We start from the raw sequence: 56,000 nt of genomic DNA, 5'->3' as shown, positions 1-56,000 counted from the left end.
CTCGCCAACCTGCGCAACTTCTCGTTCGTGGTGCTCGGCGCCCTCGCCGTCGCCGGACCCGCGATCGGCTGGGTCCTGGCCGGCCGCGCCCTGCGCCCCGTCCGCTCCATCTCCCGTACCGCCGCCGAGATCCAGGCCACCGACCTCTCCCAGCGCATCCGGCTCACCGGCCCCAAGGACGAACTGCGCGACCTCGCCGACACCGTCGACTCCATGCTCGACCGGCTCGACGAGGCCTTCCGCGCCCAGCGGCAGCTCATCGACGACGCCTCCCACGAACTGCGCAGCCCGCTCGCCATCATCCGCGCCAACCTGGACGCCGTCCTCACCGCCGAGGACTCCGACGAGGCCGAGCGGCGCGCCGCCGCCCGCGGTGTGGACCGGGCCACCACCCGGATGACCCGGCTGGTCGAGGACCTGCTCGCCACCGCCCGCCGCAGTGCCCCCGCGCTCGCCGACGCCGACGTGGACCTCGCGGCGGCGGCCGGCGAGGCCTGCGAGGAGTTCGCCCCGCTCGCCGCCGAACGCGCCCTCGTCCTGCACCGCCGGCTCACCTCCGGCCTGACCGTCATCGGCGACCACGACGCCATCCGCCGTGCCGTCGGCAACCTGCTCTCCAACGCCGTACGCCTCGCCCCCGCCGGAACGCCGATCACCGTCGCCGCGGGCCGGGACGGGCCCTGGCTGTGGACGGCCGTACGCGACGAGGGACCCGGGATCCTGGACGACGACCAGGCCCGGGTCTTCGACCGGTTCTGGCGCGCCCGGCACGACGGTGCCGCCCCCGGCGGCGGACCCGACCGGCACGCCGGGCTCGGCCTCGCCATCGTCCGGCAGATCGTGGAGTCCCACGGCGGGCAGGTCCGGCTGTTCTCCCGGGTCGGCCGGGGATCCACCTTCGTCCTGTGGTTCCCGGCCCCCGGCGACGGACACACCAACGGCGGGCCGCCCGAGGAGCAGCCCGCCGTCTAGAGCACGTGGAGGTCGTCTACGCGGCCTTGGCCTTGCTGGCGTACATGTCGACGTACTCCTGGCCGGACAGCCGCATCACCTCGGTCATCACCGAGTCGGTGACCGCGCGCAGCACATAGCGGTCGCGGTCCATGCCCTCGTAGCGGGAGAACTCCATCGCCTCGCCGAAGCGGACGGTGACCTTGCCCGGCCGGGGCAGACCCGCGCCGCCCGGCTGGAGCTTGTCCGTGCCGATCATGGCGAACGGCACGACCGGCGCGCCGGTCATCAGGGTGAGCCGGGCGATGCCGGTACGGCCCCGGTACAGTCGGCCGTCGGGGGAGCGGGTGCCCTCCGGGTAGATGCCGAAGATCCTGCCCTCCTCCAGCACCCGGCGCCCCGTCATCAGCGCCGCCACACCGCCCCGGCCGCCGTCGCGGTCCACCGGGATCATGCCGACGCCGGTGAAGAACCACGCCATCAGCCTGCCCTTGAGGCCCTTGCCGGTGACGTACTCGTCCTTGCCGATGAAGAAGACCTGACGGTCGCAGACGAGCGGCAGGATCATCGAGTCGATGAACGTCAGATGGTTGCCGGCCAGGATGACCGGACCGTCGCCCGGGATGTGCTCCGCGCCCTCCACCCGTGGGCGGAACATCAGGCGCATGATCGGGCCGAGCACTGCCTTGATGAGCGCGAAGCGGGACAACGGGCCCTCCGGTAGGGGAAGCGGACGTCGATGCATGCCGTATGAGTCTGTGCAGGTGAGGACATTACTCGCGATCCCGGGGGTTGCGCACATCGGGCTCATGGGGTTCACCGAGGTCTTACGCACAATTGACACGCCCGTACCCGTGGCGGCCCGCCCGGGCCCGCACACCCGCCGGGTGCCCCGAACCGGCCGGACCCATCCGACGGACCCTCATGTCCCCCGCGGAATACGCCAGACGTACGACGCGGCACCGACCGCCGTACGCCACTCAACATCACCCGTGTGTTCGGCCCGGGGTCTCCCGCCCGTCACACGGCCCCACCTACGATCGGCGCGCACCGAACGAGCCGGACACCAGGAGGGCGCTCATGGAACAGCGGGAGTCGAACGGACAGACGGGCGGAACCGGACGGCGGGCCCTCCTCGGCGCGGCGGTGCTCGGCGCGGGCGGAACGGTCCTGGGGCTGGGCGGCACGGCGAGAGCCGCCGACACGCGCAACGGCGGCGGCCGGGGGCTGAAGGGCCTGCCCGTTCCCACGATCGTCGGCCACCGCGGGGCGAGCGGCTACCGGCCCGAACACACCCTCGGCGCCTACCAGCTCGCCCTCGACATGGGCGCGGACATCGTCGAGGCCGGCGACCTGGTGCCCACCAGGGACGGTCACATCGTCTGCCGGCACGAGCCGGAGATCGGCGGCACCACGGACGTCGCCGACCACCCCGAGTTCGCCGGCCGCCGGACCACCAAGACGCTGGACGGCGTCCCCGTCACCGGCTGGTTCACCGAGGACTTCACCCTCGCCGAGCTGAAGCGGCTCCGCGCGGTGGAGCGCATCCCGGCCAACCGGCCGCACAACACCCTCTACAACGGCCGCTGGGAGATCCCCACCTTCGAGGAGGTACTGCGCTGGCAGGACGAGCAGACCCGCAAGCGCGGCAAGCAGGTCTGGATCTACCCCGAGACCAAGCACCCCACCTACTTCCGCGACCTCGGCCTCGGCCTGGAGGAGCGGGTGGCGAAGCTGCTGCGGAAGCACGGAAAGGACCGCCGGAACTCGCCGGTCATCCTCCAGTCGTTCGAACCGACCAGCATCCAGCGGTTCAGCAGGCTCGTGGACAACCCGCTGGTGGTCCTGCTGTCCGGCGCGAACAGCCGCCCCTGGGACTTCGTCGAGTCCGGCGACCCGCGCACCGTCGCCGACCTCATCACCCCCAAGGGCCTGAAGGAGATCGCCTCCTACGCCCAGGGCATCGGCCCCACCCTCGACCTGGTCATCCCGCGCGACGCGAGCGGCCGGCTCGCCGAACCCACGACCCTGGTGCGGGACGCCCACCGCGCGGGCCTGATCCTGCACCCCTACACCCTGCGCAACGAGAACCCCTTCCTGCCCGCCGAGTTCCGCAAGGGCACCGACCCCGACGCCTACGGCGACGTCTTCGGCGCCTACCGGGCGTACTTCGCCACCGGCATCGACGGCGTCTTCACCGACCACCCGGACACGGGACTGCTGGCCCGTGAGGACTTCGTCAACGGCTGACCCGCTCCGCCCCGGCAGGGGTGAACTTCGGGCCGCCCCGGGCAACCCCGCCCGGGGCGGCCGAGTCGTTGCGCGTATGACACACGAGCCGGTCACGGCGTACGAGCTGGTCGTCTCCCTCCGTCCGCTGCTCAGCGCGGAGGCCTCCGCCGAGGCGCTCGGCTCCGGGACCGAACCGGGCGATCTGGAACAGGCGGTATGGCTCCGCCTCCTGGAGCGCCTCGACGCCGCCGGCCCGCCGTCCGACATCCCGGACTGGCTCCGCAGGGCCGTCCGTACCGAGGCCCGCCGCACCCGCCGTACCGCCCGCCGGGAAACGGCGTTGACCGGCGACCCCGCCGACGCCGGCCGGTACGACCCCGAACGTCTCGCGCTCGCCGCCGTCCACCGCCGCGCGCTGCGGGACGCGGTGCGACGGCTGCCCGGCCGCTGCCCCCGGCTGATCGAGGCGCTGCTGTCCCCGCGCGATCCGACATACCGGGAAATCGCGGGGGAGTTGGGTATCTCACAGGGCAGTCTCGGCCCGGAACGTTCCAGATGCCTGGGATGTCTGCGGCGTTTGCTCACACCGGAGGTTGCGGCGCGCTGAGGACGGGGATAGGAGTGAGGGACGACAGGTGATCAGGTGAGCGGGAGGCATGCGCACATGGGCATGAGCGTGACCATCTCTGCGGCGGCCGAGCAGGACGCGGAGCAGATCTTCAGGTTGCAGTACCTGTGCTTCCAGAGCGAGGCGGCGCTCTACGGCAACTACCGCATCGACCCCCTGGTCCAGAGCCTCGACTCGGTGCGCGAGGAGGTCGCCGGCGACTGCGTCTTCGTCGCCCGCCTCGGCGACGAGATCGTCGGCTCGGTGCACGGCCGGATCACCGAGGACGGCGCCGCCGCGATCGGCAAGCTCTGCGTCCACCCCCGCCTCCAGGGGCACGGCATCGGGGCCCGTCTTCTCCAGGCGGCGGAGTCCGCACTCGCCGGAGAGCGGGGCGCCAGGACGTTCCGGCTGCACGCCGGGCACCGCAGCGAGAGCAATCTGCGGCTGTACAGCAAGGTCGGCTACCAGCGCGTGGGCACGTCCCAGGGAGCCGACGGCGTACCGATGATCGTCCTGGAGAAGCAGGCCCAGGCGTACGCGACGACCGCCTGAATCAGGACGCGGACCGGGCCGGCCGCGCCTTGCGCAGCCAGTACACGGCGGTGAGGGGCAGCAGCACCGGGATGAAGAGGTACCCCATCCCGTAGTCCGACCACACGGTCGCGTCGGGGAACGCGGACGGATCCACGAGCGTCCAGGTGCCGATGGTCAGTACGCCCACGAGCTCGGCGGCGCAGCACACCAGCGCCGCCCTGCGGGCCGTCTCCCCGCCGCGCACCAGGGTGTAGGTGATGAAGCCGTAGACCACCCCGGCCACCGCCGACAGCGAGTAGGCGAGCGGCGCCCGGTCGAACTCGGTGGCGATCTGGTACGCCGAGCGCGACACCGCGCCGACGACCATCACCCCGTACAGCCACACCAGCAGCAGTCCGGGCCCGCCGATCAGCCGCGCCCCGGCCGGCTTCTCCTGCGTCGCGGCCATGTCAGCCTCCCCAGATGTCATAGAGGCGCACCTGGAGCACGGCCAGGACGACCCCGCTCGCGGCGACGGTCAGCGATCCCCAGCGGGTGCGCTCGCCCAGCGACAGGAAGCCGGCCGCGGGAACGCACGCGAACGAGCCGAGCAGATACGCCACGAAGATCGTCGTGCCCTGCTCCGGCTTCTCGCCCCGGGCCAGCTGCACGATCCCGACGATCAGCTGCGCCAGCGCCAGCAGCGTGACCACGGCCATCCCGATGAAGTGCCAGTCCTTCGTCGGCTGGTCACGGTAGGCGGCCCAGCCGCACCAGGCGCCGAGCATCAACGCGGCGACACCCGTCACCACCGTCAGGACATCAAGCATGCCTGTGACCCTATTACGGCGGAAAACCGTCACCGCCTCCGGCCCCGGGAGCGTCCCGGCAGGGTGCGGCGGCACCGTAGGGTCGATGGCATGACCATTCATGCGCGTGCCCTGCTGTTCGACAACGACGGGACCCTCGTGTCCTCCCTCGACTCCGTGAACCGCTGCTGGACGCGGTGGGCCGACGAGTACGGGATCACGGCCGAGGAGTTCGGGAGGGTCGAACTGCACGGGCGGACGGCCGCCGCGGTCGCCGCCGACCTGCTGCCCGCCCACGTCGTGCCGGAGGCCGTCGCGCGCATCGAGGACCTGGAGGTGGAGGACGTGCCGGGCGGCGGCGTGCGCCTGCTGCCCGGGACCAAGGACTTCCTCGCCGCACTGCCCGCCGAGCGCTGGGCCGTGGTGACCTCCGCCACCCGGCGCCTGGCCGAGGCCCGCCTCGACGCCGTCGGCATCCTGCCCAAGACCCTCGTCGCCGCCGACGACGTCACCCGCGGCAAGCCCGACCCCGAGCCCTACCTCCTCGCCGCCCGCACCCTGGGCGTCGACCCCGCGCACTGCGTCGTCTTCGAGGACGCCCCCGCCGGACTCCAGGCCGGCCGCGCCGCCGGTATGACCACCGTGGCCTTGGCCACAACCCACCGGGCCGACGAACTGAGCGCCGACCTGGTCGTCGAGGACCTCTCGGCCCTGTCCGTACTGGTCACGGACGGGGGAGTGGAGATCTCCGTACGCCCCTGACGTGCGCGCACCGCTGTCCACGGCTGTCCACCATGCGGACAGCCGTGTCCGGTCAGGAGCAAACGTCTGCTTTACTGATCGCATGACCACGACGAGCGACCGCATCCCTGCGACCGAGGCGACCATGACGCCCGGTGCTCGTTGTATGTGTCAGCGCCGAATGCGCGGCTTCTAGAGGGCCCCTGCACCACTGAGCCTCGCGCCCCGAAGCGAGAGCCCGCTCACGTCCGCCCGCATGCGTGACTGAGCCACGCCCCCGCGCGCACGTTTCTCCACGGACTCCTTCGCCACGCCCCGCCGAGATCCGTGCCGCCCTGCCGCTTTCCACCTGAAATGCCTCGTGCCCGGCGCCCACGACGTGCCGCGCACTCGACAGTGACGGAAACCCACGTGATCACCACCTCGGGCCTTACGAAGGTCTACCGCTCACGCGGCCGCGAGGTCACCGCCCTGGACGGCGTCGACCTGCACGTCCGCGAGGGTGAGGTCTACGGCGTCATCGGCCAGTCCGGCGCCGGCAAGTCCTCCCTCATCCGCTGCGTCAACCTGCTGGAACGCCCCACCTCGGGCACCGTGACCGTGGCCGGACAGGATCTCACCGCCCTCGCCGGGCGCGGCCCCCGCGCCGGCCGGGAACTGCGGCAGGCGCGCAGCCGCATCGGCATGGTCTTCCAGCACTTCAACCTGCTCTCCTCGCGCACCGTGCAGGACAACGTCGAACTGCCGCTGGAGATCCTCGGGAAGTCGGGGAAGGAACGTTCCCGCAAGGCTCTGGAACTGCTCGACCTGGTGGGCCTCGCCGACAAGGCCAAGGCCTACCCGGCCCAGCTCTCCGGCGGCCAGAAGCAGCGCGTCGGCATCGCCCGCGCCCTGGCGGGCGACCCCAAGGTGCTGCTCTCCGACGAGGCCACCAGCGCCCTCGACCCGGAGACCACCCGCTCGATCCTCCAGCTGCTGCGCGACCTCAACCGGCAGCTCGGACTCACCGTCCTGCTCATCACCCACGAGATGGACGTCGTGAAGTCGATCTGCGACTCGGCCGCCCTCATGGAGAACGGACGCATCGTCGAGTCCGGCACGGTCAGCGAACTCCTCGCCACCCCCGGCTCCGAACTGGCCTCCGCGCTGTTCCCGGTCGGCGGCGAGGCCTCCGCCGACGACCGCACCGTCCTCGACGTCACCTTCCACGGCGAGAGCACGACCCAGCCCGTCGTCTCCCAGCTCTCGCGCACCTACAACATCGACATATCGATCCTCGGTGCCGCCATCGACACCGTCGGCGGCCTCCAGGTCGGCCGGATGCGCATCGAACTGCCGGGCCGCTACGAGGACAACGTCGTACCGATCGGCTTCCTGCGCGAACAGGGCCTCCAGATCGACGTCGTGAACGGCGAGGAGCCCGCACTGGTGAAGGAGACGGCCAAGTGACCTGGTCCCAGATGCAGCCGCTGCTCGAACAGGCGTGTACCGAAACGCTGGTCATGGTCGGCTGGTCCACCCTGATCGCCGTCCTCGGCGGCCTCCCGCTCGGCATCCTGCTCGTCCTCACCGACAAGGGCGGACTGCTTCAGAACACCCTGGTGAACAAGGTCATCGGGCAGATCGTGAACATCGGCCGCTCGCTGCCGTTCATCATCCTCATGGTCGCCCTGATGAACTTCACCCGCTGGGTCACCGGCACCACCATCGGCAGCGAGGCCGCGATCGTGCCGCTCGCCATCGGCGGCATCCCCTTCTTCGCCCGCCTCGTCGAGACGGCCGTGCGCGAGGTGGACCACGGACTCGTCGAGGCCGTGCAGGCCATGGGCGGAAACACGTGGACGATCGTCCGCAAGGTCCTCGTCCCCGAGGCCCTGCCCTCGCTGATCGCCAGCACCACCACCACGATCATCGCCCTGATCGGCTACTCGGCCATGGCCGGCACCGTCGGCGGCGGCGGACTCGGCGACCTCGCCGTCCGCTACGGCTACCAGCGCTTCGAGACCGGTCTGATGTGGATCACCGTCGCGATCCTCGCCGTGGTCATCTCGCTCATCCAGTTCGCCGGCGACTACGCGGCCCGCGCCCTGCACCGTCGCGGCGGCCGCTCCGGCCCCTCGCCCAGGCTCCGGCTCCTCAGGGCCAAGGAGCCCGCCGCGGCCGACATCAGCAAGGTCGCGTAACCCCCTCAAGGACTCCCCGTACCACCCACACGGGGTCGCATCACCCAAGGAAAGGCACTTTTCGTGCGTAACACCGCCAAGATCACCACCGCTGTCCTCGCCACCGGAGCCCTCACCCTCGGGCTCACCGCCTGCGGCTCGGACCAGGACGCCGCCACCGACACCTCCGGCCCGCTCGTCGTCGCCGCGAGCCCCGTGCCGCACGCCGAGATCCTGAACTTCGTCAAGGACAACCTCGCCGAGAAGGCCGGCCTTGACCTCGAGGTCAAGGAGTTCACCGACTACGTCACCCCGAACACCGCCACGGAGGACGGCTCGGTCGGCGCCAACTACTTCCAGACCCAGCCGTACCTCGACGACTTCAACAAGAAGAACGGCACCCACGTCGTCTCCGTCGTCGACGTGCACCTGGAGCCGCTCGGCCTCTACTCCCACAAGGTGAAGAAGGCCGACGAGCTGAAGAGCGGCGCGACGATCGCCCTCCCGAACGACACCGTCAACGAGGGCCGCGCGCTCCAGCTGCTCGCCGCCAACGGACTCCTCACCCTCAAGGACGGCGTCGGCACCGCGGCGACCCCCGCCGACATCACCGAGAACCCGAAGAACCTCGAGTTCAAGGAGCTGGAGGCGGCCCAGACCCCGCGCTCCCTGGACGACGTCGACGCCGCGGTGGTCAACGGCAACTACGCCATCGAGGCCGACCTCAAGCCCGCCGAGGACGCCCTCGTCCTGGAGTCCGCCAAGGGCAACCCCAACAGCAACCTCCTCGCCGTCAAGGAGGGCAACGAGGACGACCCGCGGGTGAAGAAGCTCGCGAAGCTCCTCACCTCCCCCGAGGTGAAGAAGTTCATCGAGGACAAGTACGCCGGTTCCGTCCTCGCCTCCTTCTGATCCGGCCCGCCGGACACTCACGGGGTCCACTCCGATACAAGGGGTGGACCCCGTGGTGCGGTTCCGTGCCTTCATGCTGCATGCTGGGCAGTTCAGCAGCACCCGACGGTCTCTCAGGTTACGGAGCGGCGCATGACGAGCACCTTCCCCAACATCTCCATCAGCACGGAGCGGTTGGTGCTGCGTCCCCTCGACACGGACGACGTTCCCGCTCTCGCCGAGATGATGAACGACGAGCAGGTCGCCGCCTGGACCGACGTCCCTCGGCCCTTCACCCAGCAGGCCGCCCGCACCTGGATCACCGAGCACGCCCCCGCCGAACGCGCGGCCGGCAACGGGCTCGACCTCGCCGTCACCGAGTTCCTCACCCAGCGACTGGTCGGCGTCATCCAGCTCACCAAGACCAACTGGCACGTGCGGTCCACCGAGATGTCGTACATCGTCGCCCCCTGGGCGCGGGGCGAGGGGTACGCCTCCGAGGCCGCGCTCGCCACCGCCCAGTGGCTCTTCGGCGACCAGAAGTTCGAGCGCGTCGAACTGCGCACCGCCGCCGACAACACCGCCTCCCAGCAGGTCGCGCAGAAGATCGGCTGCATCAGCGAGGGCGTGCTGCGCAACGCCTGCATAGCCCACGTCCGCACCGACGACGGCGGCTGGAGCGATGTACGCACCGACTTCATCGTATGGAGCCTGCTGCCCGAGGACATCGAGGGTGCGGACGGGCCACTGGCCGACGCCGGCGGTTTCACGCCGTACACCGACTGGAACTGACCCCGGACAGGAGCCGGGCACCGGCCGCGCGGTCCGTGGTCGCACCAGGTAGTCTCACGGAGCCCGCCCCGTGGCGGGGACAGCCGACGACGACCTGCGCAAACCCCAGGAGACTGACGACGATGGCCGACCGGGTCACGGTGATCGGCTGGGACGGTTCGCCGCTGACCGACGCGGCCCGCTCCGCGCTGGGCGCCGCCACGCTGGTGGCGGGCGCCGCCCACCACCTGGCACTTCCCGAGGTGCCCGCCGGCGCCGAACGCATCCGGCTCGGGTCCGTCGCCCTCGCCGCCCGCCGTATCGCCGCCCACCGCGGCACCGCGGTCGTCCTCGCCGACGGCGACCCCGGCTTCTTCGGCGTCGTACGCACCCTGCGGGCGCCCGAGTTCGGCCTCGAGGTCGAGGTCGTCCCCGGCGTCTCCTCCGTCGCCGCCGCCTTCGCCCGCGCCGGAATGCCCTGGGACGACGCCCAGGTGGTCGTCGCACACCCCCGCACCCTGCGACGCGCGGTGAATGTGTGCCGAGCCCATACCAAGGTGGCGGTTCTCACCTCGCCCGGCGCCGGCCCCGCCGAACTCGGCCTGCTCATGGAGGGCGTCCACCGCACCTTCGTCATCTGCGAGGAACTCGGCACCGAACGCGAGCAGGTCAGCGTCGTCACCTCCGACAAGGCCGCCGACCACACCTGGCGCGACCCCAACGTCGTCATCGTCGTCGGCGGCCGGGCCGCCGGTGAGTCCGGAGGCTGGCTCGCCGGGCGCGACCCCGCCGGCGGGCCGCGCGGCTGGTCGCTGCCCGCCGAGGAGTACGGCGGCCAACTCGGCGAGGGCGAGCGGGAACCGCTGCGCACCTCCCAACTCGCCCGCCTCGGACCGAGGATCGGCGACCTCGTCTGGGACATCGGCTGCGGCAGCGGAGCCTTCGCCACCGAGGCCGCCCGCGCGGGCGCCGCCGTCATCGCCGTGGACAGCGACCCGGACGCCTGCGCCCGCACGGAGTCCACCGCCCGTCGGTACGGCCTCCAGCTCCAGATCGTGCACGGCACCGCCCCGCACGTCCTGGAGGACCTCCCGGAACCGGATGTCGTCCGGGTCGGCGGCGGGGGAGCGGCCGTCGTCTCCGCGGTCGCCGACCGCCGTCCGCAGCGCATCGTCACACACGCCGCCACCCGCGACACGGCCGAACTCATCGGCCGCGACCTCGCGGAACACGGCTACCGGGTGGAGTGCGCCCTGCTCCAGTCCGTCGAACTCGACACCAGGGCCTGGACGGAGAAGGAACGGAGCGTCGCGTTCCTGCTCAGCGGGGTACTGCCCCCACGCGAGAACTGATCCGATTGCCGTCCCCGTGATCGGATTGTCCCACCGCGCGAGGTAGGCTGGCCGATCGTTGTACCGCACTCGGACGCCCGGCGCTTCGTCGTTCAATGTCCGGAAAACGCACCCGTTTTGGGGTGGGTCGTGGTACGGCAGGAACCGGAGGACGCGCAACGTGGCGCAGTCCACAGCGGAACCGTCGCCGATCAAGCTGACGCGACGGCCGTACGGCCGCGACAATGCCAGTGAATGGCTTTGTCGCCTTTTTCGGACGGGCCGTTCGTGCCGCTGGGGACGCACGCTCGTTCTTCAGTGTGGGGCGGTCGGTGCGCCGTTCCGGGTGAGCTGGTCGTAGGAGCACTAACCGATGGGCGAGGGGTACGCATGACCGACACCGGCCAGGTTCCGGGCGAGGGACTGCCGGAGAACGCAGGCATGGTGGAGCAGCCGGGCGTTCCCGCGCCCGAGGCGTACACCTACCTCTCCGACACTCCCCCCAACACCGCCAGTCCCGCCGAGGACGAGGACCTGTTGCTGCCCGGCGCCCAGGGTGCCTGGGGCAACGAGATCGCCCCGCCCGCGCCCGAGCCGGTCGTCGAGACCGTGCACGAGCCGGGCCCGCACGAGACGGCCGGCCGGGACAGCGGCTCGGTGGACCTCGGCGGCGTCCGGCTCCCCGAACCTCCGCCGGCGTCGGCCGCGCCGCCCCGTCCGCTGCACCTGGGCCCGCCCATTCCCAACCTGTCCGCCGGCCCGGTCCGCTCCCTCGCCGACCGCGGGCCCGCCGACCTGCCGACCCGCCAGGCCGGCCCGCCGACCCTCGGCCCCGAGTACCTCGACATCCCGCGCGCCCGGGAGGCGGCGGCACCGCAGGCGGCGGCGCCCTGGGCCGCGCAGGGGCAGGTGAGCGGGGTGGCACCGGCTGCGGAAACGGTTGTTCCGGCTCCGGTTCCGGCGCCCGGGCCGGTGGACGCGGCCCAGGCCGTCGTCGCTCGCGTCGCCACGGAGGCGGGGGCCGCGCAGGACACGGAGGGCGGCGGGATCGCGGTGGCGGGTGCGGGCGGGAGCCCGGCCGTCGCCGAGGCCGTACCGGAGGCGGGGGTGCCGCAGGCCGCGGACGTCCCGTCGGCGGAAGCCGTCGGCGTACCCGGCCCCGAGACCGTGCCGTCGCCGGAGGCCGCAGCGCCGGACCAGGCGGATGCTGCTCCGGCCGATGCCGTGGCGGCCGCGCCGGCCGTCGCGCCGGAGCCGGAGCCGGCGGCCGAAGTGGCCGCGCCGCCCGCGGAGCCTGCCGCTCCCGAGTACGCGCAGGAGGCCGACACACCTCAGCCCGCTCCGGAGCCGGTGGCCGAGGCCGTCGCGCCGCAGGCTGCCGAGGCGCCGGTCGCTGAGCCCGTCCCGCCGGAGCAGGTCCAGAGGGCCGAAGTGCCGCCGGCCGTGGAGGCGCCGGAGGCCGAAGGTGCCGGGACGGAGCCTGTCGAGGTCGGTTCGGCGCAGGCTGTCGAGGTTCCCCAGGTCGTTGAGGCGCCGGTTGCCGAGGGCACCGTGCCTCAGAGTGTGGATCTGCCCGGTACCGAGGTCGCTTCGGAGCAGGTTGCGGAGGTGGCCGAGGCCGCTGTTCCGCAGGCTGCCGAGGCGCAGGTTGCCGAGGCCGTCGCGCCGGAGGAGATCGCCGAGGCGCCCGTCGTCGAGGACGTCGTGCCGGAGCAGGCGGGGACTCCTGAAGCCGCGGCGGCGGGAACCGCGCCGTCCCCGGAGCCCACCACGCCGGTCGCCGACCCCGTCGTGCTCCCCGCGACGCCCGCCGCCCAGGAATCGGTCGTCGAGGCGGACATGGTCCAGGCCGTGCCCGAGCCCGCGGACGCCGCCGCACCCGACTCCGGAACGACGGCCGCCGAAGGCTTCGCCGTGACACCCCCCGCTGTCGGCGAGCCGGCCGCCGCCGAACCCGGCCTCGCACCGACTCCGGCCGACGGCACCCCCGTCCAGGGCCCCCAGCAGACCCCGACCCCCACCCTCCCCGGCACCGTCCACCCGGACGCCGAGCCGGACCAGCCCCTGGGTGAGTTCGTCCCCGTGGCCGGTACCGTGCCCACCACCCCGCACCTGGCGCCGACCCCGCCGCAGGGCGTGACCCTCCCGGCCGAGGAGCCCCTCGAGGCGGACACCGAGCCCGCGCAGAACCCGGACGACCTGGACACCCAGGGCGCCGGGGTCGACACCGAAGCCACCGCACGGCCCGCCGGCCCGGCCGCCCCCGGCTACGACGACGCCGAGCGCGAGGCCGTACTGAAGGTCATGCGCGAGCGCCGGGACATCCGCAACGGCTTCCGCGGCGACCCCATCCCGCACGAGGTGCTGCTCCGCGTCCTGGAGGCCGCCCACACCGCGCCCTCCGTCGGCCACTCGCAGCCCTGGGACTTCGTCGTCATCCGCTCCGCCGAGACCCGGCGCAGCATGCACGAACTGGCCATGCGTCAGCGCGAGGCGTACGCGAAGTCGCTCCCCAAGGGCCGGGCCAAGCAGTTCAAGGAACTCAAGATCGAGGCCATCCTCGACACCCCCGTGAACATCGTCGTCACCGCCGACCCGACCCGCGGTGGCCGCCACACCCTCGGCCGGCACACCCAGCCGCAGATGGCCCCGTACTCCTCCGCGCTCGCGGTCGAGAACCTCTGGCTCGCCGCCCGCGCCGAGGGCCTGGGCGTCGGCTGGGTCAGCTTCTTCGACGAGCGCGAGATGGTCCGCGCCCTCGGCCTGCCCGAGCACCTGGAGATCGTCGCCTACCTGTGCGTGGGCTACGTCGACGAGTTCCCGGACGAGCCCGAACTGATGCAGGCCGGCTGGTCCAAGCGCCGCCCGCTGTCCTGGGTCGTGCACGAGGAGACGTACGGCCGTCGCGCCCTGCCCGGAGAGGACCCCCACGACCTGCTCGCCGAGACCGTCGCACAGATCCGTCCCCTGGACGCCAAGGCGCTCGGTGAGGCATGGGAGCGCCAGAAGCGCATGACCAAGCCGGCCGGCGCGCTCGGCATGCTGGAGATCATCTCCGCCCAGCTCTCCGGACTGTCCCGCCAGTGCCCGCCGCCCGTCCCGGAGCCCGCGGCCGTCGCGATCTTCGCCGGCGACCACGGGGTGCACGCCCAGGGCGTCACCCCCTGGCCGCAGGAGGTCACCGCCCAGATGGTGGCCAACTTCCTCGGTGGGGGAGCGGTCTGCAACGCCTTCGCCGCCCAGGTGGGCGCCGAGGTCTGCGTCGTCGACGTGGGAGTCTCCTCCGACCTCCCGGCCACGCCCGGTCTGCTGCCGCGCAAGGTCCGCCCCGGCACGTCCGACATGACCACCGGCCCCGCGATGACCCGCGAGGAGGCCAAGAAGGCCATCGAGGTGGGCATCGAGACCGCCCGTGACCTGGTCGCGGCCGGCAACAAGGCACTCCTCACCGGTGAGATGGGCATCGCGAACACCACCGCGTCCGCCGCCCTCATCTCGGTCTTCACCGGCGCCGACCCGGCGGAGGTCACCGGCCGGGGCACCGGTATCAACGACGAGACCCTCGCCCGTAAGACGGAGGTCGTGCGCCGCGCCCTCGAACTCCACCAGCCGGACCCGGCCGACCCCATCGGCGCCCTCGCCGCCGTCGGCGGCTTCGAGCACGCGGCCATGGTCGGCCTGCTCCTCGGTGGCGCGTCGCTGCGTACGCCGGTGATCCTGGACGGCGTCAGCGCCGGTGCCGCCGCCCTGGTGGCCCGCGCGATCGCCCCCGAGGTGCTGGCCGCCTGCATCGCCGGCCACCGCAGCGCCGAGCCCGGCCACGTCGCCGCGCTCAACAAACTGGGCCTGCGCCCCCTGGTCGACCTCGACCTCCGCCTGGGCGAGGGCACGGGTGCCCTGCTGGCCCTCCCGCTCGTGCAGAGCACAGCACGCGCGATGCACGAGGTGGCGACCTTCGACTCGGCAGGAGTCACGGAGAAGTAGGGACGCCTGTCCACGGCCGTTGGCCGTGGACAGCACCGGGTGCCGCCGTCAACGCGCCGTTGGCCGTGGACAGCACCGGGTTCCGCCGTGGACGTGCCGGTGGTTGTGGGCAGTCGTTCCGCTGGGGCGATGGGGGTACCTCCCGCTCGAGCGAAGCCGAGAGTGGGGGAGGGTGGGCACAACCACCCCACAGCCGGCACCCGGCGCACCCTGCCCACCCACCGGACACCGGCCCCGCCAAACAACCCCGCCCGTTTAAAATTCGCACGTCAGGGCCACCGCACGCCGCAAGAGGAGCCGTACCCTCATGGCCGAACACCCCGCCTACCCCGTAGGCCTCCGCCTCACCGGCCGCCGCGTGGTCGTCCTTGGCGCCGGCCAGGTCGCCCAGCGCCGCCTCCCCGCCCTCATCGCCGCCGGCGCCGACATCCACCTCGTGTCCCCCGAGGCCACCCCCTCCGTCGAGGCCATGGCGGACACCGGCGAGATCACCTGGCACCGCCGCCCCTACGCCGAGGGCGACCTCTCGAACGCCTGGTACGCCCTCATCGCCACCAGCGACCCCGAGGCGAACACCCGTGCCTCCGCCGAGGCCGAGGCGAACCGCGTCTGGTGCGTCCGCTCCGACGACGCCGACGCGGCGACGGCATGGACCCCGGCCACCGGCACCAGCGAGGGCGTCACCGTCGCCGTTCTCACCACGAAGGCGCGCGGCCGCGACCCCCGCCACACCGCCGCCATCCGCGACGCCGTGGTCGAGGGCCTGCGCGACGGAACCCTGGTCGCCCCCCACCACCGCACCCGCACCCCGGGCGTCGCCCTGGTCGGCGGCGGCCCCGGCGACCCGGACCTGATCACCGTGCGCGGCCGTCGCCTGCTCGCCGAGGCCGACGTCGTCATCGCCGACCGGCTCGGCCCGCGCGACCTCCTCGCCGAACTCCCGCCGCACGTCGAGGTGATCGACGCGGCGAAGATCCCCTACGGCCGCTTCATGGCCCAGGAGGCCATCAACAACGCGCTCATCGAGCACGCCCGCAAGGGCAGGTCGGTGGTCCGGCTCAAGGGCGGCGACCCGTACGTCTTCGGCCGCGGCATGGAGGAACTCCAGGCGCTCGCCGAAGCGGGCATCCCCTGCACGGTCGTCCCCGGCATCTCCAGCTCCATCTCCGTCCCGGGCGCGGCCGGCATCCCGGTCACCCACCGCGGTGTGGCGCACGAGTTCACCGTGGTCAGCGGCCATGTCGCCCCCGACGACGAGCGCTCCCTGGTCGACTGGCCGTCGCTCGCGAAGCTGACCGGCACCCTCGTCGTCCTCATGGGCGTCGACAAGATCGGCCGGATCGCCGAGACCCTGGTCGCCCACGGCAAGTCCCCGGACACCCCGGTCGCCCTGGTCCAGGAGGGCACCACGGCCGCCCAGCGCCGCGTCGACGCCACCCTCGCCACGGTCGCCGAAGCGGTCGTCGCCCAGGAGGTCAAGCCGCCGGCCGTCATCGTCATCGGCGACGTCGTCGGCGTGGGCCCGCGCGGGGCGGCGTGACATGGCCGAACTCATCACCGTCGAGGACCCCGACGACCCGCGTCTGCACGACTACACCAACCTGACCGACGTCGAACTGCGCCGCCGCCGCGAACCCGCCGAGGGCCTGTTCATCGCCGAGGGCGAGAAGGTCATCCGGCGCGCCGGGGAAGCCGGCTACGCGATGCGCTCGATGCTGCTGTCGGCGAAGTGGGTCGACGTCATGCGGGACGTCATCGACCGCGCGGGCGCCCCGGTGTACGTCGTCGACCCCGCGCTCGCCGAAAAGGTCACCGGCTACCACGTGCACCGCGGCGCGCTCGCCTCCATGCAGCGCGCACCGCTGCCCGCCGCGGCCGACGTGCTCCGGACCGCACGCCGGGTCGTCGTCATGGAGGCGGTCAACGACCACACCAACATCGGCGCGATCTTCCGCTCCGCGGCTGCCCTCGGCATGGACGCCGTCCTGCTCTCCCCGGACTGCGCCGACCCCCTCTACCGCCGCAGCGTCAAGGTCTCCATGGGCGCGGTCTTCTCCGTGCCGTACGCCCGTCTGGACACCTGGCCCCAAGGCCTGGAGGCGGTGCGCGCGGCCGGGTTCCAACTGCTCGCCCTCACCCCGGCCGGGAAGGCCAGGGCCCTGGACGAGGTGGCCCCGCACCGGATGGAACGGGTGGCCCTGATGCTCGGCGCGGAGGGCGAGGGCCTCTCCGCCCGGGCCCTGGCCGCCGCCGACGAGTGGGTGCGCATCCCCATGTCGCACGACGTCGACTCCCTCAACGTGGGAGCCGCGGCGGCGGTCGCCTTCTACGCGGTGGCCACGGGACGTCCCGAGGCGTAAGGGCTGGGACCTACGCCGGTCCCTGGCAGCCCTGCACCAGCGCGATGCCGAGCGCGACCACCAGCGTCACCACCACGAACACGAACAGGCGCTGCCTGAGCAGCCGGGGGTTGGCCGGGCGCAGACCGGTACCGGTCGTACGGGGGCCCGGACGGCGGGCACCGGAGCCGGAACGCGTGGAGTTGCGCGGCGCGGGAGTGGAGTTCCGCGACGCCGGCGTGGGGCGCGATCCGGAGCGGGACGGCGTGCCGGCGCGCGGGGAGCTGTCGCGCGACCCGGCGCCGCGCGCCGGAGGGACGCTCCGGTTGCCGCGCCGGGGCATTGACCCGTTCGCCTTCGGGTTGCTGCCGCGCCCGCCCCGCGGTGGGGGAGTTCCGTTGCCTCCCCGTGAGCTCGGGTCGCCCTGACGCCGTCGCTGTGTGACGTCCGGGTAGGTGTCCGCGAGCCGTCCGGTGTGCCGCTCCGACTCCGCGTCGCGCGGGGCCGGGGGACGGACGTCGGCCAGGCCCTGGGCCTCCCGCGCGGCGATCTCCTTGAGACGCAGCGACAGTTGGAGCGTGCTGGGCCGCTCCTCCGGGTCCTTCGCCAGACACGCGCGGACGAGGGGGGCCAAGGCGTCCGGGACGCCGTGCAGTTGCGCCTCCTCGTGCACCACGCGGTACAGCATCACCTCGGAACTGCCGTGCCCGAACGGTGAGTCGCCCATCGACGCGTAGGCGAGCGTGGCACCCAGCGAGAACACGTCCGTGGCCGGTGTGACGGCCGCGCCGCGCACCTGCTCCGGGGCGAGGAAGCCGGGGGAGCCGACCGCCGTGCCGACGTGGGTGAGCGTCGACGCGCCGGTCGCCCACGCGATGCCGAAGTCGATGATCCGCGGCCCCTTCGGGGACAGCAGGATGTTGGACGGCTTGAGGTCACGGTGCACCACACCGGCCTCGTGCACCGCGACCAGGCCCTCGGACAGGGCCGCGCCCACGGCGGCGAGCTCGGCCGCGCCGAGCGGACCCTCGTCGGCGACCTTGTCGTGCAGCGACGGACCGGGCACGTACTGCGTGGCGAACCACGGCCGGTCCGCCTCCAGGTCGGCGGCCACCAGCCGGGCGGTACAGCCGCCGCGGATGCGACGCGCCGCCGAGACCTCGCGCGCGAACCGTGAGCGGAACTCCTGGTCCTCCGCGAGATCCGGACGGATGACCTTCAGCGCGACCCGCTGCCCCTTCTTGTCGGAGCCCAGGTAGACCACGCCCATCCCGCCCGCGCCGAGCCGTCGGTGAAGCCTGAAAGAGCCGACGACGCGCGGGTCCTCGCGCCTCAGGCGCATCATCGCCATGTTCATCCCCGCTGCCCGGTCCTGTGACGTGCCACAGCTTACGTTTCCACGGCCGCCCGTGCGCAGAGGCCGCGCCCTCTCGGATCGATGGATTGTCAGTGGTGGGTGGGAGACTTGAAGAGTGGTCAGGGAGCGTGCGGGCGGGCCGGGTTCGCGCGGGAGGTGATCCCAACCACCCGACAGCGAAGGGGGATTGATCGCGTGAAGGGTGACCGAGTGGAGATCGTCGTGGACGCGGGGGACACGACGCGTACATACGAGGTGGTGGCGAGCAGGGCGGGCCGCAGGGTCGAGACGGCGGTGCGCCGGGGGGTGGTGGAAGTGAGCGAAGTCACCCGAACCGGGGCGGTCGTACGGACGGCCCGGTTCATGGCGAACCGGGTGCTCGCGCTGGTGGAACAGCCGGTGCCGCGGGAGGACGGCTCGGAGAAAGCGGGGCAGAGCGGGCGGCCCTTCGGGGATGTCCCTGAGACGTAGGACCCCGTCTCCACCCAGGGGAGTACACCGTGCGGAATGGCTCATCCTCCGGGAGGCCCGGCAATCGGTACGAGGGCATGACGCCCGGGGAGCGCCGGACGCCTAGATTTGAGGTCAAGCGGCGGGTGCAGCACTCGTCCCCCGAGGTCAGACGCCCGCCGCTGCCAAAGACAACAGAAACGGCCAGGAGAGGGATCATGGCGTACACGGCACCGCGGACGACGCTCCGCACGCGGGAGAGCGGCGAGGGACGTCGCCATCCGCTGGTGGCGACGCTGATGGCTCTTCCCCTGGCGGTCCTGCTCCTCCTCGTCTTCGACGGGTGGGAGACGGTGACCACACAGGCGTCGTCCGTGGGCGAGATGCTGGGGCGCTGAACAGCGACCCCAGGCCCGGAAGAGCGGTCCGGGCGGGGACATCCACCCATGAAACCCCGTGGGGACGGGGGTGCGGCGGACGGCAAAATGCCGGCGCAGCTGGGGAGCTGCGCCGGCATTGCTTTTGCCCACGGCTGGTGGGCGCGTCGGCGGCGCCCGCCCACGGCCTGGCGCGAACCACATATCTCGGGGTGATGCGGGGCGCGGACGCGCCACCCACTGCGGGCGGCCACCCCTCCCCGCCCCCTCCGCGCCGTTACGCGGCTCCCCATCTCCGCCGGCTGCGGACAGCCACCCCGCCGCATCCGCGTGCAGCCGTCTGCCGCCCATCCGCGGGCAGTCGTCTGCCGCCCATCCGCGGGCAGTCGTCTGCCGCCCATCCGCGGGCAGTCGTGCCGCTGGGGCGGCACGGGTGGGCGCGACGGCACCCCGCAAGCGCCGGGCTGCGCGACCCACCCCCGGACCACACCAAGGCGGGCACCCCGCAAGCGCCGGGCCGCGCAGACACCCCCCCGCCCACAGCAGCACCCCGCACCCGCAATCCCCCAACCGCAGCGCGCCGCAGCACCTCACGCGCCCCCGGCTAACCTCACCCCGTGACCACGGACCTCCTCCCCGCCCTGACCGCGCACGTCACGGCAACGGCCCACCTGAGCACCCGCACCCGCACCCCCACCTGCCCCTGCCCCACAACCACCCTCACCGACCGAGAAGACACCACCGTCCTCCGCCACGCCGGCACCGTCGCCAAGGCCCACGCCCCCGGCACCACCCCCACCGACCTCACCCCCCGGGTCACCACCGCCGCCCAGCTCCCCGGCATCCTCCTCCCCCCACTCACCCCGACACCCGTCGAACTGCACGGACGCCTCGTCACCCACTGGCCGTACGGCACCCCCGTGGACCCGGACGACCCCGACGCCGCCCCCTGGGAAGCCGCCGCCACCCTCCTCGCCCTCCTCCACCGCACCCCACCCCCCACCGCCGTACCCCCCATGCGCGGCCCCGCCAAGGCCGCCCACGCCCTCACCCGCCTCCGCACCACCGCGCCCGACCACCCCGCCACCGCCCCCGTACTCCGGGCATGGGCCACCCTCCCGCCCTGGGCCCGCGGCGAGCACCTCCCGCCGACCGACGCGACGACCACCCCGACGACCACCCTCTGCCACGGCGACTTCCACCTCGGCCAGCTCGTACGCCACCCGGCACCCGACGGCCCCTGGCTGCTGATAGACGTCGACGACCTCGGCACGGGCGTACCGGCGTGGGACCTGGCCCGCCCGGCCGCCTGGTTCGCCTGCGGACTGCTCGCGCCCGAGGAGTGGCTCCGCTTCCTGGCCGCCTACCGCGCCGCCGGCGGCCCCGCGGTACCCGCGGGCGGCGACCCCTGGGACGTACTGGACGTTCCCGCCCGTGCCCTCACCGCACAGACGGCCGCCCGTGCCGTCTCCAAGGCGGTCGCGGCGGGCCGGGGCCTCGACGAGGTGGAGCGGTCCCTGGTCGACGCCTGCGTGCGCATCGGCTCCGGCCGCCCGTCCGGCCCGTCGAGTTGAGCCGAAGTTTCGCGAAGTAGGGTGCAACCGACCCACAGCCGGACAGAGTCTGTCCTGGCGATACGCGAAGCAGGAACGACCGGCGAGGAGTTGAACCGATCATGCAGTGTCCGAAGTGCCGTGCCCCGATGCACACCTACAACCGCAACGGTGTCCAGATCGAGCAGTGCAGCGGGTGCCGAGGCATCTTCCTCGACTACGGCGAGCTGGAGTCGCTGACCCGGCTGGAGGCCCAGTGGTCGCAGCCCGCCCCGCCGCCGCCCGCCGCGCCGCAGGCCTACCCCGCCGCGCCGGCCCCCGCCTGGGGCGCCCCGCACGGCCACCACGGTCACCACCGCCGCAAGAGCTTCGGGCACATGCTCTTCTCCAGCTGACGGAGACACGACGAAGCCCCCGGTCGGCGGACCGGGGGCTTCGGGCTGTGGACGATACTGGGATTGAACCAGTGACCTCTTCCGTGTCAGGGAAGCGCTCTCCCGCTGAGCTAATCGTCCTCGGGACCACGATCACTCCAAGGAGCGGATCATGGGCACTGCGTGCGCGATACTGGGATTGAACCAGTGACCTCTTCCGTGTCAGGGAAGCGCTCTCCCGCTGAGCTAATCGCGCGGGTCAGACCTTCGATGATCTGTCGAAGATCCAGTGGACGATACTGGGATTGAACCAGTGACCTCTTCCGTGTCAGGGAAGCGCTCTCCCGCTGAGCTAATCGTCCTTGGAGGTGGAGACGGGATTTGAACCCGTGTAGACGGCTTTGCAGGCCGTTGCCTCGCCTCTCGGCCACTCCACCAGGAGTGTAGGGGACCGGGAAGCCCCCTCTTCCTTCGAGCGGACGACGAGGCTCGAACTCGCGACCTCAACCTTGGCAAGGTTGCGCTCTACCAACTGAGCTACGTCCGCCTGTCGTTTCGGTCGGCTTGCGCGTCCCGGCGACGAAGTGAACTCTAGCGGATTCCGGGGCCAGTACAAAAACCCGTTTGTGCAGCGTGCTGCGCTGCGCCTGCTCACGGACGTGCCCGGCGTCCCCCGACAGGCGTGACCACGTCGGCGGAAAGGCGGCGGTCATAGACTCGTCACGTGCTCGACCTTGCGCCTCTCGCCCGTTTCGGCGACCTCGTCGCGACCGGACTCCTCGACGTCACCGACGACCCCGCCGCCCTGGACTCCACCGGTTTCTGGGCCGTCGCCGCGGACTTCGAGGGCCGGCTGACCTGCGCCCGCTTCCGGGAGGTCGTGGAGCGACCGGTCCCGGCCCCGGTGCCGGGGGCCTGGCGGGGACCGGGGGCCGGTGACTGGACGTCCTCGCTGGACCGCGGCGCGTACACGGCGGCCGTACGCCGAATCCGCGATCACATAGCCGCCGGCGAGGTCTACCAGGCGAACCTCTGCCGGGTCCTGTCCGCCCCCGTGCCCGCCGACGCCGACGTGGACGCCCTCACCGCCCTGCTCGCCCGCGGGAACCCGGCACCGTATGCCGGAACGATTCGGCTGCCCGGGCACGGCGTGGAGATCGCCACCGCGTCGCCCGAGCTGTTCCTGCGCCGGGAGGGCCGGGTCGTCGAGTCCGGGCCGATCAAGGGCACCGGGCGCACCGAGGCCGACCTGCTGGAGAAGGACTACGCCGAGAACGTGATGATCGTGGACCTGGTCCGCAACGACATCGGACAGGTCTGCGCCACCGGCACGGTGACCGTGCCCGACCTGTGCGCCGTCGAGAAGCATCCGGGTCTCGTCCACCTCGTGTCGACCGTGCGCGGCGAGCTGCGGGACGGCGCGGGATGGCCCGAGCTGCTCGGCGCCGCCTTCCCGCCCGGCTCCGTCACCGGGGCGCCCAAGTCGAGCGCCCTGCGGATCATCGACGCGCTGGAGACGGCGCCCCGCGGCCCGTACTGCGGCGGCATCGGCTGGGTCGACGCGGACCGCGGCACCGGAGTGCTGGCGGTGGGCATCCGCACCTTCTGGATCGACCGGGCCGCCGGCGGCGACGCCGTCCTGCGGTTCGGCACCGGCGCCGGCATCACCTGGGGCTCCGACCCCGAGGGGGAGTGGCGGGAGACCGAACTGAAGGCCTCCCGGCTGCTCGCGGTAGCGTCGGGAACGTACGAGGTGAGTGAAGGGACCTAGAGGTGAAGATCTGGCTCGACGGCGGGCTCCAGGACATGGAGTCCGCCCGTGTCTCCGTCTTCGACCACGGACTGACCGTGGGCGACGGCATCTTCGAGACGGTGAAGGCCGTGGACGGCCATCCGTTCGCGCTCACCCGGCATCTCGACCGGCTGACCCGGTCGGCCCGTGGGCTCGGGCTGCCCGACCCGGACCTCGACGAGGTCCGCCGCGCCTGCGCCGCCGTCCTCGAGGCCAACCCGATGCCGCTGGGCCGGCTGCGCCTCACCTACACCGGCGGCCACGGCCCGCTCGGCTCCGACCGCGGCGACCACGGCCCGACCCTGGTGGTCGCCGTCGGCGAGACCACCCGCCGCCCCGACTCCACCGCGGTCGTCACCGTCCCCTGGACCCGCAACGAGCGCGGCGCGCTCACCGGCCTGAAGACCACCTCGTACGCCGAGAACGTCGTCGCCCTGGCCCGCGCCCGCGAGCGGGGCGCCTCCGAGGCGCTGTTCGGCAACACGGTGGGGCAGCTCTGCGAGGGCACCGGGTCGAACGTCTTCGTCGTCCTCGACGGCGAGATCCACACCCCGCCGCTCGCCTCCGGCTGTCTCGCCGGCATCACCCGCGCCCTCGCCGTCGAGTGGACCGGCGCCAGGGAGACCGACCTGCCGCTGGACGTCCTGGAGCGGGCCGAGGAGATCTTCCTCACGTCCACCCTGCGCGACGTCCAGGCCGTCCACCGCGCCGACGACCGCGAACTGCCCGGCGCCCCGGGCCCGGTGACCGCCAAGGCCATGCGGATCTTCGACGAGCGCTCCGGGGCCGACCTGGATCCGTGACCGGCCCGAAATTCGGCTGATCCCGGTCTCGGCAACGGGTAGAACACCTTCGATGACCACGACCCTGCGGCCGGCCGAGCCGCTTCAGCAGAACCCCGACGGCACGCGTTCGCGCCGCTACCAGGTGTGTGTGAACAGCCGTCCCGTCGGAGACGTCCACCTCGGCACACATCCCGTCTTCGGCGAGGGCGTGGCCCGGATCATGAGCCTGCGCATCGAGGAGCCGGACCGCCGGCGCGGCCGGGGCACGGTGGCCGCGCTCGCCGCGGAGGAGGTGGCGCGCGGCTGGGGCTGCGCGCGTATCGAGGCGACGGTCCCCGCCGACTCCGGCACCGCCCTCGCGCTCGCGACCGCGCTCGGTTACGTCGTCCGCAACCGGAACATGGAGAAGCACCTCGGCGACACCCCGCCCGCCCTGCCGGAGGGCAGCGTGGCACGGCCCATGACGGAGGCCGAGTTCGGGCGCTGGAGGGCGAAGGGCCAGGAGGACTACGCGCGGAACTGGACCGAGCGCGGGGTCCCGGAGGCCGAGGCGCGGGCCAAGGCGGTGAGCGACGACGCCGTGCTGCTGCCCGCGGGCCGCACCACCGAGGGCATGCTCTTCAGCGTCCTCGAACACCGGGGCACCGCCGTGGGCACCCTGTGGCTGGCGGTGCGCGAGGACCGGGCCTTCGTCTTCGACGTCGAGGCCGGCGCCGCCCACCGCGGCCGGGGGCACGGACGCACGCTCATGCTGCTCGCCGAGGCCCAGGCGGCCGCCGCGGGCAAGCGGATCATCGGCCTCAACGTGTTCGCCGGCAACACCCCGGCCGAGCGGCTCTACGACTCGCTCGGCTACGGCACGACGCGGTACTTCCTGTACAAACCGCTCCTGTGACGGCCGGCGGGGTCCGGCCGTACGGGGTCAGCCCTCCTGCTCGGCCAGCAGCCGGTCCACGATCTCCTCGACGCGCTCGCGCAGGCCCTCCTGGCTCTTGCCGCCGTCGAGCCGCTCACCGCCGATGACGTACGTCGGGGTGCCCGTCACCCCGATCGCCTTGCCCTCCGCCTGGTCCGCGTCCACGATCAGGATGTGCCGTCCGTCGATCAGCGCGGTGTCGAACTCCTCGGCGTCCAGCCCCAGTTCGCGGGCGACCTCGACCAGGAAGGGCTCTCCCGCTCGGTCCAGCTCCTCGACCCGCCCCAGCACGGCCTCGACGTACGGCCAGCCCTGCCCCTGCTCCAGCGCCTCCTCGGCGGCCTGGGCGGCGGCGAAGGCGTGCTTGTGCTTCTCCAGCGGGAAGTGCCGCAGCCGCAGCTCCAGGCGGTCGCCGTAGCGGGCCCGCAGGGCGCGGAGGTCGTCGAGGGCGGTACGGCAGTCCGCGCACTGAAGCTCGCACCAGACGTCGAGCACGGGAACGGCGGAACGGGCGGGGGAGGAGTCGCTCATGGCCACAGTCTCCCAGCCGGGCCCCCGCACCACCGAATCGGACCGGGCGGGCCTGGTGCTCGGCCTCCGCGGCCGTCACCGGGGGACCGTCCGGCGAACCGGGCTGCTGTGGGTCAACCCGCTGCCGCCGCGCCGCCGGGTCGACGTGCGGCTGCGGCACTGGCGCGGGGAGCCGATGCAGGCAGCAGACCGGAGCGGGGTGGCGCTGCGGGTGGCCGTCCTCTTCGTCAGGCGGGTGCCCACCGGCACCTGGGGAGGAGCGCCGACCCGGAGATGTCCCTGATGTCCCGGCCGGGCATGGCCCGGCGGGGCCCGGCAGGTGCAGGATGGAAGAGACGAAGTGCCCACTGCGACCGCACCCTGCCTGGAGGACCGGATGATTGCCGAGACCGTCTGCTCCGCCGTCTCCGCGGCAGGCCTGGGCATCGCGGTGGTCACGGCCTACCGCAAACGCTTCCTCGCGGCGGCCCGCATCGCCGCCTACTCGCTCGTTCCCATCGGCCTGGTGATGACCGGCGTCGTGGACTGGCTGGCCGACACCGCCTTCAGCCCGACCGCATGGGCCGGCTTCGGCGTGCTGGGTCTTTCGTGGGTGCTGTTCGCGACCACCCGCACCGTGGAGCGACGGCGCGGCGGTACCCGCAAGGAGCGCAAGGCCGCCCGCGCCGCCGCACAGCCCGAGGCGGTTTCCCCGGGGGCCTCCGCGCCCTCCCTGGGCCAGGGAGCCCGGCCGGCGGCCCGTCCCGCCCCCGCCTCCCGGGGCGACGACGACTTCAGCGACATCGAGGCCATCCTCAAGAAGCACGGCATCTGACCCGCCGCACCCCCGCACCCCCTCCGACCGGCAGAAGCGTCACAGGGGGTCCCCGAGCGCCCCGAAGTGATCACAACCCGACCCGGAGATCGCGGAATCGGCGAACTCGCACCCTTTCCGTGAGTGTTGATCGCGTCGGGAGCTCCCGATGCGTCATCATCGCGGCGAGATGCTGGACACGACACAGAGCGATGCCGCGCCGCAGCAGGACGAGCCGCGTGGATGTCTCTTCGCCCTTTCCCAGCCACCGCTGATGATCTTCCTGGCGGTGATCGGGTGTCTGCTGCTCACGGCCGCACTGCACGACCTGCTCTGGCTGTGAGCCGTACCCGCGGTACCCGACGTCACCCGTCGGGACCGCGTCGGCACGGCATCGAAACCGACCTCAGGGCCTCTCTCCGGGGCCGCGCGGCGAGGCGGTGCCCGCAGGCGCGTCCGCCCCGCGACGCCTGGCACGCCCTCTCGCCGCACCCGGCGCACGCACCGGCCGCCGCGAGGACCGCCCCCCGGGCGGACGACGCGACTGTGCGGACACCCCCTAGCCCGCCGCCTCCTTGCGGCGCGCCCGGTAAGCGGCGACGTGCAGGCGGTTGCCGCAGGTGCGGCTGTCGCAGTAGCGGCGGGAGCGGTTGCGGGAGAGGTCGACGAAGGCGTGCCGGCAGTCCGGGGCCTCGCAGCGGCGCAGCCGCTCCTGCTCACCGGCGACGACGAAGAACGCCAGCGCCATCCCGCAGTCGGCGGCCAGGTGGTCGGCCACGGACGCGCCGGGCGCGAAGTAGTGCACGTGCCAGTCGTAGCCGTCGTGGTCGGTGAGCCGGGGCGTGGTGCCCGCGGCCGCGATCAGCTCGTTGATCAGCCCCGCGGCCGAGCGGGCGTCCGGAGCGGCGAACACCGCCGCGAACCGGCCCCGCAGCTTGCGCACCGCGGCCAGGTCGAGCTCCGTGAGCGTCCCGACCTCGCTGACCTTGTGCTGCCGCACGAACTCCACGAGGGTCGCGACGTCCGGCAGCCCCTCCGGTGTCGTGTCGTCCTCCGGCGCGGAGTTCACCAGATCCACCACGGTGTCGAGCGCGCACCGGGTGTCGTGGGTGATCAGCACGATTCGCTCCCTGGCCTGGGGGTCGGGCGGGCGCCCGCCGATGCTGGCCGATGGTAGTGGCTCCGGCGTGTCCAGCACCTCCCACTCCGCACACGGCTTCGAATACAACGCCGGAACACCCTCCGCCGTTCCCGGACCGCGTGGCCACAGCACAACGGCGCCGGCCGCGGAACCCCGCGGCGTCGGCGCCGGTGTGAGTGGGCCGGGTGCGGCTGCCCGCACACGGCTGTCCTGGCCCGAGCCGTCTCCCCGAGTCGACGGCGCCGGGCGGCTTCGTGAGCCTCGCCTAGCTTTCCGCCAGGATGTGCGAGAGCTCCTGATCGAGATCGAAGTGCCGGTGCTCCGTGCCGGGCGGCACGGCGGCGTCGGTGCGCTTCAGGAAGGACTCCAGGGCCCGCGCCGGGGCCTCGAGCAGAGCCTCCCCCTCCGGCGAGCTCAGGGCGATGCAGACGACGCCCTGACCGTGACTGCGCGACGGCCAGACGCGGACGTCGCCGGTGCCCGTGGGGCGGTGCAGCCCCTCGGCGAGGAGGTCGCGGGCGAACACCCACTCGACGGTTTCCTCGGCTCCGGTGTGGAAGGTGGCGTGCACGGCGTAGGGGTCGGCCGTGTCGTACCGCAGGCCTGCGGGGACAGGCAGGGAGGACTCGCTCGACACAACGAGGCGCAGGTGCAGCTCGCAGCTGACCGTGGTGTTCATAAGCGCCAGGGCCTTTCGCTCAGTGTGCGCTCGGGGATTCGCACGTCGGCGAAATCGACATGCCACCTACGGTGCCGTTGTAAACCCCTCTGAGTGTTTTGCGTGTGTTTACGTAACTCTTCCGGCCGAGAGATCGTTCGCGGTCTGCGCCCATTCCGGTGATGTGTTTCGCTCGGGTAGTGTTTGGACGCATGAACACGGGGAGTGACAAGCCTGGCGAGGCCACCGTGGTGGCCCAGGGGGCGACCATGGACGACGGTGAGAGCCAGGGCGAGCGGGGGCTCGGCTCGAGGGCGCCGGAATTCATCAAGGCGCGCCGCGCGCTGCACCTGAGCTGGCAGGTGGGCGTCTTCATAGTCGGCCTGGCGGTCGTGGTGGCCGGCATCATCATGTTGCCGCTGCCCGGACCGGGCTGGGTCGTGATCTTCGGCGGCATGGCGATCTGGGCGACCGAGTTCGTCTGGGCCCAGCTGGTGCTGCGCTGGACCAAGCGCAAGGTCACCGAGGCGGCCCAGCGGGCTCTGGATCCCAAGGTGAGGCGCCGGAACATCATCCTGACCTCGATCGGCGTCGTGATCATCGGCGTGCTGGCCGGGATCTACCTGTGGAAGTTCGGCCTCGAGATGCCCTGGAAGATCAAGGACCAGTGATCCGCGGCGGGGGTCGGGCGGCCCGGCCCCCGCTGGTCACGGGCACCCCCTGACATGGGGTAATGTTCTTCCTGCGTCCGGGCGATTAGCTCAGTGGGAGAGCGCTTCGTTCACACCGAAGAGGTCACTGGTTCGAACCCAGTATCGCCCACCGGATCATCAGGCGGCCCGGCTCACCAGTGGTGAGCCGGGCCGCCTCGTCGTGCGGGCGGGGCGGCACCGTCGGTGGCGGGGCGCCGTGGGCGCGGGCACGGCGCCGTGTGTCCGGAGCGTTCCGCTTCCGGTCGTCTTCATCCAACCGTGACCTTGCGCCGCGACCGGCCCGGTCGGCGGGCAGGCGTTCGACCCGTCGGCCGCAGGGTCCCCACCTGGGCGTTTCCCATCGGGCGAGGCCCCGGGGTGCGGGGCTGCCGGCGCGGCTGTCGCGCCGGGCCGCCCATGAATTCCTGTCCGAATCATTGACGCGCCCGTAGGCCCTCCGTAACTTGTGCCAGCAAGCGCTTACTTGAAACGATTCATGAGGCGGACGCGAACGTCGCGGGGAGGCTCATATGCAGCAGGGTGGGAATGTGGAGAGGCGGACGATCCTCAAAGCGGCGGGGGCCTCGCTCGCCGTCGCGGGACTCGGTGCCACGGCCACCGCGTGTGGCGGCGGAAGCGGTTCCGGGGACGGGACGGTGACGCTCCGTTATGCGTGGTGGGGTGGCGAGCCGCGCACCATCGCCATCAGGAAGACGATCGACCTCTTCGAGAAGAAGTTCCCGAAGATCAAGATCAAGCCTGAATTCACCGACTACGAGGCGTTCTGGGAGAAGTTCCAGACCCAGGCCTCCGGCGGGAATCCGCCGGACGTTTTCCAGAATGCGGTCGGCTTCCTGCGCAAGTACGACAAGCGCGGTGTTCTGCTGGATCTCAAGACCCAGGCGGACGCCGGGAATCTGAGCCTGGACAACTTCCGCAACGGCGTCCTGGCGAACGGTCAGGTCGACGGCAAGCAGATCGCCGTCCCCGTCGGAGCCAACACCATGGCGCTCGTCATCGACCTCAAGGCCTTCGAGAAGGCCGGCGTGCAGGCCGAGTTCGGCTGGACCTGGGACGAGTACTTCGACGCGCTCCAGACGATCCAGGACAAGCTGAAGATCGCCGGTGACACCGGTTACTTCAGCATCATGTACCTCTACGACCTGTACCTGCGCCAGAACGGCAAGGCCTTCTTCACCGACTCCGACCTCGGCTTCACCGAGGACGATCTGACGCAGTGGTGGGAGGACGGCTACAAGCGCGTGCGGTCCGGCCTCGTCGCCGACCCGAAGAAGGTCGAGCAGGTCAAGCCCAAGTCCGCGCTCTCCGCGGGCCTCGCGGCCTCCGAGTTCACCTGGGACAACTTCTCCATCCGCTACGAGGGCGAGGGCGAGTCGGACTACGGGCTCGCGCCGATCCCCACCACGGACGGCAAGGACACCGGCCAGTACCTCGGCTCGCTGATGCTGAGCGGCTTCTCCGGGACCAAGCACCCCAAGGAGGTCGCCCAGTTCATCGACTTCATGGTCCACGACCCCGAGGTCGGAAAGATCATGGGCTACGACCGCGGCATCCTCGCCACCACCGAGCAGTACGAGGCGTTCACGCCCACCGACGACAACAACAAGGGCGTCAAGGCGTACGAGGAAGAGGTCGCCGCCGCCGGTGTCCTCGGCAAGATCACCCCGCACCCCTCGGGCGCCGACGTCGTCGAGGCGGCGTTCCTGCGCATCGGCGGCGAGGTCGCCCAGGGCAAGACCAAGCCGGCCGATGCCGCCAAGGCACTGTTCAGCGAGGCCAAGGCCGCGTTCGCCGGCTGAGGGGACGTACCACCATGACGCTCGTCAAGGAAGCGCCCGCGCGCCCGGCCGGGAAGCGGCCCGCCGCCCCCGCCGCCGGGCGGCGCGGGCGGCGCCGCGAGAATCTCGCCGGCTATCTCTTCATGTCGCCGTGGATCGCGGGGTTCCTGCTGCTCACGGCAGGACCGATGATCGCGTCGCTGTACTACGCGTTCACCAGTTACAACCTGTTCACGCCACCCCAGTGGGTGGGGCTGGACAACTTCACGACGATGTTCCAGGACCCGCGCTGGCAGAAGTCGGTCGAGGTCACCCTCAAGTACGTCGTCGTCGCGACCCCGCTGAAGCTGCTGCTCGCCCTCGGTGTCGCGCTGCTGCTCGCGCAGAAGCGGCGCGGACAGGGCCTGTACCGGGCCGCGTTCTACATGCCCTCGCTCATCGGGGCCAGCGTCTCCGTCGGCTTCGTATGGCGGGCGCTGTTCTCCGACGACGCGATCGTGGACCGTTCGCAGAAGATCTTCGGTCTCGACGTGGGCGGCTGGATCGGCAACCCGGACTACGTCATCTACGCCCTGGTCGCCCTGAGCATCTGGCAGTTCGGCGCGCCCATGGTCATCTTCCTGGCCGGCCTCAAGCAGGTCCCGCAGGAGCTGTACGAGGCGGCCGAGGTGGACGGGGCCGGCCCGCTGCGGCGGTTCTGGAACATCACGCTGCCGATGATCTCCCCGGTGCTGTTCTTCAACGTGCTGCTGGAGTCCATCCACGCGTTCCAGGTGTTCGGCTCCGCCTACGTCGTCTCCGACACCCGGTGCGGACCCGCCGACGCCACGCTCGTCTACACCTGTTACCTCTACCAGAAGGGCTTCAAGGAGGCCCAGATGGGCTTCGCCTCCGCGATGGCCTGGACGCTGGTGATCGCGGTGGCGCTCGTCACGGCGGTCCTGTTCTGGTCGCAGAAGAAGTGGGTGCACTACGAGGAGGCCGCCAAGTGACCAGTGCCACCAGCCCCGCCCTGCCCACCGCGAAGGAGCGGCGGCGCTTCGGATCGATCGCCTGGCACGTGGGCGCGCTCGCCGTCCTCGCGGTCGTCCTCTATCCCGTGATCTGGGTGGTCGGCGCCTCGTTCAAGCCGAGCAAGGACATCATCGCCAGCCTCGACCTGCTGCCCACCAGGCCGGTCTGGGCGAACTTCTCCGGACTCGCCGACGGCATCTCCGGCATCCCCATCAGCAGCTTCTTCTGGAACTCGCTGATGTACGCGGTCCTCGCCGTGGTCGGTGTCGTGCTCTCCAGCTCGCTGACCGCGTACGCCTTCGCCAAGATCCGGTTCGCCGGGCGGAACCTGCTGTTCACGCTGATGATCGGCACCCTGCTGCTGCCGTACCACGTGCTGCTCATCCCGCAGTACGTGCTCTTCCGCAACCTCGAGCTCACCGACACCCTGGTGCCGCTCGTCGCCGGCAAGTTCCTGGCCACGGAAGCCTTCTTCGTCTTCCTGATGGTGCAGTTCATGCGCGGACTGCCCAGGGAGCTGGACGAGGCCGCCAAGCTCGACGGCTGCGGGCATCTGCGCACCTACTGGTCGATCGTGCTGCCGCTGAGCCGGCCCGCGATCATCACCAGCGCGATCTTCACCTTCATCAACGCCTGGAACGACTTCATGGGCCCGTTGATCTACCTCAACACCCCGGAGAAGTACACCGTCTCGCTCGGCCTGATGATGTTCCGCGACCAGGAGGGCATCTCCAACTACGGCAGCATGATCGCGATGTCGCTGGTGGCACTGATGCCGGTCATCGCCTTCTTCATGGCCTTCCAGCGCTACCTCATCGACGGCATGGCGACCTCCGGACTGAAGGGCTGAGGCGGTCACCATGGCGGAAGCACGCGTGAAGGCCCGTACCGCGCGCAGGGAGTCCGTGTTCGGCGAGCGCTTCGCGGTCTTCGCCGAGTGCCTGCTCACCGGCGTGTGGATCGCGGTGGCCTGTCTCGGGATCGTCACCTACCCCGCGGCCTTCGCCGCCGGCGCCCGGCATCTGCGGCGTCGTACCGCCCACCAGGGCGGCGGTCTGCGGGAGTTCGCCGCGGACTTCCGTGCGGCCGTGCGCGGCGGATGGGTCGTCGGGCTCGCCGGGTGGGCGGTGGCCGTCGCGGTGTGGGTGGACGTCCTGGCCGCCCGGGCCGGGCTGCCCGGTGGGCCGCTCGTCGGGGCCGTCGGCGTCTTCGCGCTGATCGGGGCCGCCGTGGCGCTGCTGCGGGCGGCCGCCGTCTGGACGTCCGGCGCGGCCTGGCGGGCGCTGCTCGCCGATGCCGGACGGCGGACCGTGCTCGATCCCGCCGGATCCTTCCTGGTCGTCTGCGGGCTTGCCGTCGTGGCCGTGTCCGCCTGGTTCGTCCCGCCGCTGGCGGTCCCCGTCCTGGGGGCCGTCGCGGCGGCGGCCGTCGCCGTGGAGGAGCGGTACCGGCACCGCTGACGGGCGGTGCCCCCATCCCGAGGTCGGCGCCCCGGCGCCGCACCTCTGCCTGTCATGCCCTTGTCACCACCTTGCACCCGCAACGGAAAGGAAAGGCCATGTCCCCCATTCCCCGCAGATCCCTGCTCAAGGCGGCCGCCGTCGCCGGCGCCGCCGCCCAGTTCAGCTGGGCCCTGGGAACGCGGAACGCCGCCGCCGCGCCCCGGGCCGAGGCCGCCGACGCCGACCCGGTGACCCTGGACTGGCTGGAGGACGGCGGCCTCGGCGTGGCCCCCGGCTCCACCGTCGGCGTGCCCTGGCCCAGGGGCGCCCACCACGAGGACCAGACCTTCGCGCTGACCGACGCCGACGGACAGTCCGTCCCCGTCCAGACCTGGCCGATCGCCTACTGGCCCGACGGCTCCCTCAAGTGGACCGCGCACGCGGTGAGTTCGGGCTCCGGCAAGCTGACCCTGACCGCCGGGACGCCCGCCGCACCCGAGAAGAAGGTCACCGTCGACCGGCGCGGCGGCACCATCGACGTGTCGACCGGCGTCATCACCGCGAAGATCGGCGCCTCCGGCGCCACCCTCGTCAAGTCGGTCACCCGCGGCTCCACCGAGATCGCCCGCGACGGCCGCCTCGTCCTCCTGCGCCAGCCCGAGGCCGAGGACGGCGACCAGACCGCGGTCAGGACCGAGCGCTTCGACGGGACGATCTCCGACGTCACCGTCGAACAGGACGGCCCCGTCCGCGCGGTCGTCCGTATCGACGGCAAGCACCGCAAGGGCACCCGTGGCTGGCTGCCCTTCTCCATCCGCCTCTACTTCTACGCGGGCGCCGACTCCTTCCGCATGGTGCACACCATCACCTACGACGGGAACCAGGAACCCGGCAAGGCGAGCGGCGACTTCATTCGCGGCCTCGGCGTCCGCTTCACCGTCCCCCTGCGCGACGAGTCCTACGACCGCCACATCCGCATCGGCGGCGAGGGCACCGGCCTGCTCCGCGAGGCCGTCAAGGGCATCACCGGACTGCGCCGCGACCCGGGAGCGGCCGTCCAGGCGGCCCAGTTCGCCGGCGAGAAGCTGCCCGACCCGTCCACCTGGGACCAGCGCGTCACCACCCGCCTCCAGTACATCCCCGAGTGGGGCGACTACACCCTCTCCCAGCTCTCCGCCGACGGTTTCAGCGTGCGCAAGCGCACCAAGAAGGGCCACGGCTGGATCGCAGCCGGCGGCGGCAGGCGCGCCTCCGGCTTCGGCTACGTCGGCGGCGTCAGCGGCGGCCTCTCCTTCGGCCTGCGCGACTTCTGGGAGAAGCACCCCGCCCAGCTCGACATCCGCGACGCCCACACCGACGAGGCCGAGGTCACCCTCTGGCTCTGGTCACCCGAGGCCCAGCCCATGGACCTGCGCTTCTACCACGACGGACTGGGCCAGGACACCTTCCCCGAACAGCTCGAGGGTCTCAACATCACCTACGAGGACTACGAGCCCGAGTTCGGCACCCCCTACGGCATCGCCCGCACCTCCGAACTCCTGTTCTGGGCCAACGCCTCCACCCCGAGCGCCGAGAAGCTCGCCGAACAGGTCGAGGCCGTCCGCGTCCTCCCGCAGCTCGCCGCCCCGCCCAAGCAGCTCATCACGGCGGGCGTCTTCGGCAAGGGCCTGTTCGCCGAGCCCGACCGCTCCACCCCGGCCAAGGCGAAGATCGAGGACCACCTCGACTTCCTCTTCACCTACTACAAGGACCAGGTGGAGCAGCGCCGCTGGTACGGCTTCTGGGACTACGGCGACATCATGCACACCTACGACACCGTCCGCCGCCAGTGGCGCTACGACGTCGGCGGCTACGCCTGGGACAACTCCGAGCTCTCACCCGACCTGTGGCTCTGGTACGCCTATCTGCGCTCCGGCCGCGCCGACATCTTCCGCTTCGCCGAGGCGATGACCCGCCACACCGGCGAGGTCGACGTCTACCACCTCGGCAAATGGGCCGGCCTCGGCACCCGGCACGGCGTCCAGCACTACGCCGACAGCGCCAAGCAGCAGCGCATCGCCAACACCACCTACCGCCGCTACTACTACTTCCTCACCGCCGACGAACGCGTCGGCGACCTCATGCACGCCAACGTCGACTCCGACGAGACCTTCCTCGCCCTGGACCCCCTGCGCAAGATCCGCACCGAGCCCTACACACCCGACCGCAACGCCCTGTCCATCGGCTTCGGCACCGACTGGAGCGGACTCGTCTCCGCCTGGCTCACCGAGTGGGAACGCAAGGGCCCGAAGTGGGAGAAGGCCAAGGCCCGCGTGCTCTCCACCATGGAGACCATCGCCGCCCAGCCCAACGGCTTCGTCCAGGGCAGCGGCCTGTACGACCTCGACACCGGGAAGTTCGCCGTCGCCGAGACCCCCAAGGTCGAGGTCTCCCACCTGTCGGCCGTCTTCGGCCTCAACGAACTCTGCGCGGAACTCATCGACCTCGTCGACATGCCGAAGTTCAACGAGGCCTACTACGACTACTGCCGCTACTTCAACGCGAGCAAGACCGACCAGGCCGCCCGCTACGGATCCAACTTCGGCAGCCTCATCCTGTTCCAGGGCCACTCCCGCCTCGACGCCTACGCCGCCGTGCAGACCGACGACGAGAAGCTGGCGAAGCGGGCCTGGGAGAAGTTCTACAACTCCGACGGCTACAAGGAGTCGGCACCCTGGAGGACCGAGAAGGTGAGCGGCCCCACCGCCCTGGTCGCCGGCAGTGACGCCACCTGGGTGTCAACCAACGACACCGCGCTCTACGGCCTCGCCGCCATCGAGCTCCTGTCGCTGCTGGGGGACCGGATGCCGTAGACGCACAGAACGGGCGCGGACGGGAACACTGCGTCCATGGACTGGAACCATTACCGCTTCCGCAGTCTGTGGACCCTGTCCGCGCCCGCGGCCACGGTGTACGGCGCACTGGAACGGATCGAGGACTACCCCCTGTGGTGGCCCCAGGTACGCCAGGTCACCCGCCTCGACGACACCAGCGGCATCGTCACCATCCGCTCCCTCCTGCCGTACGACCTGACCTCGACCGTACGGGCGGGACGGCGGGACCCCGAGATCGGCCTGCTGGAGGTGGGCCTGTCCGGCGACATCGACGGCTGGGCCCGCTGGACCGTCACCCCCCTGGGCGCCCATGGCTGTCTCGCCCACTACGAGCAGGAGGTCGACGTCCGCAGACCACTGCTGCGCCTGCTCGCCGTGCCGGGCCGGCCCCTCTTCCGCGCCAACCACGCACGGATGATGCGGGCCGGCCGGCGCGGACTGGCCGCACACCTGGAAGCGGTTTGAAGGAAGCCCGCCCGGACCTGTATTGTTCACTCCGTTCCCGGGCGATTAGCTCAGTGGGAGAGCGCTTCGTTCACACCGAAGAGGTCACTGGTTCGAACCCAGTATCGCCCACCGGGAAAGCCGGTCCGTCACACGACGGACCGGCTTTTTGTGTGGCCCCGTGCTGCCTCAGGCCGCCGCCGGCAGATCCGGGCGCAGGGGCCAGGCCGGGTCCACGACCTCGTCCGTGCCGCTGCGCGCGAACCACGCCTGGAGCCCCCGGGCCTGCGCCGCGTGCCACACCGCCTGCAAGGTGTGCAGCTCGGCGGGGGACAGCCGCTCCAGCCGCGCCGCGAAGCGCCGCCCCACCGCCCGGGTCACCTCCAGCGCGGCCACCGCGTCCGCCGCCGCGTCGTGCGCCCCCTCCAGGGCGACGCCGTACTGCGCGCACAGATCGGTCAGCGTGCGCCGGCCCTTGCGATAGCGGTCCAGATGCTTGTCGAGCACCCACGGGTCCAGGACCAGCAGCGGCGTCCGCTCCAGCCAGCGGCCCAGCGACGACGCGCGATGCCGGCGCAACTCCCGGTCCAGCAGGGTCAGATCGAACGGCGCGTTCATCACCACCAGCGGACGGCCCACCGCGGCCTGCTCGGCCAGCGCCTCCGCCATCTCGTACATCACCGGCGCCGGCCAGCGGCCGTTGCGCTGGAGATGCTCCTCCGTCAGCCCGTGCACCGCCGTCGCCGCGGCCGGCACCGGCACCCCCGGATTCACCAGCCAGCGGGTCACCCGCGGCCGGGCGCCCGGCGCGTCCTGGACGACGAGCGCGGCCGACACGATCCGGTCGGTCTCGACGTCCACACCCGTCGTCTCCGTGTCGAAAGCGGCCAGCGGCCCTTCGTACCAGCTCGTCATTCCCAACAACCCCTCGCTCCCCATCGGCAGTTGACGCACCGTCCGCTGCCCGAACCGGTGATACCCGGGCTGTTTGCGCCGTACGCCGGAAGGAGACAACAGGAGTACGGGTCTTTGCAGTTCAGCGACCCGTCACGGGGAAACACTTGTTCTGGAAGGCTGTTGGCCATGGCCATCGCGCAGCCCGAACGGGGCGGGCTGCTGCCCGAGCGCACGCCACCCACTCGCGGCTCTCTCGCCACCACCGCCTGCATGGAGACCTTGCAGGTCGGCTATCTGCACGCCGTCGCGGCCGCCGCGGGCTGCTCACTGTCCCAGCCCTTCCCGGACAACGGCATCGACTGGCACGTCAGCCACAGCGCCGCCGGACACCTCGTCGACGACGAGGTCACCATCAAGGTGCAGCTCAAGGCGACGTATCAGATCGCGCCGAACCCGCCGGGCCGCCACTTCTCCTTCACGCTCGACAACGCCCACCTGGAGAAGCTCGCCCGCACCCCCGTCTCGGTGCACAAGATCCTGGTCGTGATGATCGTGCCGCGCTCCCAGGACGACTGGCTGCGGGCCGGCCACGACCGGCTCGACCTGCGGCACTGCTGCTACTGGACCAACCTCGCCGGACACCCGGTCACCGGCCGGCGCCGCACCACCGTACGGATCCCCACCTCACGCATCTTCGACGACCGGGCGCTGTGCGAGATCATGACGCGGGTCGGGACGGGAGGAAAACCGTGACGCACCGCCCGACCGGAGACCGCCTGAGGACCGTACGCCCGCACCCCGACGCCGCCCACGACGGCCCACCGCCCGACCCCGCCGACGTCGACCCGGCCGTCCTCACCGCCCTCCTGCACCGGCACGGCTGGCAGCGGCGCGGCGGCGCCGCCGGACGCTACGGCCGCTGGACCCCGCCCGGACCGGGCACCGGCACCAGCCTGCTGGTACCCGCGAGCCGCGCCTTCCCCGACAGCGAGGACCTGATCACCGAGGCCCTGCTCGCCCTGTCCCGCAGCGCCACGCCCTCCGCCCGCGAGATCCTGCTCGCCCTCGCCGTACCGAGCGACGAGATCCACTGGTGGCGCGACATACCGGCGGGACCCGGCGACGCCACCGCCTGGACCTCGGAGGAACAACTGCGCTCCGCCGCCCGCCGGACCCTGCTGGCCGCCGCGCTCGCCACCCGCGCGCGAGCCGGCTTCCACGGCGTCCGGCACCGCCGCTCGGCCGCCGCGGCGCTGGACACCGTCCTAGTCGGCCCCGCACCGGACGGCCGCCGGCTGACCGCGTTCGCCCCCGTCACCACCGGCCGCTCCCTCGCCGTACGCCTCCACCACGCCGTCCACGCCACCCGCGAGGCCATCGACTACCGCCGCGCCACCGGCGGCATGGACGCCTTCGACACGGCGGTCACGGCGGGCGTCAGCCAGGAGCTCACCGAGGCCCTCGTCGCCCTGGTCCGGGGCACCGAGGGCGCCCGGGTGGCCGTCGCCTGGTCCCCGGCGGCCGGCGTCCCCGGGGGCTGCGCGGCCTCCGCGGAACCCGTCGAGTTCTCGCCCGGCGACCTGCCCGTCCTGCTCGAGGCCGGCCTGCGTCTCCAGCGCACGGAACCCTCCGTCGCGGTACGGATCACCGGCGCGGTGGTGCGGATGCACCGGTCCGGGCCCCGTGGCGAGGGCATGGTCCGGCTCCGGGTGCTCGCCGGGGCGGAGGTCGGCCACGTCCGGATCACCCTCGACGAGGAGAACTACCGCATCGCCGGACAGGCCCACCTCGTCGGGCTGCCCGTGCGGGTCCGCGGGCGGCTGGAGAGCCGGGGCGGCTTCCGCCGGCTCACCGAGGTCGAGGAGGTGGCGCCGGTGCAGGTCGACGACGCCGAGCGGGACCGGCTGATGAAGGCGCTCCAGGCCAACGCCGAGACAGCGGCCTTCTTCGGCGAGGCCCGCGGGCCGGACTGCGGGGAATGATTTCGCGGTCGGCGGGCCCGGGTCGGTACGATCGCACCCAAGCGTGCGCTCCGGTATGGCGCCGCGACCACAGCCTTCAGTCAGGAGAGACCGGTGTCAGACGTCCGTGTGATCATCCAACGCGATTCCGAGCGGGAAGAACGCGTGGTGACGACGGGCACTACGGCCGCCGAGCTCTTCGCCGGCGAGCGCTCGATCGTCGCAGCGCGCGTGGCCGACGAGCTCAAGGACCTCTCCTACGAGGTCAAGGACGGCGAGACCGTCGAGGGAGTGGAGATCTCCTCCGAGGACGGTCTCAACATCCTCCGCCACTCCACCGCGCACGTCATGGCCCAGGCCGTGCAGGAGCTGTTCCCCGAGGCCAAGCTGGGCATCGGCCCGCCGGTCAAGGACGGCTTCTACTACGACTTCGACGTAGAGAAGCCCTTCCACCCCGATGACCTCAAGGCCATCGAGAAGAAGATGCAGGAGATCCAGAAGCGCGGCCAGCGCTTCTCGCGCCGCGTCGTCACCGACGACGAGGCCCGCGAGGAGCTCGCCGACGAGCCGTACAAGCTCGAGCTGATCGGCCTCAAGGGCTCCGCCTCGCACGACGACGGCGCGGACGTCGAGGTCGGCGCCGGCGAGCTGACGATCTACGACAACCTGGACGCCAGGACCGGCGAGCTGTGCTGGAAGGACCTCTGCCGCGGTCCCCACCTGCCCACCACCCGGAACATCCCGGCGTTCAAGCTGATGCGCAACGCCTCGGCGTACTGGCGCGGCAGCGAGAAGAACAAGCAGCTCCAGCGCATCTATGGCACCGCCTGGCCGACCAAGGACGAGCTGAAGGCGCACCTGGAGTTCCTCGCCGAGGCCGAGAAGCGCGACCACCGCAAGCTCGGTTCCGAGCTCGACCTGTTCTCCATCCCGGAGCAGATCGGCTCCGGCCTCGCCGTCTTCCACCCCAAGGGCGGCATCATCCGCCGGGTCATGGAGGACTACTCGCGCCGTCGGCACGAGGAGGAGGGCTACGAGTTCGTCTACACCCCGCACGCGACGAAGGGGAAGCTCTTCGAGACCTCGGGCCACCTGGACTGGTACGCCGACGGCATGTACCCGCCCATGCAGCTCGACGAGGGCGTGGACTACTACCTCAAGCCCATGAACTGCCCGATGCACAACCTGATCTTCGATGCGCGCGGCCGGTCCTACCGCGAACTGCCGCTGCGGCTCTTCGAGTTCGGCACCGTGTACCGGTACGAGAAGTCGGGCGTCGTGCACGGCCTGACCCGCGCCCGCGGCTTCACCCAGGACGACGCGCACATCTACTGCACCCGCGAGCAGATGTCCGAGGAGCTCGACAAGACCCTCACCTTCGTCCTGAACCTGCTGCGCGACTACGGTCTGACCGACTTCTACCTGGAGCTGTCGACCAAGGACCCGGAGAAGTTCGTCGGCAGCGACGAGGCCTGGGAGGAGGCCACGGAGACGCTGCGCCAGGTCGCCGAGAAGCAGAACCTGGAGCTCGTGGCGGACCCGGGCGGCGCCGCCTTCTACGGCCCGAAGATCTCCGTTCAGGCCAAGGACGCCATCGGCCGCACCTGGCAGATGTCGACCATCCAGCTCGACTTCAACCTGCCGGAGCGCTTCGACCTGGAGTACACGGCCGCGGACGGCTCGAAGACCCGCCCGGTCATGATCCACCGCGCCCTGTTCGGCTCGATCGAGCGGTTCTTCGCGGTCCTCCTGGAGCACTACGCGGGCGCGTTCCCGGCGTGGCTGGCGCCGGTGCAGGCGGTGGGTATCCCGGTGGGTGACGCCCACGTGCAGTACCTGGAGGAGTTCGCGGGCGAGGCACGGCGGAAGGGGCTGCGCGTCGAGGTGGATTCCTCCTCGGACCGGATGCAGAAGAAGATCCGCACGCAGCAGAAGCAGAAGGTCCCGTTCATGATCATCGTCGGTGACGAGGACATGCACGCGGGCACGGTGTCGTTCCGCTACCGCGACGGCTCGCAGGAGAACGGCATTCCGCGTGACCAGGCGCTGGCGAAGCTCGTTGATGTGGTGGAGCGTCGCGCGCAGGTGTGATGTTCCCCGCCGATGCGGGGGTGGTCCGAGCTTGCCCTTGGTGGCTTGGGGCGCGTAGACGTGCTCCCCGCGTCAGCGGGGTTCGGCCTTCGGCCCCCGGGCTTCGGCCCGGGGGCCTTTTCCGCGTGCCCCCGGTCACGCCATATGCTGCACGCATGACGAGTGAGCCGGAGCAGCAGTTGGGAGTGGGCACGCAGGACGCGTTCCAGCGTCTGTGGACGCCCCACCGGATGGCCTACATCCAGGGCGAGAACAAGCCGACCGGCCCGGGCGCCGACGACGGCTGCCCCTTCTGCTCGATCCCGGCCAAGTCCGACGAGGACGGGCTGGTCCTCCGGCGCGGTGAGCTGGTGTACGCCGTGCTCAATCTGTACCCGTACACGGGCGGCCATCTGATGACCGTGCCGTACCGGCACGTGGCCGACTACACGGACCTCACGGTGGCGGAGACGGCGGAGCTCGCCGAGCTCACCAAGCAGGCGATGACGGCCCTGCGCACCGCGTCCGGCGCGCACGGCTTCAACATCGGCATGAACCAGGGCACGGTCGCGGGCGCAGGCATCGCCGCCCACCTGCACCAGCACGTCGTCCCGCGCTGGGGCGGCGACACCAACTTCATGCCGGTGGTCGGCCACACAAAGATCCTCCCCCAGCTCCTCGCGGACACCCGCAAAATGCTCGAAGAGGCCTGGCCGACGCCCTAGCTGCGGGCAGTCGTGCCTCCCCCAGTGCCTTAAGGGCCTGGGAGGTGCCCCCAGGGCGGCACGGGTGGGCGGTGGGGGAGGCACCTCGTAAGCGCCGAGCCGCGCACCACCCCCCGCCCAGCCACAACCCGCCGTACCTGACGCCTACGCGTCGTACACGTCCGCCTTACGAGGCGAAGCATCCTGCACCGCCGTGCTGAGGAACGACGACCGCGACCCGAACTTCTCCGTGTCCACCCCGTTCTCCTCCAGCACCTTGATCGCCGCCGAGTGCACCACTCGCAGCACCGGCGCAGCCGCCCGCAACGCGTCGTCCGCCATGAACCGGTGCCGCCACGGCTTGTCCGCCCACGCGTGCCGCAGACCGAACGGCTCGGGCAGGCTCAGCTTGCCACCGAGCCAGTACAGCAGCGGCGGGTACCAGGTCAGCGGCGCCCGGGCGGCCAGGCGTACCACCTCGTCCGAGTCGACCAGCGGGAGCTTCACCTTCCGGGTCTCCCAGAACTTGATCGACTTCTGGACCTCCTTCTCCTTGGCCGCCGGCTTGCTGGTGAACAGCGAGTGCACCGGCCCCAGCGCGTGCCCGGTGACCTCGATGCGCAGCGTCTCGTGCAGCACGGTCACGGTGATCAGCATGGTGATCACCAGCTGGCCGTCCCACAGCGTCCACTGCACCCCCAGGTAGTGCCGGTCGCCCGCGCCGAACTGCTGCTTGTTGCAGATGTCCTGTATGGCGTGCGACTTGATCTGGTACGCCTCGACGTCCGTGCCCTCCGGCCTGGACACCGACGTGGCGTTCTCACCGATCGGCGTGACGATCCAGTGCCGTACCGACGGCTTGGGGAAACCGCCGGTGTGCAGCGGCCCGCGCTCCAGCATCCGCAGCCGGTCGTGGATGGACTTGACGACGTCCCAGCTGCGGAACGGGTTGATCTCCCGGTCCGGGTCGACGGGCACCAGGTCCTCGGCGAGCTGCCAGCTGCCCCAGCGGGTACCCATGCCGAGTATGCCCTTGGGCCCGGCGTAGAAGACGGAGTTGGACTGCTGCTCGGCGCTGAGCCGGGCCAGGGACTGGCGCAGTTGCTCGGCCGCGGTCTCGCCGGGACTGCTCGGTACCGCCTCGGGCACCTTGGCGCCGACACTGCTGCCGGAGAGCAGGCTGTCCCAGCGCTCGCGCAGGTCCTTCGCCGTGCGCTCGCAGATCTGCTTGGCCCAGAACCAGCCCAGCACCGGTGCGACGACGGCCGCGCGCGCGTACCAGCCCCAGAACCCCTCGAAGGGCATGCGGATCAGGAAGAGCACGGCGAGGGCGCCCACGGCGACCAGCAGGGTGGTGGCGAGCGCCCCGGCCCGTTTGTCCTCCCGCTTGGCCATCGTCGTACGGATCTGGAAGACCAGCAGCCACAGGAGGAGACCGGGCAGGAACAGCAGCCCGCACAGCACCATGACGGCGCTCAGCCAGTTGTCGCGCTCGCGGCGGATACGGTGTGCGGCGAGCGAGTGCTCGACCACCACCTGCGGCTGGGTGCCGAAGGACTGGATGAGAGGCGCGCGCCCGGAGCCCAGCATCCGGTCGATGATCGCCCTGGAGAACGCCTCGCCCAGATTGGGCCGGAACAGCTTCAGCCTGGGCGCGCTGACTTCCGACTTGTGCCACTCGTTGTTGGCCTTGAGTATCTCCTCGGCCTCGTTGTCCCGGTAGGCCGCGGACGCCAGCGCGAACGTCGGCGTCTGCCCCTCGTCACCCGTGCGCGGCACCTGCGGACCGAAGAACTCCGCGTAACCGCTCTCAACGGTCATTCCCGCCCCCGATCGCCGCGACTGTCGTCTTGCGGCCTTCCCGACTTCCTTGCTGCGCACACCTGTTGATCAGGTCTTCAGCGTATCCGCACGCGCGGGCGTCCGTCGGCGGACGGCCCAAGCCGTCCGCCGCCACGGAGTGAAGCATTCCGAAGTCGCCCCGGGGCGGGGCGCGTACGCGGGCGCCCGCCGGGTCTCCCCGCGGGCGCCCGGCGCCGACTACGAGGCGGCGCGCGCCTCTTCCTTGACCCGTTCCGCCACTTGCGGCGGCATGGGTTCGTGCCGCGCGTACCGGCGGCTGAAGCGGGCCGTGCCGTGCGAGAGGGAGCGCAGGTCGACGGCGTACCGGCCGATCTCGATCTCCGGGACCTCGGCCTTGATGAGGGTGCGTCCGCCGGCCGACTGCTCGGTGCCGAGCACCCGGCCGCGCCGGCCGGACAGGTCGCTCATCACCGGGCCGACGTAGTCGTCGCCGACCAGGACGCTCACCTCGGCCACCGGCTCCAGGAGATGGATCTTCGCGTCCGCGGCGGCCTCCCGCAGCGCCAGCGCGCCGGCCGTCTGGAACGCGGCGTCGGAGGAGTCCACCGAGTGCGCCTTCCCGTCGAGGAGCGTCACCCGCACGTCGATCAGCGGATGCCCCGCGGCGACTCCCTTGACCGCCTGGGCCCGTACGCCCTTCTCGACGGAGGGGATGAACTGCCGTGGCACGGCGCCGCCGACCACCTTGTCGACGAACTCGATGCCCGAGCCGTTCGGCAGCGGCTCCACCTCGATCTCGCAGATCGCGAACTGCCCGTGCCCGCCCGACTGTTTGACGTGCCGGCCGCGCCCGGCGGCCTTCCCGCCGAACGTCTCCCTGAGCGACACCCGGTGCGGTACGACGTCGACCTGGACGCCGTAGCGGCTGCGCAGCCGCTCCAGGGCCACGTCCGCGTGCGCCTCGCCCAGGCACCACAGCACCACCTGATGGGTGTCCTGGTTCTGCTCCAGCCGCATCGTCGGGTCCTCGGCCACCAGCCGGGCCAGCCCCTGCGAGAGCTTGTCCTCGTCGGGTTTGCTGTGTGCCTCGATGGCCAGCGGCAGCAGCGGATCGGGCATCTCCCACGGCTCCATGAGCAGCGGGTCGTCCTTGGCGGACAGGGTGTCCCCGGTCTCCGCGCGGCCGAGCTTCGCCACGCACGCGAGGTCGCCCGCGATGACGTGCGAGACGGGCCGCTGCTGTTTGCCGAACGGAGTGGACAGCGCGCCGATCCGCTCGTCCACGTCGTGGTCCTCGTGTCCGCGGTCGGCGAGCCCGTGCCCGGAGACATGGACGGTCTGGTCGGCGCGCAGGGTGCCGGAGAAGACCCGGATCAGGGAGATCCGGCCGACGTACGGGTCGGAGGAGGTCTTCACGACCTCCGCGACCAGCGGGGCGTCGGGGTCGCACGGCTTGAGCTCGCGCGGCCTGCCGTCCACGGTGGTCACGCTCGGGGTGCCGTGCTCCAGCGGCGTCGGGAAACCGCGGGTGATCAGCTCGAGCAGTTCGACCGTGCCGAGTCCCTGACGGGCGCCGTCGGCGGCGGGGGCGGCGGCCAGGACGGGGAAGAACACCCCGCGCGCGACCGCCCGCTCCAGGTCCTCGATCAGTGTCTTGACGTCGACCTGCTCACCGCCGAGATAGCGGTCCATGAGGGTCTCGTCCTCGCTCTCGGCGATGATCCCCTCGATGAGCCGGCCGCGGGCCTCCTCGATCAGCGGCAGCTGGTCCTCGCCCGGCTCGGACTCCTTGCGCTCGCCGGTGGAGTAGTCGAACAGCTTCTGCGTCAGCAGCCCGGTCAGGCCCGTCACGGGCGCGTGCCCGTCGGGCCCCTCGGGGCCGTGCAGCGGCAGGTACAGCGGCAGTACGGCGTCGGGGTCGTCGCCGCCGAAGGTCTCCGCGCAGATCCTCGTCATCTCGTCGAAGTCGGCGCGGGCCGCCTCCAGGTGCGTGACGACGATGGCGCGCGGCATGCCGACCGCCGCGCACTCGTCCCAGACCATGCGGGTCGAGCCGTCCACGCCGTCCGAGGCCGAGACGACGAAGAGGGCCGCGTCCGCCGCTCGCAGACCGGCCCTGAGTTCCCCGACGAAGTCGGCGTATCCGGGGGTGTCCAGTAGGTTGACCTTGATGCCGTCCCATTCCACCGGCACCAGGGAGAGCTGTACCGAGCGCTGCTGACGGTGCTCGATGTCGTCGTAGTCGGAGACGGTGCCGCCGTCCTCCACGCGGCCCGCCCGGTTCACCGCTCCCGCGGTCAGCGCGAGAGCCTCCACCAGAGTCGTCTTGCCCGATCCGGAGTGGCCGACCAGCACCACATTCCGTACGGACGCGGGGTGGTCGGCCGCCTGTGCCCTGCCGGCGGCTCCGGGGTGTGTGTGCGCCTTGTCGCCCATGATCCTGCCTCCCGTGCACGGTGAGGTCACTGTGGGCGCGGACCCGCGGAATCCGCGTGCGGTGCGGCTCCGGCGACGCCCGCGGTCCTTCGAGCTTTCCACTCCCGTCACGGTGCGTCCATACGAAGGACGCGATCCCGCCGCCCACGCCTGCTCGGGGCCCCGGGGCCACACCGCCTGAGCGGTGCCGCCCGCGCCGGTGGCTCCGGTCTGCGGGGCGCGCCTGCCGGTCTGTCGGCCGTCGGTCGCCGCGGCGCAGTCGTCCCGCGCCTGCCAACGGCGCCGGGGGCACACCGCCTGAGCGGTGCCGCCCGCGCCGGTGGCGCCGGGCCGTGGGGCGCGCCTGTCGGTCTGTGGGCTGGCAGTAGCCGCGGCGCAGCTGTCCGGCGCCGGCGCTCCGGCTCCTTGCGGGGGTGCCGCGTCGGCGCGGGCGGCAGCATGCCGGTGGGTCCGGTGCCGACGGGGTGCCCGTCCGCCGGGCGGGTCCTCCTCCCAGCGCGGGCATGCGGGTGCCGCGCCGCCCCCGCCGGTGGCTCCGGGCTGCGGGGCGCGTCGGCCGGTTTGTGGGCCGGTGGTCGCCGTGGCGGAGTTGTCCGGTGCCGGCGCTCCGGCTCCTTGTGGGGGTGCCGCGTCGGCGCGGGCGGCAGCATGCCGGTGGGCCCGGTGCCGGCGGGGTGCCCGTCGGGGTGTTGCGCCTGGCCGGACGGCTCGATCCGCCGGGCGGGTCCTCCTCCCAGCGCGGGCGTGCGGGTGCCCCGCCGCCGCCCGCGCGTGCGCGTGGCTACGATTGGGCCCGCCGGTGGCCAGCAGGGGCCACGCGGCCACACCGACCGTCGGGAAGGCCATGCTGAACAAGTACGCGCGTGCATTCTTCACGCGTGTCCTCACACCGTTCGCCGCGTTTCTCATCCGGCGGGGGGTCAGCCCCGACACGGTCACCCTCATCGGCACCGCCGGAGTGGTCGCGGGCGCGCTGGTCTTCTACCCCATGGGCGAGTTCTTCTGGGGCACGGTGGTGATCACGCTGTTCGTGTTCTCCGACCTGGTCGACGGCAACATGGCCCGCCAGTTGGGCCGCTCCAGCCGCTGGGGCGCCTTCCTGGACTCCACCCTGGACCGCGTCGCCGACGGCGCGATCTTCGGCGGCTTCGCCCTGTGGTACGCCGGGGGCGGCGACGACATCGCCCTGTGCGCGGTGTCGATCTTCTGCCTGGCCAGCGGCCAGGTGGTGTCGTACACCAAGGCGCGCGGCGAGTCGATCGGCCTCCCGGTCGCCGTCAACGGTCTGGTGGAGCGGGCCGAGCGGCTGGTGATCTCGCTGGTCGCGGCCGGTCTCGCGGGGATGCACGCATTCGGGGTACCCGGCATCCAGTACCTGCTGCCCGTCGCCCTGTGGATCGTCGCCGTCGGCAGCCTGGTCACACTGATCCAGCGGGTCGTCACCGTGCGCCGGGAGTCCGCCGAGGCGGAGGCCGCGGAGCGGCAGGAGACCCAGGGGAGCGAGGCCGCGAAGTGAGCGCCCAGGAGCGGCTCACCGACGCCCTGTACGGCGCCGGCTGGGGCACGGTCAAGAAACTCCCCGAGCCGGTCGCCGTCCGCCTGGGCCGGAGCATCGCCGACCTCGCGTGGAAGCGGCGCGGCAAGGGCGTCCTCCGGCTGGAGAGCAACTACGCGCGCGTCGTGCCGGACGCGGGTCCCGAGCGGCTGGCGGAGCTCTCCCGCGCGGGGATGCGGTCGTATCTGCGCTACTGGATGGAGTCGTTCCGGCTGCCCGCCTGGAGCCCCGAGCGCATCGCGGCCGGCTTCGACCCCAAGGACCTCCACCACCTCACCGACGGCATGGCGGCCGGCAAGGGCGTCGTCCTGGCGCTGCCGCACCTCGCCAACTGGGACCTCGCCGGAGCCTGGGTCACCACGAAGCTCGGCATACCGTTCACCACCGTCGCCGAGCGCCTGAAGCCGGAGACGCTGTACGACCGGTTCGTCGCCTACCGCGAGGGCCTCGGCATGGAGGTGCTGCCGCACAGCGGCGGCTCCGCCTTCGGCACCCTGGCCCGGCGGCTGCGCGACGGCGGACTGGTCTGCCTGGTCGCCGACCGCGACCTGTCCGCCTCCGGGGTCGAGGTCGGCTTCTTCGGCGAGACCGCCCGGATGCCGGCCGGACCCGCCCTGCTCGCCCAGCAGACCGGCGCCCGGCTGCTGCCGGTGACCCTCTGGTACGACGACTCGCCGGTGATGCGGGGCCGGGTCCACCCGCCGGTCGAGGTCCCCGAGTCAGGTACCCGGGCGGAGAAGACGTCTGTCATGACACAGGCGCTGGCCGATGCCTTCGCCACCGGGATCGCCGACCATCCGGAGGACTGGCACATGCTCCAGCGCTTGTGGCTCGAGGACCTCGATCCCGCGCGGGACCCCGCGACCGCCCCCGGGCAGGACCGGGAGGGGACCTCGTGAGGATCGGCATCGTCTGCCCGTACTCCTGGGACGTACCGGGCGGCGTCCAGTTCCACATCCGCGACCTGGCCGAGTACTTCATCCGGCTCGGCCACGAGGTGTCCGTCCTCGCCCCGGCCGACGACGACACCCCGCTGCCGCCGTACGTGGTCTCGGCGGGCCGCGCGGTGCCGGTGCCGTACAACGGCTCGGTGGCCCGGCTCAACTTCGGCTTCCTGTCCGCCGCGCGGGTGCGGCGCTGGCTGCACGAGGGCGCCTTCGACGTCGTCCACATCCACGAGCCGACCTCGCCCTCGCTCGGCCTGCTCACCTGCTGGGCCGCCGAGGGGCCGATCGTCGCCACCTTCCACACCTCCAACCCGCGCTCCCGCGCGATGATCGCCGCGTACGCCATCCTCCAGGCCGCCCTGGAGAAGATCAGCGCGCGGATCGCGGTGAGCGAGTACGCCCGGCGCACCCTCGTCGAGCACCTGGGCGGCGACGCGGTGGTCATCCCGAACGGCGTCGACGTGGACTTCTTCGCCAAGGCCGAGCCCCGGCCGGAGTGGCAGGGCGACACCATCGGCTTCATCGGGCGGATCGACGAGCCCCGCAAGGGCCTGCCGGTCCTGATGGGGGCGCTGCCGAAGATCCTCGCCGCCCGTCCCCAGACCCGGCTGCTGGTCGCCGGCCGCGGCGACGAGAAGGAGGCGGTGGAGTCGCTGCCCCGGGAGCTGCGCCCGCGCGTGGAGTTCCTCGGCATGGTCAGCGACGAGGACAAGGCCCGCTTCCTGCGCAGCGTCGACCTGTACGTGGCGCCCAACACCGGCGGCGAGAGCTTCGGCATCATCCTCGTCGAGGCGATGTCGGCGGGCGCGCCGGTGCTCGCCTCCGACCTGGACGCGTTCGCGCAGGTCCTCGACCAGGGGGCGGCGGGCGAGCTGTTCGCCAACGAGGACGCGGACGCCCTCGCGGAGGCGGCGCTGCGGCTCCTGGAGGACCCGGAACGCCGCGCGGGGCTGCGCGAACGCGGCAGCGCCCACGTCCGCCGCTTCGACTGGTCCACGGTCGGCGCGGACATCCTGTCGGTCTACGAGACGGTCACGGCGGGCGCGGCGGCGGTGGCGACCGACGACCGCGCGACGGGGCTGCGGGCACGGTTCGGCCTCGCACGCGACTGACGGCCCGGGGTGGGCGCGGCCCCCGGGGACGGAACCGTGACCGGCGGTACTAGCCTTTCCGCCCGTGACCGCAACCCTCATCTGGATCCTCGTCGCCCTCGTCGCCGTCGGCCTCTACCTGAGCTGGACGGCGGGGCGCCTGGACCGGCTGCACGCCCGCATCGACGCCGCCCGTGCCGCGCTCGACGCGCAACTGCTGCGCCGCGCCTCCGTCGCCCAGGAACTGGCCACCTCGGGCGTGCTCGACCCCGCCGCCTCGATCGTGCTCTACGAGGCCGCGCACGCCGCGCGGCAGTCGGTCGAGGAGCAGCGCGAGGTGGCCGAGAGCGAGCTCAGCCAGGCCCTGCGCGCGGTCTTCGCCGACGCGCCGCAGGTGGACGCGGTCAGGGAGGCACCCGGGGGAGAGGAGGCGGCCCTGGAGCTCGCCGAGGCGGTCCGCAGGGTCCCGATGGCCCGCCGCTTCCACAACGACGCCGTACGCGCCGCGCGGGCGCTGCGCCGGCACCGCAAGGTGCGCTGGTTCCGCCTCGCGGGACACGCCCCCTTCCCGCTGGCCTTCGAGATGGACGACGAGCCGCCGGCCGCCCTGGTCGAACGGGCCGCATAGCGGCGGGATCCGGCCACCCGGCCGGGCCGCGCCGACCGAAAAGGATCCACCGGCTTCCCATTGGCCCTTGCTGTGGACTGCTCCGCTCACGTTTCCTCGGTGCTGCAGAAATCCCCTCCTTCCCCCAGCGAGGTCATTCGTGTCCAGCACGCTCTCCGAAAACCAGGGTCCCGAGACCGGCACCGCCCGCGTGAAGCGCGGCATGGCCGAGCAGCTCAAGGGCGGCGTGATCATGGACGTCGTCACGCCGGAGCAGGCGAAGATCGCCGAGGACGCCGGCGCCGTCGCCGTCATGGCCCTGGAGCGGGTCCCCGCCGACATCCGCAAGGACGGCGGCGTGGCCCGGATGTCCGACCCGGACATGATCGAGGGCATCATCGACGCGGTCTCCATCCCCGTGATGGCCAAGTCCCGCATCGGCCACTTCGTCGAGGCCCAGGTGCTCCAGTCGCTCGGCGTCGACTACATCGACGAGTCCGAGGTCCTCACCCCGGCCGACGAGGTCAACCACTCCGACAAGTGGGCGTTCACCACCCCCTTCGTCTGCGGTGCCACCAACCTGGGCGAGGCCCTGCGCCGCATCGCCGAGGGCGCCGCCATGATCCGCTCCAAGGGCGAGGCAGGCACCGGCAACGTCGTCGAGGCCGTCCGCCACCTGCGCCAGATCAAGAACGAGATCGCCCGCCTGCGCGGCTACGACAACAACGAGCTGTACGCCGCCGCCAAGGAGCTGCGCGCCCCCTACGAGCTGGTCCGGGAGGTCGCCGAGCTGGGCAAGCTCCCCGTCGTCCTCTTCTCCGCCGGCGGTGTCGCCACCCCGGCCGACGCCGCGCTGATGCGCCAGCTCGGCGCCGAGGGCGTCTTCGTCGGCTCCGGCATCTTCAAGTCCGGCGACCCGGCCAAGCGCGCCGCCGCCATCGTCAAGGCGACCACCTTCTACGACGACCCGAAGATCATCGCGGACGCGTCCCGCAACCTCGGCGAGGCCATGGTCGGCATCAACTGCGACACCCTCCCCGAGGCCGAGCGCTACGCCAACCGCGGCTGGTAACCCACCCATGACCGCAGCACCTGTCATAGGCGTCCTGGCCCTCCAGGGCGACGTACGGGAGCACCTTGTCGCCCTGGCCGCGGCCGACGCCGTGGCCAGGCCGGTCAGGCGCCCCGAGGAACTCGCCGAGGTCGACGGCCTGGTCATCCCCGGCGGGGAGTCCACCACGATCTCCAAACTGGCTGTCCTGTTCGGCGTGATGGAACCCCTCCGCGCGCGCGTGCGCGACGGCATGCCCGTCTACGGCACCTGCGCCGGCATGATCATGCTGGCCGACAAGATCCTCGACCCGCGCTCGGGCCAGGAGACCGTCGGCGGCATCGACATGATCGTGCGCCGCAACGCCTTCGGCCGGCAGAACGAGTCCTTCGAGGCCGCGGTCGACGTCAGGGGCGTCCCCGGCGACCCGGTGGAGGGCGTCTTCATCCGCGCCCCCTGGGTGGAGTCCGTCGGCGCCTCGGCCGAGGTGCTCGCCGAGCACGACGGCCACATCGTCGCGGTGCGCCAGGGCAACGCGCTGGCCACGTCGTTCCACCCGGAACTGACCGGCGACCACCGCGTGCACGGCCTGTTCGTCGCCATGGTGCGCGCGTACCGGACGGCCGAGTCCTTGTAGGATTCCTGCGTTCGTTGCAGAGATGGGTTACGCGAAGGAGACAGGCAGATGTCCGGCCACTCTAAATGGGCCACGACGAAGCACAAGAAGGCCGTGATCGACGCCAAGCGCGGCAAGCTCTTCGCGAAGCTGATCAAGAACATCGAGGTCGCGGCCCGGATGGGCGGTGCCGACGTCGACGGCAACCCGACGCTCTACGACGCCATCCAGAAGGCGAAGAAGCAGTCGGTCCCGAACAAGAACATCGACTCCGCGGTCAAGCGCGGCGCGGGCCTCGAGGCCGGCGGCGCCGACTACGAGACGATCATGTACGAGGGCTACGGTCCGAACGGTGTCGCGGTGCTCATCGAGTGCCTCACCGACAACCGCAACCGCGCCGCCTCGGACGTCCGTGTCGCGATGACCCGCAACGGCGGCTCCATGGCCGACCCCGGCTCGGTGTCCTACCTGTTCAACCGCAAGGGCGTGGTGATCGTCCCCAAGGGCGAGCTGACCGAGGACGACGTCCTGGCCGCCGTCCTCGACGCGGGCGCCGAGGAGGTCAACGACCTCGGCGAGAACTTCGAGGTCCTCAGCGAGGCCACCGACCTGGTCGCGGTCCGCACCGCCCTCCAGGACGCCGGCATCGACTACGAGTCCGCCGACGCCAACTTCGTCCCGACCATGCAGGTCGAGCTGGACGAGGAGGGCGCCAAGAAGATCTTCAAGCTCATCGACGCGCTCGAGGACAGCGACGACGTGCAGAACGTCTTCGCCAACTTCGACGTCAGCGACGAGATCATGGAGAAGGTCGACGCGTAACGCGTCCACCGCGCAGCGGGCCGGCGGGACACACCCCGTCGGCCCGTCGCTCTGTCAGTGGCACCCGATAGCCTGCACAAACAGGTGATCGAGGGAAGGGGGCGGCGCGTGCGCGTACTGGGGGTGGACCCGGGGCTGACCCGCTGCGGCGTCGGCGTCGTGGAGGGTGTCGCCGGCCGGCCCCTCACCATGCGCGGCGTGGGAGTCGTCCGCACACCGGCGGACGCCGACCTCGGCCACCGCCTCGTCGCCGTCGAACAGGGCCTTGAACAGTGGCTGGACGAGCACCGGCCCGAGTTCGTCGCCGTGGAGCGCGTCTTCAGCCAGCACAACGTGCGTACGGTGATGGGCACCGCCCAGGCCAGCGCCGTCGCCATCCTGTGCGCCTCCCGCCGGGGCATCCCCGTCGCCCTGCACACGCCCAGCGAGGTCAAGGCGGCCGTCACCGGCTCGGGCCGCGCCGACAAGGCCCAGGTCGGGGCCATGGTCACCCGCCTGCTGCGGTTGGACGCCCCGCCGAAGCCCGCCGACGCCGCCGACGCCCTCGCGCTCGCCATCTGCCACATCTGGCGCGCCCCCGCCCAGAACCGGCTCCAGCAGGCCGTCGCCCGGCAGGCCTCCAAAGCCACCCGCGCACCACAAGCCCCGCACGCATCGAAAGGCCGTACGGCATGATCGCCTTCGTCAGCGGCACGGTCGCCGCCCTCGCCCCCGACACCGCGGTGGTCGAGGTCGGCGGGGTCGGCATGGCCGTCCAGTGCACGCCGAACACCCTCTCCACCCTCCGCGTCGGACAGCCGGCGAAGCTCGCCACCTCCCTGGTGGTCCGCGAGGACTCCCTGACCCTGTACGGCTTCGCCGACGACGACGAGCGCCAGGTCTTCGAACTGCTCCAGACCGCCAGCGGCGTCGGCCCCCGGCTGGCCCAGGCGATGCTCGCCGTGCACAGCCCCGACGCCCTGCGCAGAGCCGTCGCCACGGGAGACGAGAAGGCGCTGACCGCCGTCCCCGGCATCGGCAAGAAGGGCGCCCAGAAGCTGCTCCTGGAGCTGAAGGACCGCCTCGGCGAGCCGGTCGGCGCCCCCGCCGTGGGCGCACCCGTCACCAGCGGCTGGCGCGACCAGCTGCACGCCGCCCTCATCGGCCTCGGGTACGCGACCCGCGAGGCCGACGAGGCCGTGTCCGCCGTCGCGCCCCAGGCGGAGGCCGCCGAGGGCACTCCGCAGGTGGGGCAGCTGCTGAAGGCGGCCCTGCAGACGCTGAACCGCGCCCGATAGCCCGTACGGAGAGCTGAGGCATACGCACATGAACTGGGACGACGCCGCCGACACCGACGCCACCGGCGAGCGGCTGGTGGGCTCTGTCGCCGACCGCGAGGACCAGGCCGTCGAGGCCGCCCTGCGCCCCAAGGACCTGGGCGAGTTCATCGGCCAGGAGAAGGTCCGCGAACAGCTCGACCTGGTGCTGCGCGCCGCCCGCGCACGCGGCGCGACCGCCGACCATGTGCTGCTCTCGGGAGCCCCCGGCCTGGGCAAGACCACCCTGTCCATGATCATCGCCGCTGAGATGGAAGCCCCCATCCGCATCACCTCGGGCCCGGCCATCCAGCACGCCGGCGATCTCGCGGCGATCCTCTCCTCCCTCCAGGAGGGCGAGGTCCTCTTCCTCGACGAGATCCACCGGATGTCCCGGCCCGCCGAGGAAATGCTCTACATGGCCATGGAGGACTTCCGCGTCGACGTGATCGTCGGCAAGGGCCCCGGCGCCACCGCCATCCCCCTCGAACTGCCCCCCTTCACCCTGGTCGGCGCCACCACCCGGGCCGGCCTGCTGCCGCCCCCGCTGCGCGACCGCTTCGGCTTCACCGCGCACATGGAGTTCTACGAGCCCGCCGAGCTGGAGCGGGTCGTGCACCGCTCCGCGAGCCTCCTCGACGTGGAGATCGATCCCGCGGGCGCCGCGGAGATCGCCGGCCGGTCCCGCGGCACGCCCCGGATCGCCAACCGGCTGTTGCGCCGCGTCCGGGACTACGCGCAGGTCAAGGCCGACGGCCTGATCACCAAGGACATCGCCGCGGCGGCCCTCGCCGTCTACGAGGTCGACGCCCGGGGCCTCGACCGGCTGGACCGGGCGGTACTGGAGGCCCTGCTGAAGCTCTTCGGCGGCGGACCCGTGGGCCTGTCCACGCTCTCCGTCGCGGTCGGCGAGGAACGTGAGACCGTGGAGGAAGTGGCCGAACCCTTCCTCGTGAGGGAGGGCCTGCTCGCCCGCACCCCGCGCGGACGGGTCGCCACCCCGGCGGCATGGGAGCATCTCGGCCTCACGCCGCCCCGCTCACAGGGCCCCGGAAACGGACAAGGGGACCTGTTCGGGGCGTGACGGCGAGGACGGTGGCCCATGCAGGAACCCCGGTGCCATGCTGAGCGTTGTTCCCTGCGCGCGGACTCGCTTAGACTCCGCCGATGCCACCCTTGTCGGCGGCATCACATACCCCCAACCATCAGGCCGTTCACCATCGCGGTCGTGTGAAGGAAGTTCCGACCCGTGAGTCTCCTGACCCTACTCCCGTTCATCGTGCTCATCGGGGCCATGTTCCTGATGACCCGATCGGCCAAGAAGAAGCAGCAGCAGGCCATCGACATGCGGAACCAGATGCAGCCCGGTTCCGGCGTCCGCACCATCGGGGGCATGTACGCCACGGTCAAGGAGGTCAACGAGGACACGGTCCTCCTCGACGCCGGCCCCGGTGTGGATCTGCTGTTCGCCAAGAACGCGATCGGTGCCGTGCTGACCGACGACGAGTACAACCGCATCGTCCACGGCATCGAGCACGACCTGAAGTCCGACGTCGTCCCCGACGACGCCTCCTCCCTCACCGAGACCGACGACACCTCCGACGCTGCCGCCGCCTCCGACGACACGCCTGTCGACCTCGGCAAGAAGGACGCGGCCGACGAGCCGGCCGACGCCGATCCCGCCGACGGGGACAAGGCGGACGCACAGTCGAAGAAGTCCGAGGGCGACTCCGACGCGAAGTAGTCGTGTCCCGGGGGGGGGGGGGGGGGGACACCGCCCCCAGGACAGAGGCAAAGCGACCAGAAAAACCCAAACAGAC

The 56,000-nt window shown here is 71.8% G+C and carries 54 protein-coding genes, 7 tRNA genes and 1 pseudogene (1 of these 62 cut by a window edge); 47 read left to right on the top strand and 15 right to left on the bottom strand.

From position 1 onward, the window contains the following. Positions 1-972: the 3' portion of a sensor histidine kinase gene (locus ACZ470_RS30190; RefSeq protein WP_468432289.1), read on the top strand. The gene continues 267 nt to the left of window position 1, outside the view; only the last 972 of its 1,239 coding nucleotides appear in the window; its start codon lies off the left edge, out of view; the stop codon is at positions 970-972. A 16-nt stretch (positions 973-988) separates the two neighbouring features. Here the strand turns inward: ACZ470_RS30190 and ACZ470_RS30185 are convergent, their stop codons facing one another. Next, entirely contained in the window at positions 989-1,660 is a 672-nt protein-coding gene (locus ACZ470_RS30185; protein ID WP_468432380.1) for a lysophospholipid acyltransferase family protein, read from the bottom strand. A gap of 371 nt (positions 1,661-2,031) precedes the next feature. Here ACZ470_RS30185 and ACZ470_RS30180 point away from each other — a divergent pair, with 371 nt between their 5' ends. The 3 genes from ACZ470_RS30180 to ACZ470_RS30170 all read left to right on the top strand — a co-directional run bounded on the left by ACZ470_RS30180 (position 2,032) and on the right by ACZ470_RS30170 (position 4,345). Next, positions 2,032-3,201 (top strand): glycerophosphodiester phosphodiesterase, encoded by a 1,170-nt coding sequence (locus ACZ470_RS30180; RefSeq protein ID WP_468432287.1) that lies wholly within the window; start codon positions 2,032-2,034, stop codon positions 3,199-3,201. A gap of 76 nt (positions 3,202-3,277) precedes the next feature. Further along, complete coding sequence (locus ACZ470_RS30175; protein WP_468432286.1) at positions 3,278-3,790, top strand: sigma-70 family RNA polymerase sigma factor; 513 nt, start codon at positions 3,278-3,280, stop codon at positions 3,788-3,790. 57 nt (positions 3,791-3,847) lie between these two features. After that, positions 3,848-4,345 (top strand): GNAT family N-acetyltransferase, encoded by a 498-nt coding sequence (locus ACZ470_RS30170; protein WP_468432378.1) that lies wholly within the window; start codon positions 3,848-3,850, stop codon positions 4,343-4,345. A gap of 1 nt (position 4,346) precedes the next feature. Here ACZ470_RS30170 and ACZ470_RS30165 read toward each other — a convergent pair whose 3' ends face one another. Both ACZ470_RS30165 and ACZ470_RS30160 read right to left on the bottom strand, forming a co-directional pair. Next, positions 4,347-4,775, bottom strand: coding sequence for a hypothetical protein (locus tag ACZ470_RS30165; RefSeq protein WP_468432285.1), 429 nt, complete (start codon positions 4,773-4,775; stop codon positions 4,347-4,349). Position 4,776: 1 nt separating this feature from the next. Continuing rightward, positions 4,777-5,136 carry a hypothetical protein gene (locus ACZ470_RS30160; RefSeq protein WP_468432283.1) on the bottom strand — a complete coding sequence of 120 codons (360 nt, stop codon included), beginning with the start codon at positions 5,134-5,136 and terminating at the stop codon, positions 4,777-4,779. A 90-nt stretch (positions 5,137-5,226) separates the two neighbouring features. Here ACZ470_RS30160 and ACZ470_RS30155 point away from each other — a divergent pair, with 90 nt between their 5' ends. The 9 genes from ACZ470_RS30155 (at position 5,227) to ACZ470_RS30115 (ending at position 17,355) form a co-directional block, all read left to right on the top strand. Continuing rightward, positions 5,227-5,877, top strand: coding sequence for an HAD family hydrolase (locus tag ACZ470_RS30155; protein WP_468432282.1), 651 nt, complete (start codon positions 5,227-5,229; stop codon positions 5,875-5,877). A 390-nt stretch (positions 5,878-6,267) separates the two neighbouring features. Next, complete coding sequence (locus ACZ470_RS30150) at positions 6,268-7,305, top strand: methionine ABC transporter ATP-binding protein (RefSeq protein WP_468432281.1); 1,038 nt, start codon at positions 6,268-6,270, stop codon at positions 7,303-7,305. Beyond that, positions 7,302-8,039, top strand: a complete 738-nt coding sequence (locus ACZ470_RS30145; protein WP_468432279.1) for a methionine ABC transporter permease — start codon at positions 7,302-7,304, stop codon at positions 8,037-8,039. The genes ACZ470_RS30150 and ACZ470_RS30145 overlap by 4 nt, the downstream gene beginning before the upstream one ends. A 63-nt stretch (positions 8,040-8,102) precedes the next feature. Next, on the top strand, positions 8,103-8,930 hold the full coding sequence (locus ACZ470_RS30140) for a MetQ/NlpA family ABC transporter substrate-binding protein (RefSeq protein WP_468432277.1): 828 nt from the start codon (positions 8,103-8,105) through the stop codon (positions 8,928-8,930). A 132-nt stretch (positions 8,931-9,062) separates the two neighbouring features. Then, a complete protein-coding gene (locus ACZ470_RS30135; protein ID WP_468432275.1) occupies positions 9,063-9,701 on the top strand; it encodes a GNAT family N-acetyltransferase in 639 nt (212 codons plus the stop codon). A gap of 122 nt (positions 9,702-9,823) precedes the next feature. Continuing rightward, positions 9,824-11,032, top strand: coding sequence for a precorrin-6y C5,15-methyltransferase (decarboxylating) subunit CbiE (cbiE, locus tag ACZ470_RS30130; RefSeq protein WP_468432273.1), 1,209 nt, complete (start codon positions 9,824-9,826; stop codon positions 11,030-11,032). A 369-nt stretch (positions 11,033-11,401) separates the two neighbouring features. Continuing rightward, complete coding sequence (gene cobT, locus ACZ470_RS30125; RefSeq protein ID WP_468432272.1) at positions 11,402-14,995, top strand: nicotinate-nucleotide--dimethylbenzimidazole phosphoribosyltransferase; 3,594 nt, start codon at positions 11,402-11,404, stop codon at positions 14,993-14,995. A gap of 307 nt (positions 14,996-15,302) precedes the next feature. After that, positions 15,303-16,535 (top strand): uroporphyrinogen-III C-methyltransferase, encoded by a 1,233-nt coding sequence (cobA, locus tag ACZ470_RS30120; protein WP_468432270.1) that lies wholly within the window; start codon positions 15,303-15,305, stop codon positions 16,533-16,535. 1 nt (position 16,536) lies between these two features. Continuing rightward, positions 16,537-17,355: a TrmH family RNA methyltransferase gene (locus ACZ470_RS30115; protein ID WP_468432268.1), complete on the top strand. Its 819-nt coding sequence runs from the start codon at positions 16,537-16,539 to the stop codon at positions 17,353-17,355. Positions 17,356-17,365: 10 nt separating this feature from the next. Here the strand turns inward: ACZ470_RS30115 and ACZ470_RS30110 are convergent, their stop codons facing one another. After that, positions 17,366-18,691: a serine/threonine-protein kinase gene (locus tag ACZ470_RS30110; protein ID WP_468432267.1), complete on the bottom strand. Its 1,326-nt coding sequence runs from the start codon at positions 18,689-18,691 to the stop codon at positions 17,366-17,368. Between the two features lie 195 nt (positions 18,692-18,886). Between ACZ470_RS30110 and ACZ470_RS30105 the strand changes: the two genes are divergently transcribed. The 4 genes from ACZ470_RS30105 to ACZ470_RS30090 all read left to right on the top strand — a co-directional run bounded on the left by ACZ470_RS30105 (position 18,887) and on the right by ACZ470_RS30090 (position 21,466). After that, on the top strand, positions 18,887-19,162 hold the full coding sequence (locus tag ACZ470_RS30105; RefSeq protein WP_468432266.1) for a hypothetical protein: 276 nt from the start codon (positions 18,887-18,889) through the stop codon (positions 19,160-19,162). A gap of 197 nt (positions 19,163-19,359) precedes the next feature. Further along, entirely contained in the window at positions 19,360-19,539 is a 180-nt protein-coding gene (locus ACZ470_RS30100; RefSeq protein WP_468432264.1) for a hypothetical protein, read from the top strand. A gap of 596 nt (positions 19,540-20,135) precedes the next feature. Continuing rightward, positions 20,136-21,092 (top strand): phosphotransferase family protein, encoded by a 957-nt coding sequence (locus ACZ470_RS30095; protein WP_468432263.1) that lies wholly within the window; start codon positions 20,136-20,138, stop codon positions 21,090-21,092. 101 nt (positions 21,093-21,193) lie between these two features. After that, positions 21,194-21,466, top strand: coding sequence for a TFIIB-type zinc ribbon-containing protein (locus tag ACZ470_RS30090; protein WP_468432262.1), 273 nt, complete (start codon positions 21,194-21,196; stop codon positions 21,464-21,466). Positions 21,467-21,514: 48 nt separating this feature from the next. Here ACZ470_RS30090 and ACZ470_RS30085 read toward each other — a convergent pair. The 5 genes from ACZ470_RS30085 to ACZ470_RS30065 form a co-directional block, all read right to left on the bottom strand. Next, a tRNA-Val gene (locus ACZ470_RS30085) sits at positions 21,515-21,586 on the bottom strand. Positions 21,587-21,629: 43 nt separating this feature from the next. Then, positions 21,630-21,701 (bottom strand) — tRNA-Val (locus ACZ470_RS30080). A gap of 34 nt (positions 21,702-21,735) precedes the next feature. Further along, positions 21,736-21,807, bottom strand: a tRNA-Val gene (locus ACZ470_RS30075). Position 21,808: 1 nt separating this feature from the next. After that, positions 21,809-21,882: transfer RNA gene (locus ACZ470_RS30070), tRNA-Cys, on the bottom strand. Between the two features lie 37 nt (positions 21,883-21,919). After that, positions 21,920-21,992 (bottom strand) — tRNA-Gly (locus ACZ470_RS30065). A gap of 177 nt (positions 21,993-22,169) precedes the next feature. Here ACZ470_RS30065 and ACZ470_RS30060 point away from each other — a divergent pair. The 3 genes from ACZ470_RS30060 to ACZ470_RS30050 are packed head-to-tail and all read left to right on the top strand — an operon-like array spanning position 22,170 to position 24,917. Next, on the top strand, positions 22,170-23,216 hold the full coding sequence (locus ACZ470_RS30060; protein WP_468432261.1) for a chorismate-binding protein: 1,047 nt from the start codon (positions 22,170-22,172) through the stop codon (positions 23,214-23,216). Between the two features lie 2 nt (positions 23,217-23,218). Then, complete coding sequence (locus ACZ470_RS30055; RefSeq protein ID WP_468432260.1) at positions 23,219-24,040, top strand: aminotransferase class IV; 822 nt, start codon at positions 23,219-23,221, stop codon at positions 24,038-24,040. 52 nt (positions 24,041-24,092) lie between these two features. Beyond that, the gene (locus ACZ470_RS30050; protein WP_468432258.1) at positions 24,093-24,917 is read left to right on the top strand and encodes a GNAT family N-acetyltransferase; all 825 of its coding nucleotides are present in this window, start codon (positions 24,093-24,095) and stop codon (positions 24,915-24,917) included. 27 nt (positions 24,918-24,944) lie between these two features. Here ACZ470_RS30050 and ACZ470_RS30045 read toward each other — a convergent pair whose 3' ends face one another. Beyond that, positions 24,945-25,469, bottom strand: a complete 525-nt coding sequence (locus tag ACZ470_RS30045; protein ID WP_468432256.1) for a DsbA family protein — start codon at positions 25,467-25,469, stop codon at positions 24,945-24,947. A gap of 38 nt (positions 25,470-25,507) precedes the next feature. Here ACZ470_RS30045 and ACZ470_RS30040 point away from each other — a divergent pair. The 3 genes and pseudogenes from ACZ470_RS30040 to ACZ470_RS30030 all read left to right on the top strand — a co-directional run. After that, positions 25,508-25,707: pseudogene (locus ACZ470_RS30040) on the top strand (SPFH domain-containing protein); the annotation flags it as partial. A gap of 138 nt (positions 25,708-25,845) precedes the next feature. Then, positions 25,846-26,283 carry a hypothetical protein gene (locus ACZ470_RS30035; protein WP_468432377.1) on the top strand — a complete coding sequence of 146 codons (438 nt, stop codon included), beginning with the start codon at positions 25,846-25,848 and terminating at the stop codon, positions 26,281-26,283. Between the two features lie 148 nt (positions 26,284-26,431). Continuing rightward, positions 26,432-26,605 (top strand): hypothetical protein, encoded by a 174-nt coding sequence (locus ACZ470_RS30030; RefSeq protein ID WP_156698612.1) that lies wholly within the window; start codon positions 26,432-26,434, stop codon positions 26,603-26,605. A 216-nt stretch (positions 26,606-26,821) separates the two neighbouring features. Here the strand turns inward: ACZ470_RS30030 and ACZ470_RS30025 are convergent, their stop codons facing one another. After that, the gene (locus tag ACZ470_RS30025) at positions 26,822-27,382 is read right to left on the bottom strand and encodes a CGNR zinc finger domain-containing protein (RefSeq protein ID WP_468432255.1); all 561 of its coding nucleotides are present in this window, start codon (positions 27,380-27,382) and stop codon (positions 26,822-26,824) included. Between the two features lie 286 nt (positions 27,383-27,668). Continuing rightward, positions 27,669-28,082 carry an SsgA family sporulation/cell division regulator gene (locus ACZ470_RS30020; protein WP_004002642.1) on the bottom strand — a complete coding sequence of 138 codons (414 nt, stop codon included), beginning with the start codon at positions 28,080-28,082 and terminating at the stop codon, positions 27,669-27,671. A 191-nt stretch (positions 28,083-28,273) separates the two neighbouring features. Between ACZ470_RS30020 and ACZ470_RS30015 the strand changes: the two genes are divergently transcribed. From ACZ470_RS30015 to ACZ470_RS29975, 9 genes are all read left to right on the top strand, one after another. Then, positions 28,274-28,732: a TIGR02611 family protein gene (locus ACZ470_RS30015; RefSeq protein WP_468432253.1), complete on the top strand. Its 459-nt coding sequence runs from the start codon at positions 28,274-28,276 to the stop codon at positions 28,730-28,732. A gap of 79 nt (positions 28,733-28,811) precedes the next feature. Continuing rightward, positions 28,812-28,883 (top strand) — tRNA-Val (locus tag ACZ470_RS30010). Between the two features lie 400 nt (positions 28,884-29,283). Then, positions 29,284-30,573 (top strand): ABC transporter substrate-binding protein, encoded by a 1,290-nt coding sequence (locus ACZ470_RS30005; RefSeq protein ID WP_468432252.1) that lies wholly within the window; start codon positions 29,284-29,286, stop codon positions 30,571-30,573. A gap of 14 nt (positions 30,574-30,587) precedes the next feature. Next, positions 30,588-31,544, top strand: a complete 957-nt coding sequence (locus tag ACZ470_RS30000) for a carbohydrate ABC transporter permease (RefSeq protein ID WP_468432250.1) — start codon at positions 30,588-30,590, stop codon at positions 31,542-31,544. Further along, complete coding sequence (locus ACZ470_RS29995; RefSeq protein WP_468432249.1) at positions 31,541-32,416, top strand: carbohydrate ABC transporter permease; 876 nt, start codon at positions 31,541-31,543, stop codon at positions 32,414-32,416. The genes ACZ470_RS30000 and ACZ470_RS29995 overlap by 4 nt, the downstream gene beginning before the upstream one ends. A gap of 10 nt (positions 32,417-32,426) precedes the next feature. Further along, positions 32,427-33,026, top strand: coding sequence for a hypothetical protein (locus tag ACZ470_RS29990; protein ID WP_468432247.1), 600 nt, complete (start codon positions 32,427-32,429; stop codon positions 33,024-33,026). A gap of 98 nt (positions 33,027-33,124) precedes the next feature. Beyond that, positions 33,125-35,860, top strand: a complete 2,736-nt coding sequence (locus ACZ470_RS29985) for an exo-rhamnogalacturonan lyase family protein (protein ID WP_468432246.1) — start codon at positions 33,125-33,127, stop codon at positions 35,858-35,860. A 36-nt stretch (positions 35,861-35,896) separates the two neighbouring features. After that, a complete protein-coding gene (locus ACZ470_RS29980) occupies positions 35,897-36,346 on the top strand; it encodes an SRPBCC family protein (RefSeq protein ID WP_468432245.1) in 450 nt (149 codons plus the stop codon). 39 nt (positions 36,347-36,385) lie between these two features. Next, positions 36,386-36,457 (top strand) — tRNA-Val (locus ACZ470_RS29975). A gap of 57 nt (positions 36,458-36,514) precedes the next feature. On the opposite strand, the gene ACZ470_RS29970 is transcribed toward ACZ470_RS29975, so the two are convergent. Continuing rightward, entirely contained in the window at positions 36,515-37,240 is a 726-nt protein-coding gene (locus tag ACZ470_RS29970) for an exonuclease domain-containing protein (RefSeq protein ID WP_468432244.1), read from the bottom strand. A gap of 168 nt (positions 37,241-37,408) precedes the next feature. On the opposite strand from ACZ470_RS29970, the gene ACZ470_RS29965 reads away from it, so the two are divergent. From ACZ470_RS29965 to ACZ470_RS29950, 4 genes are all read left to right on the top strand, one after another. Then, entirely contained in the window at positions 37,409-37,975 is a 567-nt protein-coding gene (locus ACZ470_RS29965; protein WP_468432242.1) for a DUF4365 domain-containing protein, read from the top strand. After that, entirely contained in the window at positions 37,972-39,204 is a 1,233-nt protein-coding gene (locus tag ACZ470_RS29960) for a hypothetical protein (protein ID WP_468432240.1), read from the top strand. The genes ACZ470_RS29965 and ACZ470_RS29960 overlap by 4 nt, the downstream gene beginning before the upstream one ends. A gap of 93 nt (positions 39,205-39,297) precedes the next feature. Continuing rightward, positions 39,298-41,274: a threonine--tRNA ligase gene (thrS, locus tag ACZ470_RS29955; RefSeq protein ID WP_468432238.1), complete on the top strand. Its 1,977-nt coding sequence runs from the start codon at positions 39,298-39,300 to the stop codon at positions 41,272-41,274. A gap of 155 nt (positions 41,275-41,429) precedes the next feature. Next, the gene (locus tag ACZ470_RS29950) at positions 41,430-41,978 is read left to right on the top strand and encodes an HIT family protein (RefSeq protein ID WP_468432236.1); all 549 of its coding nucleotides are present in this window, start codon (positions 41,430-41,432) and stop codon (positions 41,976-41,978) included. 144 nt (positions 41,979-42,122) lie between these two features. Here the strand turns inward: ACZ470_RS29950 and ACZ470_RS29945 are convergent, their stop codons facing one another. Both ACZ470_RS29945 and ACZ470_RS29940 read right to left on the bottom strand, forming a co-directional pair. Continuing rightward, complete coding sequence (locus ACZ470_RS29945) at positions 42,123-43,778, bottom strand: hypothetical protein (protein WP_468432234.1); 1,656 nt, start codon at positions 43,776-43,778, stop codon at positions 42,123-42,125. Between the two features lie 219 nt (positions 43,779-43,997). Then, on the bottom strand, positions 43,998-46,196 hold the full coding sequence (locus ACZ470_RS29940; protein WP_468432232.1) for an elongation factor G-like protein EF-G2: 2,199 nt from the start codon (positions 46,194-46,196) through the stop codon (positions 43,998-44,000). A 787-nt stretch (positions 46,197-46,983) separates the two neighbouring features. Here ACZ470_RS29940 and pgsA point away from each other — a divergent pair. The 11 genes from pgsA to yajC all read left to right on the top strand — a co-directional run bounded on the left by pgsA (position 46,984) and on the right by yajC (position 55,924). Beyond that, positions 46,984-47,712 carry a phosphatidylinositol phosphate synthase gene (gene pgsA, locus ACZ470_RS29935; protein ID WP_468432230.1) on the top strand — a complete coding sequence of 243 codons (729 nt, stop codon included), beginning with the start codon at positions 46,984-46,986 and terminating at the stop codon, positions 47,710-47,712. After that, positions 47,709-48,650, top strand: a complete 942-nt coding sequence (locus ACZ470_RS29930; RefSeq protein ID WP_468432229.1) for a phosphatidylinositol mannoside acyltransferase — start codon at positions 47,709-47,711, stop codon at positions 48,648-48,650. Before pgsA ends, ACZ470_RS29930 begins: the two co-directional genes overlap by 4 nt. Further along, positions 48,647-49,810, top strand: coding sequence for a glycosyltransferase family 4 protein (locus tag ACZ470_RS29925; RefSeq protein ID WP_468432227.1), 1,164 nt, complete (start codon positions 48,647-48,649; stop codon positions 49,808-49,810). Before ACZ470_RS29930 ends, ACZ470_RS29925 begins: the two co-directional genes overlap by 4 nt. 64 nt (positions 49,811-49,874) lie before the next feature. Then, positions 49,875-50,417 (top strand): LemA family protein, encoded by a 543-nt coding sequence (locus tag ACZ470_RS29920; protein ID WP_468432225.1) that lies wholly within the window; start codon positions 49,875-49,877, stop codon positions 50,415-50,417. A gap of 139 nt (positions 50,418-50,556) precedes the next feature. Beyond that, positions 50,557-51,468, top strand: coding sequence for a pyridoxal 5'-phosphate synthase lyase subunit PdxS (pdxS, locus tag ACZ470_RS29915; RefSeq protein ID WP_468432223.1), 912 nt, complete (start codon positions 50,557-50,559; stop codon positions 51,466-51,468). A gap of 7 nt (positions 51,469-51,475) precedes the next feature. After that, positions 51,476-52,084, top strand: a complete 609-nt coding sequence (pdxT, locus tag ACZ470_RS29910) for a pyridoxal 5'-phosphate synthase glutaminase subunit PdxT (protein ID WP_468432221.1) — start codon at positions 51,476-51,478, stop codon at positions 52,082-52,084. A 48-nt stretch (positions 52,085-52,132) separates the two neighbouring features. Further along, positions 52,133-52,885, top strand: a complete 753-nt coding sequence (locus ACZ470_RS29905) for a YebC/PmpR family DNA-binding transcriptional regulator (RefSeq protein WP_468432219.1) — start codon at positions 52,133-52,135, stop codon at positions 52,883-52,885. Between the two features lie 108 nt (positions 52,886-52,993). Continuing rightward, entirely contained in the window at positions 52,994-53,560 is a 567-nt protein-coding gene (ruvC, locus tag ACZ470_RS29900) for a crossover junction endodeoxyribonuclease RuvC (protein ID WP_468432217.1), read from the top strand. Further along, the gene (gene ruvA / locus ACZ470_RS29895; protein WP_468432216.1) at positions 53,557-54,162 is read left to right on the top strand and encodes a Holliday junction branch migration protein RuvA; all 606 of its coding nucleotides are present in this window, start codon (positions 53,557-53,559) and stop codon (positions 54,160-54,162) included. The genes ruvC and ruvA overlap by 4 nt, the downstream gene beginning before the upstream one ends. A 28-nt stretch (positions 54,163-54,190) precedes the next feature. Then, positions 54,191-55,264, top strand: coding sequence for a Holliday junction branch migration DNA helicase RuvB (gene ruvB / locus ACZ470_RS29890; protein WP_468432215.1), 1,074 nt, complete (start codon positions 54,191-54,193; stop codon positions 55,262-55,264). A gap of 165 nt (positions 55,265-55,429) precedes the next feature. Continuing rightward, complete coding sequence (gene yajC, locus ACZ470_RS29885; RefSeq protein WP_468432213.1) at positions 55,430-55,924, top strand: preprotein translocase subunit YajC; 495 nt, start codon at positions 55,430-55,432, stop codon at positions 55,922-55,924. Positions 55,925-56,000 lie beyond the last annotated feature (76 nt).

The organism is Streptomyces sp. NPDC031111, from assembly GCF_055570675.1.
This window is presented reverse-complemented; position numbering and strand designations above follow the sequence as displayed.

What these genes read in the sequence shown, in the direction of transcription:
- ACZ470_RS29970 (WP_468432244.1), bottom strand. Translation starts at nt 37,240, where the DNA reads ATGACGAGCTGGTACGAAGGGCCGCTGGCCGCTTTCGACACGGAGACG.
- cbiE (WP_468432273.1), top strand. Translation starts at nt 9,824, where the DNA reads ATGGCCGACCGGGTCACGGTGATCGGCTGGGACGGTTCGCCGCTGACC.
- ACZ470_RS30110 (WP_468432267.1), bottom strand. Translation starts at nt 18,691, where the DNA reads ATGAACATGGCGATGATGCGCCTGAGGCGCGAGGACCCGCGCGTCGTC.
- ACZ470_RS30030 (WP_156698612.1), top strand. Translation starts at nt 26,432, where the DNA reads ATGCGTCATCATCGCGGCGAGATGCTGGACACGACACAGAGCGATGCC.
- ACZ470_RS30175 (WP_468432286.1), top strand. Translation starts at nt 3,278, where the DNA reads ATGACACACGAGCCGGTCACGGCGTACGAGCTGGTCGTCTCCCTCCGT.
- ACZ470_RS29980 (WP_468432245.1), top strand. Translation starts at nt 35,897, where the DNA reads ATGGACTGGAACCATTACCGCTTCCGCAGTCTGTGGACCCTGTCCGCG.
- ACZ470_RS30045 (WP_468432256.1), bottom strand. Translation starts at nt 25,469, where the DNA reads ATGAGCGACTCCTCCCCCGCCCGTTCCGCCGTTCCCGTGCTCGACGTC.
- ACZ470_RS30035 (WP_468432377.1), top strand. Translation starts at nt 25,846, where the DNA reads ATGATTGCCGAGACCGTCTGCTCCGCCGTCTCCGCGGCAGGCCTGGGC.
- ACZ470_RS29985 (WP_468432246.1), top strand. Translation starts at nt 33,125, where the DNA reads ATGTCCCCCATTCCCCGCAGATCCCTGCTCAAGGCGGCCGCCGTCGCC.
- ACZ470_RS30160 (WP_468432283.1), bottom strand. Translation starts at nt 5,136, where the DNA reads ATGCTTGATGTCCTGACGGTGGTGACGGGTGTCGCCGCGTTGATGCTC.
- ACZ470_RS29965 (WP_468432242.1), top strand. Translation starts at nt 37,409, where the DNA reads ATGGCCATCGCGCAGCCCGAACGGGGCGGGCTGCTGCCCGAGCGCACG.
- ACZ470_RS30005 (WP_468432252.1), top strand. Translation starts at nt 29,284, where the DNA reads ATGCAGCAGGGTGGGAATGTGGAGAGGCGGACGATCCTCAAAGCGGCG.
- ACZ470_RS30180 (WP_468432287.1), top strand. Translation starts at nt 2,032, where the DNA reads ATGGAACAGCGGGAGTCGAACGGACAGACGGGCGGAACCGGACGGCGG.
- ACZ470_RS30170 (WP_468432378.1), top strand. Translation starts at nt 3,848, where the DNA reads ATGGGCATGAGCGTGACCATCTCTGCGGCGGCCGAGCAGGACGCGGAG.
- ACZ470_RS29945 (WP_468432234.1), bottom strand. Translation starts at nt 43,778, where the DNA reads ATGACCGTTGAGAGCGGTTACGCGGAGTTCTTCGGTCCGCAGGTGCCG.
- ruvB (WP_468432215.1), top strand. Translation starts at nt 54,191, where the DNA reads ATGAACTGGGACGACGCCGCCGACACCGACGCCACCGGCGAGCGGCTG.
- ACZ470_RS30165 (WP_468432285.1), bottom strand. Translation starts at nt 4,775, where the DNA reads ATGGCCGCGACGCAGGAGAAGCCGGCCGGGGCGCGGCTGATCGGCGGG.
- ACZ470_RS29950 (WP_468432236.1), top strand. Translation starts at nt 41,430, where the DNA reads ATGACGAGTGAGCCGGAGCAGCAGTTGGGAGTGGGCACGCAGGACGCG.
- ACZ470_RS29940 (WP_468432232.1), bottom strand. Translation starts at nt 46,196, where the DNA reads ATGGGCGACAAGGCGCACACACACCCCGGAGCCGCCGGCAGGGCACAG.
- ACZ470_RS30015 (WP_468432253.1), top strand. Translation starts at nt 28,274, where the DNA reads ATGAACACGGGGAGTGACAAGCCTGGCGAGGCCACCGTGGTGGCCCAG.
- ACZ470_RS30155 (WP_468432282.1), top strand. Translation starts at nt 5,227, where the DNA reads ATGACCATTCATGCGCGTGCCCTGCTGTTCGACAACGACGGGACCCTC.
- cobT (WP_468432272.1), top strand. Translation starts at nt 11,402, where the DNA reads ATGACCGACACCGGCCAGGTTCCGGGCGAGGGACTGCCGGAGAACGCA.
- ACZ470_RS29990 (WP_468432247.1), top strand. Translation starts at nt 32,427, where the DNA reads ATGGCGGAAGCACGCGTGAAGGCCCGTACCGCGCGCAGGGAGTCCGTG.
- pdxT (WP_468432221.1), top strand. Translation starts at nt 51,476, where the DNA reads ATGACCGCAGCACCTGTCATAGGCGTCCTGGCCCTCCAGGGCGACGTA.
- ACZ470_RS30020 (WP_004002642.1), bottom strand. Translation starts at nt 28,082, where the DNA reads ATGAACACCACGGTCAGCTGCGAGCTGCACCTGCGCCTCGTTGTGTCG.
- ruvA (WP_468432216.1), top strand. Translation starts at nt 53,557, where the DNA reads ATGATCGCCTTCGTCAGCGGCACGGTCGCCGCCCTCGCCCCCGACACC.
- ACZ470_RS29905 (WP_468432219.1), top strand. Translation starts at nt 52,133, where the DNA reads ATGTCCGGCCACTCTAAATGGGCCACGACGAAGCACAAGAAGGCCGTG.
- ACZ470_RS30135 (WP_468432275.1), top strand. Translation starts at nt 9,063, where the DNA reads ATGACGAGCACCTTCCCCAACATCTCCATCAGCACGGAGCGGTTGGTG.
- ACZ470_RS30050 (WP_468432258.1), top strand. Translation starts at nt 24,093, where the DNA reads ATGACCACGACCCTGCGGCCGGCCGAGCCGCTTCAGCAGAACCCCGAC.
- ACZ470_RS30115 (WP_468432268.1), top strand. Translation starts at nt 16,537, where the DNA reads ATGGCCGAACTCATCACCGTCGAGGACCCCGACGACCCGCGTCTGCAC.
- ACZ470_RS30090 (WP_468432262.1), top strand. Translation starts at nt 21,194, where the DNA reads ATGCAGTGTCCGAAGTGCCGTGCCCCGATGCACACCTACAACCGCAAC.
- ACZ470_RS30000 (WP_468432250.1), top strand. Translation starts at nt 30,588, where the DNA reads ATGACGCTCGTCAAGGAAGCGCCCGCGCGCCCGGCCGGGAAGCGGCCC.
- cobA (WP_468432270.1), top strand. Translation starts at nt 15,303, where the DNA reads ATGGCCGAACACCCCGCCTACCCCGTAGGCCTCCGCCTCACCGGCCGC.
- ACZ470_RS30100 (WP_468432264.1), top strand. Translation starts at nt 19,360, where the DNA reads ATGGCGTACACGGCACCGCGGACGACGCTCCGCACGCGGGAGAGCGGC.